Below are 43739 nucleotides of genomic sequence, written 5' to 3'. Positions count from 1 at the left end.
CGCCGGCGTTTTCCATTTCCGGCAGGACCGCGCTTACGGCGCCTTCTGGATCACCGCACACGCCAGGCGCGCGCCGGCATTGCCGGTCGGCTGGGTCTTGTAGTCGTCCGCGTCGGCGTGGACGATCAGGCCGCGGCCGATGATGTCGAAGTCATCGCCCTTGCCGATGTTGACGTTGCTCGACACCGGGCCGTCGATGGTGGCCACGCCCTTGTCGTCGGCCTTGATGTTGGGCATGTCGCCGCCGTGGTGCGGATCGGTGGCGACATTGCCGTGATCCTGGTGGCCCGGGTTGAAGTGGCCGCCGGCGCTCATGCCATCCGGCGCGCTGCAGTCGCCCTTCTCATGGATATGGAAGCCGTGCTCGCTGCCCGGCTTCAGGCCGGTGATCTGGCCGGTCACGTGGACCTTGCCGTCGACCAGCTTGAAGGTGACGCTGCCCTTGGCCCCGTTGCCCTGGGTCGGCGCCAGTTCGGCGGTGGCCGACGCATCGGCCGCCGGGGCGGAGGGTGCGGCCGGTTCGGTGGTGGCGCCCTCGGCCGGAGCGGCCGGCGGGGTTTCAGCCTGCGGCGCGGCAGGCTGCTGGCCGCAGGCCGCCAGGCCCAGCGCGGCGATGGCGGCAAACAGCGAAGTGTGGATCAGACGCATGCAATCTCTCCCTGGATGAAGCCTGCAGTGATCAGCGGACAACCCGGATCACGCCACAGGCGATGCGGACGCCGGCATTGCCGGCGGGCTGGCTGCGATAGTCGTCGGCGTTGGCATGCACGACCAGTGCACGTCCGGCGATATCGGTGGCGGCGCCTCCGCCAAGGGTAACCCCCTTGAGGTGGATATCGACGTTGGCGCGGCCCTGGGCATCGGCACGCAGGTTATCCATGTCGCCCAGGTGGTGCTTGCCGGTGCCGGCGCGGCCATGCGCGGCGCCACCGGGATTGAAGTGGTTGCCGGCGCTGCTCGCATCCACCGCGCTGCAGTCGCCGCGCTCGTGGATGTGGAAACCGGCCTGCTGCATCGGCTGCAGGCCACCGATCAGGCCGGTGATGTGGATGCCGCCGGGTTCCACCATCAGCGCGATGCGGCCACTGACGATGCTGGCCGAAGCCGGCGACAGATTGGCCTCGGCCTGCTTCGCGGCGCTGACCACGGTCGGCGGCGGCGGGGTGGGCTCGGCCTTCTTCGGTGCACTGCCGCAGGCAGACAGCAGCACGGCGGCGGACAACGGCAGGATGGCAAAGGACAGACGCATCAAAGACTCCTTGCAGATGACACTACGGACGGCATCGTCCATGAACGATCAACGGTTCGGCAAGCGGGCGCGAGGATCGCGTGCAGGGACCGTTCAATGGCTCCCTCGACGGCGCCCGGCGCCCAGCTTGCGGGTCAGGGTATTGCGGCCGAGGCCCAGGCGGGCAGCGGCTTCAGCGCGGCGGCCGTGGGTGATCTGCAGGGCGGCCTCCAGCAACGCATGGTCGACCCGCTCGCGCACCTGCGCATGCAGCCCCTCCACGCCTTCGGCCAGCTGCCGGCGTGTCCATTCAGCCAGCAGCGCTTCCCACTGCCCCGGGTCGGCTGCGTTGGTACTGCTGCGGCGGCCGCGTGCACGGTTCAGCGCGGTATCGACATCGGCCACGCCGATGGTGTCGGCAGCGGCCAGCGCGGCCATCCGCCAGCACACGTTCTCCAGCTCGCGCACGTTGCCCGGCCAATCGTGCTCGCGCAGCGCCTGCAGCGCGGCGGCGGTGAGCCGCTTCGGCGGTGTATCGAGCTTGCGTGCGGCGGCGGCAAGGAAGGTGCTGGCCAGCTGCGCGATGTCCTCGCGGCGCTCGCGCAGCGGCGGCAGCTGCAGGCGCACCACATCCAGGCGGTGCAGCAGGTCGGCACGGAACCTGCCCTGTGCGACCAACCCTTCCAGGTCCTGGTGGGTGGCGGCGACCACGCGTACATCGACGCGGATCAGCTCGCGGCCACCGACACGGAAGAACTCGCCCTGGGCCAGCACGCGCAGCAGGCGGGTCTGCAGCGGCAACGGCATGTCACCGATCTCGTCGAGGAACAGCGTGCCGCCGTTGGCCTGCTCGAAGCGGCCGATGTGGCGGCGCTGCGCACCGGTGAAGGCGCCGGCTTCGTGGCCGAACAACTCGCTTTCCAGCAGTTCGGCCGGGATCGCGGCGGTATTGAGCGCGACGAACGGACCCTGCGCGCGTGGCGACTCGCGATGCAGCGCATTGGCCACCAGCTCCTTGCCGGTGCCGGTTTCGCCGGTGATCAGCACCGCCAGCGGCGCCTGTGCCAGGCGACCAATGGCACGGAACAGCGCGCGCATCGGTGGGGTATCGCCCACCAGTTGCGGTGGCTGGTCACTCGGGGTTTCGGCAGCGGGCGTGGGCGTTGCCATGGCCGGTGCCACCGCCGGCAGCACGCGTTGCGCCAGCGCCACCGCATCGTCCAGGTCGAATGGCTTGGACAGGAACTCATGCGCGCCGCCGCGGAACGCGCCGGCGGTGCTGGCCACATCGGTGTAGGCCGACATCACCACCACCGGCAGCTGCGGCAGCGCGGCCTTGAGCTTGTCCAGCAGCACCAGGCCGTCGTCACCCGGCATGCGCACGTCGGTGAACAGCAGGGCCGGCGGCGGCCCCTCGCCCAGCGCCTGCAACGCCGACGCGGCACTGTCGAAATCAACGACCTGGTAGCCCGCTTCGCGCAGCGCGGTGCACAGCACGAAGCGCACGGCGCGGTCATCGTCGACCACCCAGATGCGTTGTGCGGCAGCGGAGAAGTCAGACATCGCGCGGGACCTCCTCGGCCGGGGCGGCGCCATTGCCGATCGGCAGCAGCAGGGTGAACACGGTATGGCCCGGGCGCGAGCGGTAGGTCAGCGTGCCGCGATGCTCGCGCGCCACCTGCTGGGCCAGCGCCAGGCCCAGGCCAGTGCCTTCGGCGCGGCCACTGACCAGCGGCAGGAACAGGTGTTCGGCCAGTTCCTCCGGCACGCCCCGGCCGTCGTCGGCGATCTCCAGGCGCAGCGCCAGCGTGTGCAGCTGCTCGGCGATGCGCACGCCATGCTCCACGCGGGTGCGCAGGGTGATGCTGCCGGCGCCGGCCTGGATCGCGTTGCGAACCAGGTTCCAGACCGCCTGGGTGAGGCGGTCGGCGTCGCCGTGGAATTCGGGAATGCTGGGGTCGTAGTCGCGCTGCAGGCGTACCGCCCAGCCGGCCTCGTTCTCGGCCAGGCGCAGCACGCGCTCCAGCGCGGCATGGATGTTCAGCTCGGCATGCGGCGCGGCCGGGGCCGGCGACAGCAGCTGGTCCAGCAAGCCATTGAGGCGCTCGATCTCCGAGCCGATCAGCTCGACCAGTTCGCGTTCGCTGGCATCGCGCTGGGCCGCGCGGCGGGCCAGCAGCTGGGCAGCGCCCTTCAGACCAGCCAGCGGATTGCGCAGCTCGTGGGCCAGCCCCTTCAGCGCCGCGCTGAGCGCGCTGGGCAGGGCCTGGGTGGGATCGAGCCCAGGGAACTCATCGACCGGGTGCGCCTCCAGCAACCAGCCGCCATCGTCGCGGCGGCTCATCCAGCCCTCGGCGAAGCGCGGCGCCTCGCCGGGCACGGCCAGCGCCAGCCGGTTCAGGCGCAGGCTGTCGCGCTCATCGCGGTCCAGGAAATGGGCCAGTGCCTCGCCCTGCACTTCCAGTGCGGCCAAGGGCCGACCCAGCAGGCGTCGCGCGCTGACGCCCAGCCAGCGGGCAAAGGCCGGATTGCAGCCGGCAATGCAGCCATCGGCGCCGGCCCAGGCCAGCGGCGTGCCCAGGGCATCGAGGGACGGCGGGGGTGCGGGGTCGGACATTGCACCAATGTAGTGCAAAACACGGGTTCGGGGTCGGGTCGGTTTCCGTCAGGAAAGGGCCCTGACCCCTGCCGCAGGGCGAACAAGCTCGTCCACTACCGGATATGTGGACGGGTCACAGCTTCATGTTGAGGCCGACGAACACGCTGCGCGCCGGGGCCGGAGAGAACATCGGGCGGGCGCTGTCCCAGAAGAAGCTGTCGTACCAGGCGTAGGCGTACTCGCGGCCGGTGACGTTCTTCAGTTGCAGATCCACGCTGAAGCGCGGGGTGACCTGGTAGGCCGCGCTGAGGTCGAGCACGGCGAAGCCACCGAACTTGCCCGCCACGTTGCGCTCCTCAAGGTAGTAGTCGCCCTGGGCACGCGCCTGCAGACCGAGGCGCAGCGCGTCGCTGGCGTGGTAGTCCACTCCCAGGTTGCTGATATGGCGCGGCGTGGCGGCCACTTCGCGGCCCTGCAGGGAAATACTGGCGTCACGGTCGTCGCGGGTGATCTTCGCTTCCTGGTAGGCGTGCGACGCCCATACCGTCCAGTCGTCGCCCAGCTGCAGGCTCAACTGCGCATCCACGCCGCGCCGGCGGGTCTTGCCCAAGGTGACCGTAGTGCCGGTGGCCGGCATGTTGGACACCTCGTTTTCCGCATCCTGCTGCCACACCGCCAGGCGCGCCTGGCTGCCCACGAACGGTTGGAACTTCAGGCCCAGCTCCATGCCGGTGTTGGTGGACGGCTGCACCGGCGCCTGCCCCGGGGTGAGGTAGGCCGGTGCAGTGGAACCGGTGAGCACCTGGAAGGTGCGGCCCCAGTTGGCGTAAACGTGGGTGGTGTCGCCCAGGCTGTGGATGACGCTCAGCTTCGGCTGGCCGATGGTGCCGTAGTCCTGCAGGCGGCCGCTGACGCCGTTCATCGGGTGCGTGCTGCCACTGAACCGGTCGATACGGTAGGCCGGCACGATTTTCCACGCCTCGGCGGGCTGGTAGATGGCCTGCACGTAGGCACCCCAGTTGTCGAAACTGTGGCGGTCGTTGTTCTGCACGCGCGCCGGCGCCTGGCTGAAATCGGTGGGCTCGGCGTAGGCGTAGCGTTCGCGGAGGTAGCCGTTGTCCTGCTGCTCGTAATTGAGGCCGCCTTCGACGGTAAGCGCGGGGCTGGCCTGCCACGTGAGCGTGCTGAGCAGGCCGGTCTGGCGTTCATCCCAGACGCGACGCTGGCGCGGCAGGTTGCCGGTGGGCAGGTCGCTGAAGGTCACGCGGCGGTCGTCTTCATAGCGGCTGTAGTACAGCCGCGTGCCGAAGGTGAGCGCGTCGGACAGCTTCAGGTCCACGTGCGCGGCGATCTGCCGCATGTCGCGGTCATCGCCATCGTTGCCGTTGCGCAGGTCGCTGCCACGGCGATGCGCGTGCAGTTCGTCAGCGGTCATGAAACCGGGTTCGTCGGCTTCGTGGTGGTACGCGCGCGCGGTCAGGCCCACGCGCATGCCGTCGTCCAGCGAGCCGTAGAACCATTTGCCACCCAGCGAGTACTTCTTCGAGGTGTCGTGGTCGCGGTAGCCATCGCTGGCCTGGGTGCCGACGAAGTAGTTCTGCGCGAAGCCATCCGCTTCGCGGTCCACAGCCAGCTGCGCGTCGCGGGTGTTGTAGCTGCCGTAGGCCAGCCGCGCATCGGTGTAGTTGCCGCCCTGGCGCGTGCCGAAGTTCACGTTGCCGCCGATGTTGTGCAGGCCGTAGCGCGGGTCGTTGGTCCCGCGCACCACTTCGATGTAGCTGATTTCCAGCGGGAACAGCATGTCGATGAAGCGCTGGTTGCCGCTGTTGACGTTGCTGGGGATGCCGTCGATGAGGGTCTTGATGGCGTTGAGGTAGCCCTCGCCGTTGAAGGCGCGGAAGCTGACCTTGCCCGATTCGGCCCCCTGCCGGGTTTCGGTGAGCTGGATGCCGGGCATCTGGCCGAGCAGTTCCCAGCTGTGCGAGACGTTGCGATCTTCGATCTGGTCCGCGCCCAGCACGTCCACCGAGGTGAGGACCTGGTGGGCGCTCAACTGGCCTTCGCCATGCTGGTGCACCTGCACCTTGCCGAGGGTGAGCGCGGCATCGGCGGACTGTGCGAAGGCTTCAGGGGCGAACGGGGCGGTCGCGAGGGCGGCCACCAGCGTGGAGGTTTTCATGGGGGATGGAAGGGCGCGGATGAAATGTAATCATATAACATTTCACGCACGAGACCCGTAGAGTCGAGCTTGCTCGACTGCCGTAGCTCCTGGCAAACAGCAGTCGAGCATGGCTCGACTCTACAAGGGGGATAGGGCAGTCGAGCAAGCTCGACGCTACAAAAGCGGGGTGGAGCGGCGGCTTACACCGGGTAGCCGGTGGCTTCCCGGGCCTTCTTCCATGCGCTTTCGAATTCGCGCGCGGAGATTTCGTCGTCCTCGTCGAAATCCAGGAACGACACCGGCTGGTCGGCCAGCAGGAAGCGGTCGTCGCTGTGGGCATGCTCGTCGGCCCAGACCATCTTGGTGCCGTAGATCTCCACCTGGCGCACGATCTTCTCGCCACGCGCTTCCATCAGCACGTTGCCCTTGCCCAGGCCCGATTCGGCCCAGTGCTTGTAGTACTTCTTGGCGGCGGATTTCGCGCCGGATCTTGCGTTGTGCTTTGCGTAGGTCATTGCAGGGGTCCTGGCCGCAGGTGCGGCCGGAAAGTTCGGAATGGCGCCATTATCAGGCATCCGGGGGTCAGATCCCTGCCAACCTACTGCGGCAGCGCTACGCCCTTCGGCCACAGCATCCAGATGTTGCCCTTCTGCTTCATGTCACCGGCCAGCTTGCCGGCGGCATCGCCACTGCCCCAGTACAGGTCCGCGCGCACTTCGCCGGCAATGGCGCCGCCGGTGTCCTGCGCAGCCACCGGGCGCACCACGGGCGTGCCGTCCGGGCGGGTGGTGGACAGCCACAGCAGGCTGCCCAGCGGCACCACGGTGCGGTCCACGGCCACGCTGTAACCGGCGGTGAGTGGCACGTTCAACGAGCCACGCGGGCCTTCCGGGCTGTCCGGGTTGCGCACGAAGAACACGTAGCTGGGGTTGCTGCGCAGCAGTTCCGGCACGCGCGCGGGGTTGGCCCGGGCCCAGGCACGGATCGCGTCCATGGTGACGTCTTCCTTCTTCAGTTGGCCCTGGTCGACCAGCCAGCGCCCGATCGCACGGTAGGGATGACCATTCTGTTCCGCATAGGCCAACCGTACCTGCGTGCCATCAGCCAGGCGTACCCGGCCCGAGCCTTGGATCTGCAGCAGCTGCAGGTCCATCGGATCGGTCAGCCAGGCCAGCACCGGGGCCTTGGTCCCTTTGCTGGCAATCGTGCCGGCGTCGTCATACGGCTTGAGTACCTTGCCGTCGACACGGCCGCGCAGGCGCTTGCCCTTCAACTCGGGGTAGAGGCTGTCCAGCTGCACCACGACCAGGTCATCGGGCGTGCCGTACACCGGCACCGTCGCCTTGTCGGTGCGGGTGAGGCTGCCGGGGTAGATCGGCTCGTAGTAGCCGGTAATCAGCCCGTCGGCCTGGTGGCCGCCGGCACGCAGCGCATAGACATCAAGGTCGCGTTGCAGGAACTGGCGGATCGCGGCCGGGTCCTTGTCTGATACCGCGGCGGCGGTGGCGCAGGGCTTGGCCCAGACGGCGTCGTTCTTCAGGCGGGGGCAGCTGCTGCGCCAGGCAATGAAGCCGGCCTGCAGATCGGTATCGGAGACCGGGGGCAATGCGCTCCATGCGGCCTTGGCGTAGGTGGCCGCAGGCGGCGTGACCGGCGTCGGCGCTTCGGATCCGGTGCGGGGAGCGGTGGTGGAGCAGCCGGCGAGCACGGTCGCTGCCAACAGGGTCCAGTGCTTGCGCTTGAAGAAGGTGGCGGAATCGATCATGCCGCCATGGTGGCGGGCCGGCCGCTGGGCGGCAACCCAGCGTGGGGTCAAGCGTTCATGCGCGTGGTCACGGCATCTGCAGCAGCAGCGAGTGCAGGATGCGCACGTCTTCAGCATCCAGCGTCTTCGGCAGGTCGTCGCGGCCACGGAAGCGGCGGTGGAAGGCAGCGACGGTGGCGTCGCGGTTGTCCAGCGGATAGCCAAAGCGGGCCAGCGCATTCCACGCGTCGAAGCCTTCCGGCGCAGCCCCGTCGGCCGCGCGCGGCCAGACGCCGAAACCGGCCTCGGCCAGCTGCTGCCACGGGAAGAAACGGCTCGGATCCTGCTTGCGCGTCGGCGCCAGGTCGGCATGGCCGATCACCTGGCGCGGCGGAATGTTCAACCGGGTGGTGAGATCGCGCAGCAGCACGATCAGCGATTCGATCTGCGCCGCGCTGAACGGGCTGCGGCCATCGTTGTCGAGCTCGATGCCGATCGAGGCTGAATTGAGATCGGTGATGGTGCCCCAGCGGCCGGCCCCTGCATGCCAGGCACGGCGCTCATCGGCCACCAGCTGGTAGCGATGGCCATCGGCGCCGATCAGGTAATGCGCACTGACCGGCCCGCCGCTGTTGGCGGTGCGCAGCGTATTCAGGCTCTGCTGCACCGATTTCTGTTCGGTGTGGTGGATGACGATGATGACCGGCGTGCGCGCGTTCTGGTTGGGTGATGGCACCCAGGTGGCGAGCGGGTTGTGCTGCACGGGCGCGGTGGCGGTGCAGGCCGCCAGGGCCAGCAGAGCGCACAACAGCAGGCAGAGTCGGATCATCCTGTTCATCCTGTCACGCTCTGGACTACTGCAAACCCAAAAGCGCCTTTGCGTGGCGATTGAACTCCAGATATTCCTCATAGGAAAGATCAACCTTGTCACTCAGGAGAATGTAGACACCACTGGCTGTCAATTCCACCTTGTCAACCTTGCCTTCAAGCCGGGAGAAAACCTCCTCGGGTCCGAATCCAAGCGCGTCGCTGCAAAGCCGGGCGTCCCAGAACTGGGCAGGGTACATCGTCAGGATGTTCTTCCTGCCGTCGACATCCTTGACTCCAGCGGCTTTCAGATCTGCAAGGGTTGGCCCCTCCCGGCCCACACCGTCCTGATAGTCCATCGAATACATCCCGTACGTGACCTTCACTCTGTACGCACCGAACGCCTCGGCAACAGAAGCGACGCCATTCCTCAGAACACTCGGATAGTCCACTGCCTTGTTGCTGCTTCTGAACCCATACAGGATGATCTCGTCCAACGCAGCCACATCCGCGTACTCGTACCCGGGCCCCCTGAAAGCGTATGTGCCGATGACTGACAGACCTTTCAGTCCAGTCTTGATCTCATAGCTTGCCAGCAATTCTTCTCCACAGTCGGGTACAGGCGGCAGCTCGAGACCATGGAATCCCAATGGGCATGGGATTGCCGACATCCTGTCCATGACATGGAGATGCCTCTCGGCAATCGAGATGGATCTGTCAGGCCGTGCCTGAAGATAAATTGCTATGCGCTCAGTACTCACTGATTCCTCGTCCTCACAGAAATCACATCATCCATACCATTTTGTCGAATGAAGAAGCGAGCTTCAGCCGCAACCTTCTCGTTGGGAAACTCATAGACAACCTTGAATCCTGGATTCTGCTCCAACGCCGACCTGACCCGGCCCATTGTCGAAAGAACCTCCCGCTGGGTGGAAGGACTCCAGATTGCCAGCTTGGTTTTCGCATCGATAAGAAGAATTTTCTCATTTCCGACCGCCTCGATGCCGTCGAACTTGATGAAGTCAACGCCACGTTCATTGGGATTAGTATAGCGAAGCGCCGGAACGGCAGGCTTTTCGGACGCCACGTCGCTGAAGGCGCCATTTGTCCCGGCCTGGAAATCACGTGCTGCCGGCTTGCCCCGCGGGCTTTCGATGACGTAGATGAGCCCCTTCTTCTCTCCACCGAGCGCACGCGCCTCGGATTCCGTCAGCACACGCGTGTTCTGATTTGGCAACAACTCCTGAACATTGAGGGTCGGCTTTGCGGCGGCACCTGACTCCAACGCCGCCAGCTTCCTGGCCTTCGCTGCCGCACGCATCGCGGTGACATCACCCAGGCTGATCACTGCCAGGGCGACGTCCAGCCCTATGTCACCCTTGGTGAAGCCGTTTGCTGCCACATCGGCCAGGTTCCATTTCTGGTTCAGGCCAAGCTCGTAGCTGGCCGCATCCCAACCGTTCCCGAAGTAGCCTGAAATGGACGACCAGGCGCCGGCACTCTTCTCCTTGACCAGACCCCAGTAGCCAACTTCGCCGATCCGCTGGAAGTCATTCCAAGCCTGCTTGCTGCTCTCGATGGACATGTAGATGGCATTCATCTTCGCCATGTCCATGACCATGCCACCTGCGTTGGTCACCACGCCTGCGCCCGTGCCCGCCTTGTCGAACAGCAGATTCAGAGCAGCGTTGGCTGCCGCCTCCTGCGTCTTCCCATTCAACGCGAGCAGGCCGGCGGTGAATGGATCGCACCGCCCTGCCGCTGCACAGGTGATCTTGTAACGGGCATCCAGCGAGGACGTATGCGTCAGCAGATCGGAGGCGACCTGGCCACCATTGCCCTTCGTCAGTGCCGCCTGGGCCAGATCAAGGCCATTGTCCTTGATCCATCGCAGATAGGTGGAATCATTCTGGGTAAGTGACCAGTAGGCGTCACCCAGTTTCGACTGCTCTGCGCGGCAGGCAGGCGAATCGGCAGCCGCGGTACATGCAGCAATCAATGCCGCATTGCGCGCATCCGAAAGCGCCGCCAGCTCCTTCTGTTCGCCGCAACGCTCCCCGCTCTTCATGCAGCTCAGCATGGCGTCCAGGAACTGCATGCGCTCGGCATGATTCAGATAGTTGTTCTCGACAGAGTTCTTGGCAATGGTGGCCCCCAACGCCGCACCCATGGCTCCGTCTCCACCAATCCCACCTGCCATCGCGCCGACCGCCTGGCCCAATGCCTTGATCTGCTGTTCCTGCTCCGGAGTCAGCTGTCCGCCATTCTGCCGCGCGTAGTAGTCACCCAGGAATTTGGCCGCCAGTTCACCACCTCCGGCAGCAGCAGCCCCGGTACCCGCCGAACCCCCATTCGCCTCCGCAAGCAGCGCGCCCAGAAGCGCGTGCGAGAGCATCTGCATCGCCTCACTGGGGACGGCGCTCTGCTTGTTGGGATCGAAGGTCTTTCCAATCAGCTCAGCAGCATAGGGCGCGAGTGCGTTCGAGATGACCTGACTACCTGCCTGCCCCGCCACGCTGCCGACCAGCGCGGTGGAGACCGCGTTGAGCGCACGGCCGTAGGTGCCGTCGGGTGCCCACTTCTGCTGCGTGACAAGTGCATCAGGGTAGGAGCTGTCAAACCCGGCAAGGGCAGTGTACTGGTCCTTGGGACTGAGCTTGGCGAAGGCCTCCTTCTCTGCGGCACTCTTCCCCTCCAGATAGGCATCGGTGATCTTGTTGATCCCGTAGCTGCCAATGTCCGATGCGATCTGCTTGCTGGTGGCAAGTACCGTGCTTGCTGCATTCGCCATCGCCTGCTGATCGGCCAGCATCTTGTTGGCATCAGGCATCGCCTCCAGCGCTCGGTGTGCCGCAGCTGCATCGGTATTGACACCAAGCTCGGCCGCCGTGGTCTTCCTGCCGCCGATGGTGATGGTTCCCTCGGTCAGGGTCGCACGCGTGCTTGAGCTGTCGCTGCCGCTTTCATGCATCGGCAGTCCACCGCCGAACGCGACACCATCCACGCTGCCGAACGTTCCGGATTTGATGCTGCTGCCGATGCCCTGCAGCTGCTCAACCGCTCCCGCGCCCTTGTCCGTCGGGCCCTTGCCACTGCTTCCGAAGCCCCCACTGATGCTGCCCGACGTGGCCTTGTAATCCATGTGGTTCTGCAGGTCGGTGAAGGTCAGCGAATCAGCGGTCAGTTCACTGTTGCCCGCATTGGTGCTGGCAATCGCGCCGCCCACCAGGTTCACGTGACCTGCATCGACGTGGTACCCGCCATTGCCGGCAAACAGGCCGCTCTGCTGACCAACACCCTGGTAGCTGCCGTTGGCCTTGCCCGCACTGGCATACCCGTCAGCATTCCATGCGGTACCGAACGACACCTGCACGCGACCGCCCACCTGGCTGTTCTTCGACATGCTCTCGGCGATGTCCTGCAACGACTCGATGGTCAGTGTGCCGCCGGTCTTGACGTCGATGCGGTCGGCGGTGGCAGTCGCGCCGCGGAGGGTGGTATCGCCCTCGGCCTTCATCGAGATGTTCTTGCCGGTCAGCGTGGTGTTCTGCCAGGTGCTGCTTTCGGCATTGGACTTGCTGCTGCCGACGCTCGCTTCAGCGTACACATAGACACCGGTCTGAGCGCCCACGGCAACGCCCACGCCGACTTCGGCGCCGGCATTGCTGCTCCTGCTGTGGTCGGCCACATGCGCCTTGCCCGCTTCCAGCAGGATGTCACCGGCCGAATCCAGGCTGAGCGTGTTGCCCGCGCTCAGAGTGCCCTGCACCACATGGATGTCGCCCTGGGTGCTGGTCAGGTTGACGTTGCCGCCACCCTGGATGGTGGAGCCGCGCGAGACCTGGCTGCTGCCATCAGCACTGCTGCTGGAGGTCTTGAACCCGACGCCGGCCTCGGCACTGAGCAGTGCCCCGCCTCCGCCCTTGCCGGCCATGCTGGAGATGGCACTGGCGGCCTGATAGGCATTGGCACCAGCGGCGAGGCCCTGCATCTTCTGCAGGCGGTCGTCGGACTTTCGGGCGGCGTCGACATTGTTGAGCAGATCGATCAACGGCGACTTCACCCGCGCGAAGGCACCGATCTTCAGGTCCTTGTCGCTCTGCGAGTAGTGACCACTTTCGTCGGCGGTCAGCAGCTCGATTTCGGCAGCGGTGATGTTCACGTCCTTGGCTGCCACCACATTGCTGGCGCTCTGCGTGTACTTGCCACCTGCGGTGAGGTTGACGTTGCCGCCCAGGCTGCCGACGGTGCTGGCCACCTGTGAGACCTGCGCGCTGTCATCGCGATGCTGCTCGCGATGCCAGCCGGAGAACTTCTCGGTATCGGAGATCTGCACAGTGCCGATCGCCTTGCTGTCCGAGCGGTTGGCATTGCTGACCGTGTCCTGCCCGCTACGGATCGTCAGGTCACCCGCAGCGCGGATGTTGACGTCTTTCTCGGCCGCGATGTTGGCGGCGGTCAGGCGGATATCACCCTCGGTGGTGGCCATGCGCACGCCTCCACCCACCGACAGCTGGGTACCGGTGATGGTGTCGCTCTGTCCGGCGCCATCGCTGCGTGCGTTGTTGGTGCCGAACGGCAGGCCTGCGGAGTTGGTGGCGATGCCCCAACCCTTGCCACGGCTGTCGCTGCCACTACGCTCGGTGTTGTGCGCGACATCGAAGACGATGTCCTTGGTGGCCAGCAGGACAGCGTTGCCCTCGGCCGACATCTGCGCGCCCTGGCTGGTGATGGAACCACCGTTGGCAATGAGTGAGAGGTTGCCCCCCGCACTGAGCTGACTGACCCGGGCATCACTGGTGGAGTGGCTCTGGTTGCTGTTCGAGCGCTGGCTGCCGGCCGTGATCGCCGGCAGCACGGCCGCCGACACGCCGGCCGACACGCCCTCGGCGGTGCGCGTGATCCGGCCCATCATCGTCCCGCTGTCTGCCATGCCTTGGGTCGCGTTGTCGCGTGCGGTGCGGTAGGCCTTGGCGGGATCGTAGGTGACGCCCACCGAGAATCCGCTGGACTTGCTCGACTGGCTGGCCTGGGTGTCTACCGTGTCCTGGCGGGCAATCAGGTTGATGTCCTTGCCGACCAGGGTCAGGTCCTTGTCGGCCGCCACGTCCGAGGCGGCGATGGTCAGCTGGTTGCCCGCGTTGATCAGCACGTTGCCTTCGCGCGAAGCAATCGCCGAGCCGACCTGGGTGGTCGACTGCTCGGCAGTGCTGCTGCTGTTCTTCGAGCTGCCGTAACCGATCGAAGCAGTGCCATTGGAGAAGCCCCCGGTGAAGCCGGACTTCTTCCTGCTCTGGCTGGACTCGCTGCTGTGATGGTCTTCGGCGGAGGTGATCAGAACGTTGTTGCCGGCACCGAGTATCACATTGTCCGTGGCATCGATCACCGCCCCCACCGCGGTCAGATCGCGGCCGGCGGTGACGTTGACATGCTGTCCTGCCAGGCCGGTGCCGATGGCATAGCTGTCGCTGCTTTCGGCATGGCGGGTGGTGGTGGTACTCGACAACGTCTTCTTTTTCTTCTCGTAGCTGTCCAGGCTGAAGTCATGCGTCTCGCTGGCCGAGAGCAGGTTGACGTCGCGACCGGCGGTCACACTCAACGTGCCATCCGAGCTGATGGCCTGGGTAGCGGTCAGATTGATGTCCCGGTTTGCCCTCAGCACCATGTTGTCGCCAGCCAGCAGCTGGCTGCCGCGCACGGTCTCATCACTCTGGTTGATCTGCAGCGAGCTGCGCTTGCCACCGGCATTGAAGTCGCTGCTGCGGCTGTCCACCAGCACCTGGCTGTTGATGTCTCCACCGGCCTGCAGGGCCAGGCCACCGCCAGCGCTGATGCGGGTTGCGGCCAGGGTGATGTCCTTGCCTGCGGCCAGCACTACGTCGCCAGCACCTTCAACTGAAGACACCGCATGCGTGGTCTGGCTGTTGCTGGTGTGGTTGCGACTGTCGTGGTTCAGCGCGGTGCTTTGGCCCAGCGTCTGCGCACCGAGGTCGAGGTTGCCACCGGCAACCAGCTGGGTGATGCCATTCTTGCCGGCGTTGCGGATCTCCGCCGCCTTGAGGCCGATGTCGCCGCCGGCCACCACCGACAGCACGCCGTCGCCATTGGGGTTGGTGACATACAGGCCGGCCACGCGATCGAGCGTGGTCTTCTGCTGCGACAGGCGATCGCCCTGGTCCTTCCATTCGGACGTGGTCGAAACCACGGTGATGTTGCCGCCGGCCTTCAGTGCCAGCGCATCGGTGGCCTTCACGGTACTGCCGATGATGTCGATGTCCTGCCGCGCCGACAGGCCCACCTGCTCGCCACTGATCTGGCCGCCGGCCAGGTTGCGGATGTTGCCGGCATCGATGCTGACCAGCCTGCGGCCGGCAATGGTGCCGCTGTTGACCAGGTCACCGCGCAGCTTGACGTCCACCTCCGCGCCGGCCAGCAAGGCGCCATCGTTGCCGAGGTCGCCCGGCATCACCCGCAGGTAGACCTGCGGGACCAAGGCGCGGACCACCGAGCCATCGGCCAGGGTGACGTCCTTTTCCACCAGCCAGACGATGTCGCTGGTCAGTCGCGCCATCTGTTCGGCGGTCAGCCCCACGCCCGGTCGCAGGCCCCATTCACTGGCGACCGTAGCACCGGCTTCCAGCAGGGCGCGGTACTGATCCTCATCACTTGCATGGCCGGTAAGGAAGCGGCGCCCGGTGAGCTCACCGATCTGCTCGCGCACCAGCTTCTGCTCGTAGAAGCCATCGCCCAGGCGCTTCTGCGTCTGCGAGGGTTCGAAGCCTGCGCGTTGCAGCAGGTAATCCGAACTGAGCCAATCGCGGTAGCTGGCAAAGCGTGGGTCAGTTTCCACGATGTGGTTGCCACGGTTGGCGTCCACATTGAACAGGCTGGCGGTGGGCGCACTGGCATTCGGGCTGGTGGTCACCACCACGCGCGGGTCAGAACCGGTCGTCGTGGTGGCCTGCTTGCCGTCCACGGCGCCATTGCCACCACTGCCGGCATGCTCCCCGGTTCGGACCGCTGCCGGACCGTTGGCGTTGGCCTGCCCGGCCTGTGCCGCACTGATGTCCTGCGCCGTGCCGGCACCGGTGCCGGCATTGCCGGCCTGGCCGGGACCCTGCACGCCGGCCGTGTCCGCCCGCGTACCTTCGGCCTTGGCCACCGCCTGCTGTTGGCTGCCGCTGGCACCATGCGCAGCGCCGGCCGTACCGGGCCCCTGTTCGTCCACGCTACCCGCACCCTGGGCCACGCTCTGGCCAGGGCCCTGCACGCTGCCAGCCCCTGGACCCACGGAGCCCGCGCCATGGCCGCCGGTATCCAGCTGCGCCGTGCCCTTGCCACCGCCGGCGTTGGGGTTGCTGCCACCGGTGTTGTCGTTGCGCAGGTTGCCGACATCGATGGTGAGCTTGCCGCCCGCAGTGATCGCCGAGCCCAGCGCACCGGTCTTTTCAGTGATGGGGGCGGCCTTCCAGCGACTGGAAGAGCCACCGTAGGTGATGGACACGTTGTCGAAGGTGCTGGTGCGGGTCAGCTGCTCGGCTGCGTTGATCACCTCGGACTGATCGCGGTTCAGGCCGACGATGGCCAGATCACGACCCGCGGCGATGTTGGCGAAGCGGTTCTCCAGCCGATCGGTGCTGATCCGCATGTTGCCGCCGGCATTGATCACGGCGTTGTCGCCCGCCGAGACCACCACGTCTTCCACCGTGGTACGGGTGGCGATGCGGGTCTTCTCGTTGCCGCTGGTCTCCTGCGTGTGACGCTGCATGTTGATCAGCATCGCGTCGGGATTGTCGTAGTCCGGATAGGTGATGAGCTGCACGCAGGTAGTGGTGCAGGTGCCGTAGGCGGCGTTGTAGTTGAGCGTGTCGGTCACGTACTCCATCGGCGGTGCGCCCGCGCCGCGCGTGCTCAGATCGCGGAACGGATCCTCCGCACCCGCGCCCAGCTGGTCGGGGTTGTTGCGGTTGTCGGCACGGCCGATGTAGTAGATCGTGACCGTGCCATCCTGCACGTTCAGGCGTTCGCGCGAGGCGCGCGCGCCGTGCACGCCGCCACGCGCGAACGCGTAGGCGCTGGTGTTGCTGGTCAACCGGATGACCGCCTTGCGGATCTGCTGGCCATCCGGGGTGACATACGGCGTGTCTTCAAGGATGTCGGCCGGATTGAGATAGTAGATCTCGTACGGCTGGTAGTTCGAGGTGGTGCGGAAATCGCGATTGGTGTTGTTGCCGTTCTTGAACCAGCCGGGTTGCTCCAGCCTGACCGGCGCATGCACGGTGGTGACCTTCTCCACAACTACGTTGTCGCGGATGTTGTTCACCGCCAGCGCGGACAGGTCCAGGTTGCCGCTGACCTCGATCGTGGAACCGAGGTTGTCCACCTTCTGCGCACTACCAACCACTCCCAGCCCGTTCAGTGCGCCGCCGATGGCGGCATCGCCGTCGCTGAAGATCAGGCTCTTGCCGCTGTTGGTCAGTGTGCCAACGCCCAGGTCCAGGCGCTGGCGTGCGGCGATGGTGCCGGCCCGAGCCACACCACCGATGTTGGCCGCCAGGTTGTTGAGAGCGCCGGCCTGGATGGCGATGCGGTCGCCGTAGATGCGGCCGCTGCCGATGTTGTCGATGTTGCCGGCCGTGATATGGGTGACGTTGCCGTCCAGCAGCCCGTAGTTGACCAGTGCACCGCTGGTATCCAGACGCGTCAGCCCGATGCTGCTGATCTCGCCGGTGGTCGCATTGGTGATGTTGCCGGCATGGATGCTGACGTTGGCGCCGGCCAGCTTGCCGCTGTTATCCAGATTGCCCTGCACGGACAGGCTGAGCGTGCCGTTGGCTACCATCTCACCACGGTTGGTGTGGCTCTGGCCCAGTTCCAGGGTCATGTCACCCTGCGACATCAGCTTGCCGTCACCGACGATCTCGCGGGTACGGAGGGTCTGCTGCCTGCCGGCCACCAGCGTGCCGCCACTGTTGACCAGCGTATCGGCGCGCACATCGGAGGTCAGGGCCGCCGAGATCTGGCCACCGCTGTTGTCCAGGCGCTGGTTCACCTGCAGCAGCAGGTCGTCGGCCAGCACCTGGCCGTTCTGGTTGTCCAGGTTGCTGGTGGTCACCTGCAGGTTCTTGCCCTGCAACCCCAGTGCAGGACCATTGCCCTGGCTGAGCGTGTTGCGGTTGTCGACGTAACCTGCGTGCAGGTCAAGGCGGCCGGTCGCTGCCAGCAGGCCACCGCTGTTGAGCAGGGCGCCCTGCAAGCCGATGTCGGCACTGCCACCGGCGGTCACGTTGCCACCGCTGTTTGCCAGCTGCTGCGCCCGCAGCAGCAGGTCGGCGGCACTCACCAGCGAGCCACCGCCGCCGTTGTCGATGTTGATGGCCTGTACATCGGCGCCGGCCTTGGCGAACACCGAGCCGCCTCGATTATCCAGATCGCCACTGCGGATCTGCAGCGCGCCGCTGCTGACGATGCCGTTGCCATTGGAGGCGGCATTGGTCAGCCGCTGTCCGGAGGTGTCGATGCTGAGCGCCGCCGCCGACTGCAGCAGGCCACCGGTGTTGTCCAGCGCACCACTGCGCAGCGCTGCATCTCCGGAGAGGCTGGCAATGATGCCGATGCGGTTGTCCAGCGCCTGGCCGTGGGTATCCAGCTGCAGGTCGTTGGCGATGATCCGGCCACTGTTGTTGTTCAGACCGCCGGCCGAGACCTGCAGGTGCTTGCCGGCCTGGAGCAGCCCACCGCCGTTGCGCAGCAGATCGGTGCTGGTCAGGTGCAGATCCTGCCCCGCAGCCACGGTACCGCCACTGTTGTTGACGGCCTGCGCCTCGGCCTGCAGCGCGCCTCCAGCGGACAGGGTGCCCTTGTCGCTGTTGTCGAGCAGGCCGTCCACGCGTACGGTCAATGCGCTGCTGCCATCGCTGTGCACGGTGCCGCCGCGATTGTCGAGCGTGCCCACGCTGATGCCCGCATCGCCTGTGGTCAGGATGCGACCGCCGCGATTTTCCAGTGCCTGGTTGATCGCCAGGGTGCTGCTGCCGCTGCCGGCGGCCTGGATCGTGCCCTGGTTGTTGAGCAGGTGCGCGCTGCGCAGATCCAGCGTGCCATTGCCGGCAAGCGTGCCACCGGTATTGTCCAGGCGGTCGCGTGCGTACACATTCAGTACATCGGTGCCCGAAGCGATGATCGAACCACCCGCATTCAACAGCGTGCCCGTCCCCACGGCGATGCGCGCAGCGGCCAGCGTTCCATTGCGCAGATCGGTGGTTTCGCCCGTCAATTGCACGGCGCCATTGCTGAGCAGCTTGCCATCCTGGCCATTCAAGATGTGCGCGTTGATGGCCAACGTGCCCGATCCAGCCTGCTGCACGGTGCCGCCGGCATTGCCGAACTGTGCGGTGGTGAGGGTCAGGTCGCCGTTGCTGGCGATCTGGCCTGTCCCGCCGTTGTCCAGTGACGTGGTGGCCTGCACGCGGCTGGCCTGCGTGCCCGTCGCCAGCAGCTTGCCGTTCTGGTTGTCAAAGCGGTCGGAATCGATATTGAAGTGATCGGCACTGAGCGTGGCGCCGCGATGGTCCACGGTCACTGCATCCAGCTGCAATGCGCCCGCCGTGGCAATGCTTCCGCCGGCCCCGTCCAGCTGGTTGGCCTGTATGGTCAACGTGCCCTTGCCTGCATGGACAATGCTGCCAGCCACGTTGAGCAGCTGCACCGCGTCCAGGCGAAGGTTGCCGGCATTGCTGGCCAGGGTGCCACGACTGTTGTCGAAGCGGCCGGCGACGTTGATCCGGGTATCGGTCGTACCTGCCGAGCTCAACGTGCCACCCACGTTCGACAGCGAACCGGCGCTGATCTGCTGCGCTCCGTTGGCGGCGATCGTGCCGCCGTCATTACCCAGCGCCCCGCGCACCTGCAGCGCCATCGTCTGGTGGCCGGTGGCGTTCAGCGTACCGCCCGTGTTGTCCAGCTGGCCGGCCTCGACGCTGACCTGCTGCGCGGCGGTGGTGCCTGCGCTGAGATCCAGCGTCTCACCCTTCAGTTGCAGCTCGCCGTTGCTGACGATGCGCCCGCCGTGGCCCTGCAGCGTGGTGGCATCGATCTGCAGCAGGCCGTCACCCGCCTGCTCGATGCTGCCGCTGCGGTTGTCCAGCGCCGCAGCCGCCACCTGCATGCCCGCGCCGCTGGCGATGACACCCTTGTTGCTGTTGTCGAGCAGGCCGTCGGCCTTGACCACCAGCCGTGCGGCGCTGTGCAGCGTGCCACCCTGATTGTCGATGCTGCCGGAGCTGATGCCAAGCCCACCATTGGCCAGGATGCGGCCGCCGCGGTTGTTGATGTCCTGGCCGATGATCAGCTGACTGGCCGCTGTACCCGCGGACTGCAACGTGCCGCCCGCGTTGAACAGCGCGGCACTACGCAGATCCAGCCCGCCGTTGCTGGACACGGTACCGCCGCTGTTGTCGACGCGTTCGCGCGCGCTCAGCCGCAGCATGTCATTGCCGGTGGCGGTGAGCGTGCCGCCGGCGGTGATCAGGGAGCCGGTGTCGATCTCGATGCGCTTGGAGGAGGTGACACCTGCCCGCAGGTCGGTGGTGGTGCCCTTGAGCAACAGGCTGCCATTGCTGACCAGCCTGCCGCCGGTGCCGTTGAGCGTGCCGGCGTCGATCGACAGAGCGCCTTCGCCGGCGTGCTGCACGGTGCCGCCGGCATTGCCGAACACCGCCGCCTGGATGCCGAGGTCGCCGTTGCTGGCCAGCAGGCCGCCCTCGCCGTTGTCCAGCGTGCCGACCACGTCGATCGTGCTGCCTTCGGCACCGGTCGCGATGACCTTGCCGGCCCGGTTGTCGAAGGACTGTACGTCCAGTGCGATGCGCTCGGCCTGCAGGGTGGCACCGCGATGATCCGCGCTGCCCGCCTGCAGGGTGATGCCGCCTGCGCTGGCGATGGTGCCGCCCTGACCATCCAGTTGCCCGGTATGCAGCAGCAGGCCCTGCGTGCCGGCATGGCTGAGCGTGCCCTTCACGTTGGCCATGCGGCCCGCGTCGATCTTCAACGTGGCGCCATTGCTGGCGAGCAGGCCGTTGCTGTTGTCGAGCAGGCCATCGACGCGCAGTTCAGTAGAGGCGCTGCCTGCCGAACTGAGGGTGCCACCACGGTTGGAAAGCTCGCCGGCTTCAATGTGCTGGGCACCGTTGCTGGCGATGGTGCCCGCGTCGTTGGCCAGGCGACCGCTGACCTGCAGCGCCAGCGTCCCGCTGCCAGTAGCGCGCAGCGCACCGGCACTGTTGTCCAGGCTGTCAGCCACGATGTCGAGCTGCTCGGCCGCCACGCTGCCGCCGCGGAGGTCCAGCGACCCTCCCTGCAGAGCCAGTGCGCGGGCAGCACCGATGCTGCCGCCTTGGCCCGACAGTGCTTCCGCCTCGATGTGCAGGTTGCCGTTGGCAGAGATCGAGCCGTTGCGGTTCTCCAGCCGTGCGGCCCGGATCGCAGAGGCTGCTTCACCCGCTGCAATCAGCGTGCCGTGGTCGTTGACGAAGCGCCCTGCACGCACGTTGATGGCGCCATTGCTGCCCAACGTTCCGCCGGTATTGTCGAGCAGGCTACGGGCCTGCAGCTGCAGCGCCTGGGTGCCAAGCGCGCTCAGCTTGCCGCCCGCGGTGATCACGCTGTCGCCGTCGATGCTGATGCGTTGCGCCGTCGTGGTGCCGTCGCGCAGATCGAGGGTGCCGCCCTGCAGGTCCAGCGAACCGTTGCTGAGCAGGGTGCCACCGGCGCCGGCCAGGTCCTGCGTGGCGATGGCCAGGCTGCCGGAACCGGCCTGCTGCACGGTTCCGCCGGCATTGCCGAAGGTGCGCACGTGGATGTCGAGGTTGCCATTGCTGGCGAGGGTGCCGCCATTACCGTTGTCCAGCGTGCCCTGCACGCGCAGGGTATTGCCCCCGGTACCGGTGGCGATGATGCGCCCGCCGCGGTTGTCCAACCCGGTCGCCGTGATATCCAGCTGCGCGGCAGCCAGCGACGCGCCCTGGTGGTCGACCTCGGCCGCCGTGAGCTGCAGGGCACCGGCAGTGGCGATCTGTCCCTTCGCCCCATCCAGGCGCCCGGTGTCGATGACCAGGCCGGCGCTGCCCGCATGGCTGAGGGCACCGTTGGCATTGACCAGCGCGCCGCTCTTCAGCTGCAGATTGGCCGCATTGCTGGCGATGCTGCCGCCGCTGTTGTCGAGCGTGCCGTCGACCCGGATCTCCGAAGCCGCCGTACCCGCCGAGTTGAGCGCGCCGCCGCGGTTGGACAGCGCGCCCGCCTGGACGTGCTGCGCGCCATTGGCGCTGATGCTGCCACCGTCGTTGCGCAGCAGGCCCTGCACCTGCAGTTGCATCGCGTTGTTGCCCAATGCCAGCAGGCTGCCGCCGCTGGTGTCCAAGCCCGTGGCCGTGATCTTCAGGTCACGGGCGCGGGTGCTGCCCTTCTGCAGGTCCAGCTGCTGCCCGCTCAACTGCAGCTGGCCGTTGCTGGCGATGCTGCCGCCAGGCCCCTGCAGGGTAGTCGCATCGATCTGCAGCGTGCCGGTGCCAGCGTGGTCGATGCTGCCGCCCTCATTCAGCAGGCCATCGGCGTTGATCTCCAGGTCGCCGTTGGCGGACAGCAGACCGCGCTGGTTCTGCATCTGTTGGCGGGCATGGATGCGACTGGTGCCGGTGCCTGCGGCGATCAGTTTGCCGCCGTCGTTGATGAGGATGCCGCCGTTGATGTCCAGCGCACCATTGGCGCCAACGGTGCCGCCGCTGTTGTCCAGGGTGCGCGATACCTGCAGCTGCAGCGCGTCGCTGCCCGTCGAGGTCAGCATGCCACCGGCGGTGGTCAGGTCGCCAGCGCGCACATCGATGCGCTGCGCGGCGGTGGTGCCGTTGCGCAGGTTCAGGGTATCGCCGTGCAGCTGCAGGGTGCCATTGCTGAGAACGGTGCCGCCCGGGCCCTGCAGGCTGGCGGTGGTGATGCGCAGGTTGCCGGTGCCCGCCTGCTGCACGGTGCCGGCGGCATTGCCGAAGGATGCTGCGTCGATCTGCAGGTCGGCATTGCTGGCCAGCAGGCCGCCGTCGCTGTTGTCCAGATGATCGCGGACGTTGAGCGTACTGGCCTGCTGCCCGGTGGACAGCACGCGCCCGCCACGGTTGTCGAAGTCCTGTGCAGTCAGCTCAAGCTGGCGGGCGACCAGCTGCGCACCGCGGTGGTCGGCGCGGCCCAGCAGCAGGTTGGCCGCACCAGCGGTCGCAATGCTGCCCTGTGTGCCCTCCAGTACCTGCGCACGCAGCAGCAGTCCGTCACTGCCGGCGTGGTTGATGCTGCCCCGCGTGTTGATCACGGTGCCGACATCGAGGCCAAGTCGCGCGGCATTGCTGGAGATGCTGCCTTCGCTGTTGTCGAGCCGGCCGATCGTCCAGTTCGTGTCGGCATTGCCGCCGTGGGCAAGGCTGCCGCCGCGGTTCGACACCGATTGCGCCTGCAGTTCAAAGCCACGCGCGAACGTCATGCGTCCGCTGCTGTTGTCCAGCTGCAGCACCTGCGCGCTGGCCGGCCCCTGCACCTGCAGCGTGCCACGGGCATTGCGCAGCGCCTGTCCCTGCACCTGCAGGCTGCTCGCGCCCAACGTACCGTCGCTGTTGTCCAGGCTGTTGCGGGCGCTGAGCTGCAGATCGCCGGTGGCTTCAATGCGACCGCCGTCGTTGTTCAGTGTTCCGGCAATGTTGAGCAGACCGGCTGCCAGCGGCGGCGTGACCGGTGCGGTACCACCAGTGCCCGGCGTACCCGTACCTGGCGTACCCGTACCTGGCGTGCCGGTGCCTGGCGTGCCCGTTCCTGGAGTGGTACCGCTGCCGTCACCATTGCCGCTACCCGGCGACGTACTGGCCACATTGCCGATGCGGCCCTGCAGATTGCTGAGGTCGGCGGCCTGCAGCTGAAGCACCTGCGTGCCAAGCTGTTCGATGCTGCCGCCGCGGTTGCGCAGCGCATCGGCGTTCACTTCGATGCGACGCGCGTTGAGCGTGCCGCCACTGTTGTCGGCATCCTGGGGGGTCTGCAGGCGCAGCTCGCGCTCGGCACTGAGCGTGCCGGCATTGGCGATGCCACCGCTGGCATCGATGCGCAGGTCCTGCTGCGCATGCATTGCGCCGATGTTCTGCAGCCGGCCATCGGCGGTGACCACCAGCTCGCCAGCCTGTGCACCGATCTTGCCGGCATTGCGCACGCCGACGCCATGCTCGTTGCCGACCAGCCAGATGCGGTTGGCGTACATGCCACCGAGCGCGCCCACGTCCAATGCGAATACCGGTGCTGCGGTGGCAGCGGGCTGCACCTGCACGCTGCTGTGATCGGCACTGACCACGTTGCTGCCCAGGCTGGCCTGCAGCTGGTTGGCCCAGATGCCGGCGTTGACCTGCAGGGAGCGCGTGATGATGTCGGTGTAGTCGGCGCGGCTGGTATCCAGGCCGGCGCCACCGACACCAATGCTGCCTCCTTCCACGCGATAGCCCTCCAGCACGCCATTGCTGACGATCGGGGTGCCGGTGGTCAGAGTGACACGGCTGGCGTTGAGGAAGCCGGCACCATTGACCTGGATGCCGGCCGGATTGGCGATGACCACCTGCGCCCGGGCCCCGGCCACCTCCACATAGCCGTTGAGGTGGCTGGGATTGCTGCTGTTGACCTCGTTGAGGATGACGCGTGCGGTGCCGGTCGCCAACCACGGATTGCCCTGAACCCAGCCGCCGAGCTGGGTCTGCACGTCGCCGCGCGAGTTGTTGAGGATGACACCCTGCTGGCCAACGTCGAACTGCTGGTAGGTATTGCGCGACACCCCGCCCGCACTGGGCGTGGTGATGTTCACCTGCGGCGTGCCATTGGCCGAAGTGACCACGGTCGGGCGCTGGTTGGCCGGTGCGCCCGGGTCGGCGGCAATCCGGCCCGGGTCAGTTGGCGCCTGCTGTGCGGACAGCGGCTGCACCAGTCCCACCCATCCCAGCACCAGCCACAGCGCGAAGCTGATCGGCTGCAGGGTACCGACCGTCCGGCCGCCGCGGTGATCGACGCCCCCCTGGGCAGCGCTGACCAGTTCGGACGCAACCTGCATGACACCCAACGTGCGGTTGAAGACCAGACGATAGACTTTGTTCACGGCGCTGATTCCTTTCGGTGCTGTTGGGTTGAGCGCGCAGCAGGCTGCGCGGTGCTGCATCGTGCCGATCGCGCTGGATGCAGCGCGTACCGGGGATGCGCAGGCGTCAGAACGAGACGCCCAGGTTCATTCCGAACGTGGTGTAGGCGGTCTGGAAACCGCGCGGCTTGGACAACGGGCTGCCGACAAAGGCATCCCAGTTGATGTGGCGGGTACCACCGCGAAGGCCGAGTGCGGTGCCGGTCAGCCGGTCACCCAGCAGGCGCGCGGTGGACGGACCGGCAACACGACCGTGATCGATGGCAACGTAGGCCTCCACGCCACCGCCCAGGGCGGCGCCCAGCTCATTGCGCAGCAACCAGCCACGCTCGCCGGTGAGCGACATTTCGCCGTCGAAGCCACGCACGGTGTAGCGGCCACCGATGGAGAAGCGGTCCTGCGGCACCAGCGGCGAGCGATTCCACTGCGCGCGCCAGCTGCCGGTGTAGCCCAGGCTCTGGCGGCCCCACTGCATCGGCACCACCAGCTGCGCATCGGCGGTGTAGATGCGGCCATGCGCCGTACCTTCGCCGAAGGCCTCTTCCGGCGCACGCAAAGCGTTGAAGGCGCCGGTACCCTTGCGGTACGCCAGGTTCACATCCAGTGTGGCCTTGCCGATGAAGTGGCGGTGGCCCAGGCCCAGCTCCCAGCCCGCCATGCGACGGCGCTGAACTTCGATCTCGGTATCGTTGATGAAGTTGTCCGATTCGCGGTACCAGCCGCGCGCGTACATGCTGGTCTTGGCATGCGCATTGCGGAACAGCATGCGGGCCAGGCGAAGCTCGGCGTTGCGGCTGGAGCCGCTGTAGACATAATTTTCGAACGCACCGGCAACGGTCTGCTCATAGTCGTAGCTGCTGGCGTTGGCACCCAGCAGCCACGCGCCCAGCGGCACGCTGTAGTGCGCCGACCAGCTGTCGGTGCTGCGCTCGCTGCCATTGAATGCCGACCGGCCCACGTTGACGTAGAACAGATCGCTCAGGCCGGCAGGGTTGTCCACCGATACGGTGGCGCCTGCCTGCATCTTGCCGGTGGACTGGCTGCCCGCGTCATCCAGGGTGAGGTTCACCCGCACCGGACGGACCTGCTTCCAGCTGATCAGCAGGTCGCTCTCGCCCGGTTTGGCAGCGGCGCCATCGGCCGGTGGTGCGATCTGTATGTCCACCGACGCGGTCGGCACCCGCTGCAGGTTTTCCAGCGCCTGCTCGATGTCACGCAGGTTCAGCACATCGCCGTGCGCCACCGGCACCGTGTTCCAGAGGGCGGGGGGGCGGCCTTCGCCAGCAGCAAAGCGGATGGCGTTGACCCGTCCAGGCACGACGGTCAGCGTCAGGACGCCTGTCTTCAGGTCCTGCGGTGCGGCAAGAATGCGGGTGGTGACGTAGCCGCGCTCGATGATCGCGTTCTGCACGCGTTTCATCACCATGTCCACGCCGGCGGTGCCCAGGCAGCGCCCCGTGGCGGGGTCGCTGCGCGGATCGGCGGCCGCCAGCGCCCAGCGGAAGCGGTCGGCAAGATCGCCCTGCAACGCGATGGTGTGGATGGTGAAGCACGGTGACTCATCAGCCGGCAGATGGCCAAGGTCTTCCGTGGAGGGCTGCAGCCGGACATCCGGTGTGGACTCCTGCTGCTCGCGCAACGCGCGCTCGCGCTCCTGCTGTCGGAGCAACTCCTGCTCCGGCGATACCGCCTGTGCCCAGGCCGGTGCCTGCACGCCGGCGATGGCCAGTGCCACGCCCACCGACAACCGCCACCGCAACGTGCGGCTGCGTACATAACGTCCCTGTTCCACGATGCTCTTTTCCCTGCAATTGGCTGCCAGACCGGCGAAGAACCGGTCGGAAGAGGCAGCACTTTAAGGGAATCGCGTTACAGGAAACAGAGCCGCCGGGCGGCGACCGCGAGGCGTTCAACGCAAAATTGTGAAGCCCGACGAAGGGCATTCTGCTGCCGGCCCGCGCGTGGACTCTGCCCCGAGTGGGCCGTTGCGTCAGCAGGTGCCCGCGATGCAAGGTGATGCCGACAATCCCCCCACTGCCACGGGCAGTGGGAGGACGCCGTTGAAACCGTGAAGCCGGTCAGGCCTCGTAGGCCGATTCACCATGCGATGTGACATCCAGGCCGGTGCGCTCTGCTTCCTCGGTGACACGCAGGCCGACCACGCTGCGCACCACCAGCAGGATCAGCGTGGTCACCACCGCCGACCACAGCACGGTGAGGCCGACGCTGACCACCTGCACCCACACCTGATGGGCGATATCCAGATCGGCCTTGGTGCCGCCCAGCGACTGTGCGCTGAATACACCGGTGAGGATGGCACCGACGATGCCGCCGACACCGTGCACGCCGAACACGTCGGCGGTGTCATCCACCTTCAGCAGGCGCTTGAGACCGGTCACGCCCCACACGCAGACCACGCCGGCGACGAAACCGATCACGATCGCGCCAAGCGGACCGACCGTACCGCAGGCCGGGGTGATGCCGACCAGGCCGGCCACCGCACCCGAGGCGGCACCCAGTGCCGACGGCTTGCCCTTGCCGATGGCTTCCACCAGCGTCCAGCCCAGCACGGCAGCGGCGGTGGCCAGCACGGTGTTGAGGAAGGCCAGCGAGGCCACGGTATCGGCCGCGGCAGCGGAGCCGGCATTGAAGCCGAACCAGCCCACCCACAGCAGCATCGCGCCGATATAGGTGAACGGCACGTTGTGCGGCTTCAACGCGGTCTGGCCGTAGCCCAGGCGCTTGCCAACGAACCATGCGGCGACCAGGCCGGCCACGCCCGCATTGATGTGGACCACGGTGCCGCCGGCGAAATCGATCGCACCCAGTTCACCCAGGTAGCCACCGCCCCAGACGATGTGCGCCATCGGGATGTAGCTGAGGGTGAACCACAGCGCCGAGAACAGCAGCACCGCGCGGAACTTGATCCGTTCGGCGAAGGCGCCGACGATCAGCGCGGTGGTGATGCCGGCGAAGGTCGACTGGAAGGCCACGAACAGGTAGTCCGGCAGGCCCTTGATCGGCGTGTTGCCGACCGAGTCGGGGGTGAAGCCCTTGAGGAAGGCGAATTCGGTGAACGAGCCAAAGAACGGATTGCCGGCACTGAACACCGCGCTGTAGCCATACGCCACCCACAGCAGCAGCACCAGCGAGAAAACCACCAGGATCTGGCTGAGCACCGACAGCACGTTCTTCGAACGCACCAGGCCGCCATAGAACAGCGCCAGCCCGGGCACCACCATCAACAGCACCAGCAGGGTGGAAGTGAGCATCCACGCGACGTCGCCGCGGTCATAGGCGGCAGCCGCTTCGGCCATCGCAGGTGCGGCGGCCGCCGCAGCCGGGTCCTGCAACGACTCAACCGCAACGGTTTCGCTGGGCAGCGGTGACACCTGGGCCTGGGCGTGGGCAGTGCCCGGCCACGCGCCGGCGGCCAACGCGCTGAGCAGCATCAGCAGGCACACGATATGGAACCGGGCTTGCCACCCGGTGAGAAGGCGCATCTTCATGGGGGAATCTCCGGAAGGGGGATTACAGCGCGTCGGCACCGATCTCGCCGGTGCGGATGCGGATGACCTGTTCGACGGCGGTGACGAAGATCTTGCCGTCACCGATCTTGCCGGTGCCGGCCGACGACTGGATCGCCTCGATCACCGCATCGGCACGCTCGTCGGTGACCACGGTTTCGATCTTGATCTTGGGCAGGAAGTCGACGACGTACTCGGCGCCGCGATACAGCTCGGTGTGGCCCTTCTGGCGGCCGAAGCCTTTCACTTCGGTCACGGTGATGCCCGACACGCCTGCGTCGGAGAGGGCCTCGCGGACCTCGTCGAGCTTGAACGGCCGGATGATGGCGGAGATCAGTTTCATGCGCATGTCCCGAGGGTGGATGGGGCCAGCGCGCCAGCGCGCGTTGGCATCAGGCAACCACCGGCCATCAGGATGATGGCCGTGGCTGTTGCACCGGACACGTACAGGGCCGGGGCGGCCGTGCCTCTCTCCTTGCACGACCGACGCGGGAGGGAGGGCGGCCCTGGTCGCGTATCCGGTCTCTCTCTTGCCCCTGGATCAGGGGTCAGAGCCCGTTCGTGAACGAAAGGGATCCGACCCCGATCTGACCGCGGCTCCCCAGCCGCGAAGTCGGAAGCGATGGCGGCGGGTGGGAGGGGGAAGCCCACCGCCATCGCCACCGGTCAGCTGGCGTAGTACAGCTGGTATTCCAGCGGGTGGGTGGCCGCGCGGAACTTGGTCACTTCCTGCATCTTCAGCGCGATGTAGCCGTCGATGAAGTCATCGCTCATCACGCCGCCGGCCTTCAGGAACTCACGGTCCTTGTCCAGCGCTTCCAGCGCCTGGTCCAGCGAGGAGCAGACCTGCGGGATCAGCTTCTCTTCTTCCGGCGGCAGGTCGTACAGGTCCTTGTCGCTCGGTGCGCCCGGGTCGATCTGGTTCTTGATGCCGTCCAGGCCGGCCATCATCAGCGCGGTGAAGGTGAGGTAGCCGGACTGGATCGGATCCGGGAAGCGCATTTCGATGCGGCGCGCCTTCGGGTTGGACACCCACGGAATGCGGCACGAGGCCGAACGGTTGCGCGCCGAGTAGGCAAGCATCACCGGGGCTTCGTAGCCCGGCACCAGGCGCTTGTAGCTGTTGGTGCCCGAGTTGGCGAAGGCATTGATGGCCTTGGCGTGCTTGAAGATGCCGCCGATGTACCACAGCGCCAGCTGGCTCAGGCCGCCGTAGCCGTCACCGGAGAACAGGTTGGTGCCGCCCTTGGACAGCGACTGGTGCACGTGCATGCCGCTGCCGTTGTCGCCGACGATCGGCTTGGGCATGAAGGTGACGGTCTTGCCGTTGCGGTGCGCGACGTTCTTGATCACGTACTTCATGCGCAGCAGTTCGTCGGCCTTCTGCACCAGGGTGCTGAACTTGGTGCCGATCTCGCACTGGCCGGCGGTGGCCACTTCGTGGTGCTGCACTTCCACTTCGATGCCGACCTGTTCCAGCGTCTTGCACATTTCGGCGCGCAGGTCGTGCAGGGTGTCGGTCGGCGGAACCGGGAAGTAACCGCCCTTCACGCCGGGACGGTAGCCGCTGTTGGCGCCGTCGTACTTGGCGCCGCTGTTCCACGCCGCTTCTTCCGAGTCGACCTGGAAGAAGGTGTGGCCCATTTCATTGGCGAAGCGGACCGAGTCGAAGATGAAGAATTCCGGTTCCGGGCCGAAGAACGCGGTTTCGGCGATGCCGGAGGACTTCAGGTAGGCCTCGGCGCGCTTGGCGATGCCGCGCGGGCAGCGGCCGTACGGCTGCATGGTGGCCGGGTCGAGGATGTCGCAGCTGATCACGATGGTCGGATCGGCGTAGAACGGGTCGACGTAGGCGCTGGCGGTATCCGGCAGCAGCACCATGTCCGATTCGGCGATGCCCTTCCAGCCGGCGATCGAGCTGCCATCGAACATCTTGCCTTCTTCGAACAGCGACGGCTCGACGATGCTGACCGGGAAGGTCACGTGCTGCTCGACACCACGCATGTCGACAAAGCGCAGGTCGACGAACTCGATCTGGTTGTCCTTGATCAGCTTTTCTACGTTTTCCACGGACATCGGTACGACCTCGGATGGGGATGAATGCCTGCTGAGGTAAAGCAACGACCGTGCCAACTTTTAAATAGCTGCAAGTCATTGATTTCAAAAAGGGCGCCCCGCCGCGGTGCAGAACGGTCCGCACCAAACGGGTGCGCCCGCCACCAGACGCACCCGTTTGGTGCAGCAGGGATCGTCTATCCTCTCGACCTTCTTCCTTCCGCCGCGCGTGCACGCACCGTCCATGTCCGACCTGCTCTCCGCCCTGCTGCTGGGCATCCTCGAAGGCCTCACCGAATTCCTGCCGATCTCCAGCACCGGCCATCTGCTCATCGCCCAGCACTGGCTGGGAGCCCGCTCGGACTTCTTCAACATCGTCATCCAGGCCGGCGCGATCGTGGCCGTGGTGCTGGTGTTCCGCCAGCGCCTGCTGCAGCTGGCCACCGGCTTCAACCAGCGCGAGAACCGCGACTATGTGTTCAAGCTGGGCGCCGCCTTCCTGGTCACCGCCGTGGTCGGGCTGGTGGTGCGCAAGGCCGGCTGGTCGCTGCCGGAAACGGTCAGCCCGGTGGCCTGGGCACTGATCATCGGTGGCGTCTGGATGCTGCTGGTGGAGGCCTACACCGCGCGCCTGCCCGACCGCGACCAGGTGACCTGGACGGTGGCGATCGGCGTGGGCCTGGCGCAGGTGGTGGCCGGCGTGTTCCCCGGCACTTCGCGCTCGGCCTCGGCGATCTTCCTGGCCATGCTGCTGGGCCTGAGCCGCCGTGCGGCCGCCGCCGAGTTCGTGTTCCTGGTCGGTATTCCCACCATGTTCGCCGCCAGCGCCTACACCTTCCTGGAAATGGCCAAGGACGGAAAGCTGGGCAGCGAGAACTGGACCGACGTGGGCGTGGCCTTCCTTGCCGCTGCCGTCACCGGCTTCGTCGTAGTGAAGTGGCTGATGGGCTACATCAAGTCGCACAGGTTCACCGCCTTCGCCATTTACCGCATCGCGCTGGGCGCGGCGCTGCTGCTGTGGTTGCCGTCCGGCAGCTGAACAGCGCCGGGGCCCGGCAACCCCGTTGCCGGCCCTACCCCGTTTCCCCCACGGTTCCCCAAGGAGAATCACCATGAACCGCAAGCTCACCCTGCTCCTCCCGCTGGCCCTGATGGCCGCCTGCAGCCAGACCCCGGCCCCGGCCGGCACTGGCGGCGACGACGTGGCCCCGGCCGCGGCCAAGGCAGCAGACCAGCAGACGCTGGCGCACCTGGATGCGCAGCGCCTGCAGAGCCAGCACTGGCTGCTGCAGCAGGCCACCGGCGCCGACGGCAAGCGCATCGATGCGCTGTTCGCCCGCGAAGACAAGCCGGTCACCCTGGACTTCGCTGATGGCCGCCTGTCGGTAAGCAACACCTGCAACCACATGGGCGGCAGCTACCGCCTGGCCGACGGCAAGCTGACCGTGGGCGCGATGGCGTCGACGATGATGGCCTGCACCGACAAGGCGCTGATGGCGCTGGACGAGGCCGTGTCGAGCCGCCTGCAGGGCGAGCTGAAGGCCGAGCAGGATGCCGACGGCACGCTGACCCTGACCACCGCCAAGGGCGACGTATTGGTGTTCAACCCGGAACCGACCGCTGAAACCCGCTACGGCGGCGCCGGCGAAACCGTGTTCCTGGAAGTGGCGGCCAAGACCGAGAAGTGCTCGCACCCGCTGATTCCGGATTACCAGTGCCTGCAGGTGCGCGAGGTGAAGTTCGACGACAAGGGCCTGAAGCAGGGCGAGCCGGGCAAGTTCGAGAACTTCTACGGCAACATCGAGGGCTACACCCACGAAGACGGCGTGCGCAACGTGGTGCGCGTGAAGCGCTACGAGGTGAAGAACCCGCCGGCCGATGCCCCGTCGCAGGCGTACGTGCTGGACATGGTGGTCGAGTCGGCCATCGAGAAGTGATGTAGAGCCGACTGTTAGTCGGCTGGCTCTTGAAGGGCGGCCGCGAAGCCGCCCTTCTTCATGGCGGGTAGAGCCGGCCGCTGGCCGGCTGCCCAGCGGGCGCCGCCAACACACGGATGTTGCCGGCCAGCGGCCGGCACTATCCACATGCATCGGGAGATCGGCATGAAGCACGTCCCCGTCCTCATCATTGCGGCACTGCTGGCCATGTCTGCGGATGTGGCCGCTGCCAGTACGCCCGGCATCGATCGGCTTGAAGCACACCTGTGGCAACTGGCGCGCGCCACCGACGCGCAGGGCCGGCGCATTGACGCGTTGTTCGTTCCGGGCCACGCGCCCTACTCGCTACGCTTCCGGTCCGGTTTCATGAGCGAGTTGAACCTGTGCAACCACGCCAGCAGCCAGTACCAGCTGCAGGGCAATCACTTGTTCCTGCGCAACGGCGTGCAGACCACGGCCGAGTGCATCGACCCGAAAATGACCACGCAGCAGAAGCGCGCGCGAATGCTGATGCACGGCGGAGGGGCGGCACCGATGCTCGAGCTGGGCGAGCGCGGCACGCTGACGGTGCGCAACGCGCAGGGCGATACCGCGGTGTTCGAACCGGCATCGCTGCCGGAGGAATGAAAAGGGCGGCCGGGTGGCCGCCCTTCCCGTCGGGGGTAGAGCCGGCCGCTGGCCGGCTGCCATGGGCGACTGCGGCAACACACGGACATTGCCGGCCAGCGGCCGGCACTACCCGACAACAGCCTCAGCCCAGCGCCGGGTTCAGCGTGTAGGTTCCGTGCAGTGCCGCTTCGGCCAGCACGTGGCCGTGCATGGCCCGATACGCGTCGGCGGCGGTGAAGCGTGCCGGCAGCTCCAGCGAGGCCACGTCCAGCGCGAACACACGGAAGAAGTAGCGGTGCACGCGCTCGTCGTTGAAGGGCGGATAGGGACCGTCGTAGCCCAGGTAGTCACCGGCCATGTCCGGATTGCCGGCAAACCAGCCGGTGAAGTCATTCAGGCCCTGGCGGCTGCCGTCCGGGCCGGCCGGCGCGGGCTTGCCCTTCACCACGAAGCCATCGCTGCAGCTGCCGGCGGCAATCTCCTGCACCGTGGCCGGGATATCGGCCATCACCCAGTGCACGAAATCACAGCGCGGCTGGTCACGCGGCACGCTCATGTCGCTGCGGCCGACCGTCTCCGGCACGGTCGGCACGTCCGGGTCGACGCACACCAGCAGGAACGAACGGGTGCCGGCTGGCGCCCCGCTCCAGGCCAGGTGCGGGTTGCGGTCCGGGGCGAAGCCGTTGGCGTCGCCGGCGGCGAACGCGCGGTCGATCGGCGCGCCGTGGGTCAGGCTGTTGCTGCTCAGCTGCATGGGACTCTCCTCACTCTTCCGGGTAACCCAGGCGCACCGCAACCGGGGTGAGCTGGGCGAAGGCGGCGCTCATCACGTCGCGGTAGTTGCGCCAGTGGCCCGGCGGCAAGCGCGGAGCACCCAGCTGCGCAGCCGGCGGCATCGGCCGCTCGAACAGGCGGCCCAGCAGTTCGGCCATCGCATGCGGATCATTGCCGATCTGGTCGATGCGCAGCAGCACGTGCGGATACAGGTCTTCCTCGTGCAGCGTGGCGACCTGGGTCAGCGCGCGCGTCAGCCATTCGCTGGCTTCGGCCAGCGAGGTCATCGCCAGCGGTGCAGCGGCACCGTAGGCCACCCAGTCCAGCAGCATGTCGCGCGGATCACGCAGCACCAGCAGCAGGCGACCCTGCGGCAACTGCGGGCGCAGCGCCCACAGCAGGGCGTTGTCCCACCACAGCAGCCAGTCGATCACGGTGTCGCTCTGCAGGCCACGCGCCGGCAGCTGTTCGCGCCAGCGCTGCACCAGCCGTTCCGGCGTCAGCACACCCGACGCCAGGTCCTGCAGCGTGTTGAAGTTCTGGAAGGCGTCATCAGGTGGCGTGTTGGTGTAACGGTCGCTGCGCAGCACCGGGCTGGCGGCGGCCAGGCCGGTCGCCACGCGCTCCACGCCCGAGCCGGGCGCGCCCCACAGGAAGATCGGTGCGGAACTGGCATCGCCATCGATGCTGCCCTTGTCCGGCCAGCTCGGCGGTGCCTTGGCCTGCGGCGGCAGCGGCAAGCGCTGCGGCGCCTGCTCGGCCTGCAGCGACATCCAGGTGCGCAGCGCTTCCTGCGGCTGCCCGGCGCGATCCTGGATCTCGCCCAGCCAGGTTCGCAGGTCGGCGCGGTGGGCCTCCGGTGCCTGCTCGATCAGCGCCTGTACGCGCGCGACCGCGGCGGCCGGGTCGCGCTGCAGCAGCCCTTCGACCAACCGGGTTTCGCCGCTGACGCGGCCCGGTTCCAGGCTGACGATGCGCTCGGCGATCGCCTCGGCCTGCGCGCGCTCGCCCACCATGTCGTGCAGGCGCAGGCGCGCTTCCAGCGCCGGCAGATGCGCCGGCATCGCCGCCATCCAGCGCTCGACGGCGGCCACTGCGCCTGCGCTGCCCACCTGCTCGATGGCCAGCCGCGCCAGCCACACGTCGTGCAGCTGGTCATGGGCTTCCAGCACTGCATCCAGGCGTGCGCGCGCTTCATCCTCGCGGCCCAGGCGCTGCCACGACATCAGCAGCAGCTGCAGCACCTGGCGGTCTTCCGGCTGGGTGTCCAGCAACGGCAGCAGATGGTCCAGCGCCTGCAGCGGCTGGCTGTTGCGCAGCGCCAGCTCACCGGCCAGGCGACGCATCGCCGGCACGTCCAGCTCCGGCTGCTGCAGGGCGACCTGCACGGCTTCGGCCGCAGCCGGCACGTTGCCCTGGCGCAGCGCCAGCTGCACCACCAGGCCGTGCAACGAGGACAGTGACGGGTTCAGTTCCAGCACGCGGCGGAACGACTGCTCGGCGAATGCCAGCATGTCCTTGCCCAGATAGGCGAAGCCCAGTGCGTACAGCACGCGGGTATCGTCCGGCAGCGCCTTGCTGGCGGCCGACAGCAGTGCCAGCGCACGGTCGGCATCGCCACGGCGCAGCGCGACCATGCCGTCGATGGTCAGCAGTTCCGGATGCTCCGGTTCCACGCGCCCGGCCAGGGTCGAGAGGCGCTGGGCTTCGTCGAAGTCGTTGCGGCCGATCGCCAGGTGCGCCTGCATCAGGTAGGCGGAGAAAGCGTTCGGATCGAGGCCGGTGGTACGCAGCAGCGCCTCGTCGGCGCCTTCGAACTGGCGCAGTGCCAGCAGCAGGCCGGCGTGCTGCAGGTGCAGCTGGGCGTCGTCCGGGGCCAGCCGCAGCGCCTGCTGCAATGCCTCCATCGCGGCTTCGGCGTTGCCCTGCTGCTGCAGCGCAAGCGCCAGCCAGCGGTGGGCATCGGCCAGGCCGGGTTCGTCACGGGTCCACGCCTGGGCCAGCTGCACGGCCTGGTCGGCCTGGTTCTGGCGCAACGCTTGGATGATCTGGTCTTGCATGGCAGTCCGCTTCAAGTGCAAACCGGCATTGTAGCGGGCTGCGTGCCGCTGCCGGTTCAGGCCTGCAGGACCCGCTGCAGGCGTTGCGCAACCCAGCGCTCGGAGAAGCCATCGCCCCGCCAGTTCTCGATGAAGCCGCAGTGGCCGCCCCAGCAGGCGGTTTCCAGGTGCGCCTGGCGCGGCAGCTGCCAGTCATTGAAGGTCGTATACGGAATGACCGGATCATCCTGCGCCATCAGGATGTCGGCCGGCACCTGCAGCGTGGACAGGCGGTCGCCCGCAATCGAATAGCCGTCGAAGTACGCCTGCAGCGAGCCGAAGCTGGTGTGGCGCTCGACCAGCCAGGCAGTCAGTGCGCGGATGTCCAGCTTCAGCACGCGGTCGTCGCAGTCGCTCAGCTCGGGGAACAGGTCGCGCTTGCGGCGCAGCGAACCGGCCCACTTGCGGCGGAAGTACCAGTCGTACATCGCCGGGCCGTTCTCGATGCTTTCCATGGTCAGTGCCGGGTCCAGCACCGGGCAGACCGAGGCCACGCGCTGCAGCGGCACGCCGGCGGCCGGCGCGCGCAGGGCCAGGCGCAGCACGAAGTTGCCACCCAGCGAGTAGCCGGCGGCCACCAGCGGCAGCTGCGGCCAGCGCTGGGCGATATCGCCCGCAGCATGCACCACTTCATCGATCAGGTTGGAGTGGAAGATGCCGCGGTTGAGATGATGGGTGTTGCCGTGGTCGCGGAAGTTCAGCCGTACCACGTCGAAGCCCTGTTCCAGCATGCGCGCGGCGGCCATGCGCATGTAGCTGGATTCGGCACTGCCTTCCCAGCCGTGCAGCAGCAACGCCATGCCTTTGGGTTCGCGGCCTTCGACATGGCTGTGCCAGCCCTGCAGGCGCACGCCATCGCCACCGTCGAGAATCAGTTCCTCGCTGACCGCGCCCGTGGCCGCCAGCAACAGCAGGCCGCGCTGCAGGCGCATGCGGCTGGAGCTGAGCATCGACTGCAGGTGCGGATTGCGCAGCCAGCGCGGCGGCTGGTAGTCAGCCGCGTGCAGCGTCGGCGTGCCGGCGTCCAGTACAGGTGGCGGGATCAGGGCCACCGTGCGCTCACCCGGTGCTCATGGCCGCCACGATGCGCGCGCGCGAAGTCTCCGCGATGCGCCGACGGCCTTCCAGGTCCTGCGCACCGATCGGTGCCAGGAAGTGCACTTCCGCACGTCGCGCCGGCTCACCGAGCAGGCGCAGGAAATTGGCGAAGAAGCTCTCGCCGGGGCCGAACGCGACGATGGTCTGTGCGTCGCCCTTCACTCCGTAGACCAGTGCCACCGGCTGCACCGGCACGCCGGTCTCGACCGCGGCCTGGAAGATGCGGGCATGGAACGGCCCCACTTCGTGGCCGCCGCGGGTGCGTCCTTCCGGGAACACGCCCACCGCCTTGCCTTCGCGCAGGCGGTCGGCCATCACCTGCATCACCCCACCGAGCGATTCGGTGTTGCCGCGCTGGTGGAAGATGGTCTGGCCACGCGCGGCCAGCCAACCGACCAGCGGCCAGCTGGCGATCTCGCGCTTGGCGACGAAGCCCATCATGCGCTGGCTGTGAAGGATGCAGATGTCGACCCAGCTGACGTGGTTGGCGACGAACAGCACCGCGCCGGGCAGCGGCTGGCCGATCTGCGCCAGGCGGAAGCCGAAGATCCACATCAGCCCGCCCTGCCACCAGTTGACCACCTTGGCGCCGAAGGTGGCGTCGCCCACGCGCAGTTCGCCCCACGGCGGCAGCATGCCGATCAGGATGAGCGGCAGGAACACGATGATGTGGACCAACAGCAGCGGTACGCGGTACAGGTAACGGCACACACGCGCCACGCCGCCACGGGGGGCCGGAGTGGGGGAAGTCATCCGCGCACGATACCGGAGGGCCGTCATCGCTGCCAGCCGATTTAGGCCATAACACCGATCGACCGGGGCAATCGGCGGGGAACGCTGGGTTCCGCCGCCGTCAACGCGCCCGCCAGGGGCTCAGCCGTGGCCGGCGGCCACCACCGCCAGGGTCAGCCGCGAGATGCATACCAGGCGGCCCTGCTCGTCCTCGATGCGGATCTCCCACAGCTGGGTGCTGCGGCCCACGTGCAGCGCGCGGGCGGTGCCGGTGACCGTGCCCGAGCGCACCGCACGCACGTGGTTGGCGTTGATCTCCAGGCCCACGCAGATCTGCTTGCCGGTCTCCACGCACAGGTTGCCGGCGCTGCTGCCCAGGGTCTCGGCCAGCACCACCGAGGCGCCGCCGTGCAGGATGCCGTAGGGCTGGCGGGTGCGTTCGTCCACCGGCATGGTCGCCTGCAGCCAGTCCTCGCCGGCCGCGCTGAAGACGATGCCCAGGGATTCAATCGCCGTGCTGCGGCTGAGCGCGTTGAGCTGCTCGATGGAAACGGCTTCGCGGAATACCTGGGCCATGCGGGTACCTTCAGAGGATGGGAACGAGGCCGGCGCCGAATGCGGTCAGCATGCGCACCAGCAGCCACTTGGGGCCGACGTTGACTTCGGGGAAGTCGCCGACGGCGACGTAGCAGGTGTGGAAGGCCGGGTCCTGCCGCGGCAGCGGCTGCGGGCACTCCGGGCCGGGCTTGAATTCGTAGTCGGTGGCATAGCGCCAGGGCCAGAAATCGAGGATCGGCAGCGCTTCGGACGCCTTGCCGACGCTGTAGTTCAGGCCCGACAGCACCGGCGGCTTGGCCCGTGGCGCCACCGTCCAGGAGTTCTGCGGATGGGTATCGCGCAGGATGCTCTGGGCCAGCTGCTCGGCAAACACCGGGTCATCGATGATCACCGCGCCTTCGGTGTTGTAGTTCTCGCTGCGTGGATCGAAGTTGTGGGTGCCGACCACCCCGATGCGGCGGTCGACCACCAGCGACTTCGCATGCAGGCCCATGCGCGCGCCCTTGCGGGTGACCGGCAGCGGCTTGTTGACCGCCTTGCTGCCGAGGAACGACGGCCGCGTCTCGGTACGCAGCAGCCGCGTCTCCACTTCGCTGCCGGCGGCGCGGCGGCGTTCCCGCGCATTCTGGTAGGCGCTGCCGGTGCGCGGGTGGTTCACCACGGCCTGTTGCTTGCTGGCCGGTAGCGTGCGCCCGGTGCTGCCCCCTCCGGCGTTGCTGCCGGCGGCACTGCCGCCGAGCAACGGATTGCGCCCGCCATCGTCCTCGCCGTCGGGTGCGGTGATCGGGTCGGGCAGCAGGTTGCGGTAGTCGACCGGCGCATCCAGCGGGAACGGCTTGTATTCGAAGATGTTGAAGCCCAGTTCGCGCATGTTGCGCCGCTTGTACTTGTACGACAGCGCATACACGATCGGGTTGTCGGTGGCGGCCAGGCTGTTGCTGGACACCACCACGCGCGGGGGCTGCGGGCGCTTGCGCAGCTCGCGGAACAGTTTCTGCGCCGGCTTGGACAGCACCAGGTAGGGCGTCTGCAGGATCACTTCCTTCTGCGCGCTGGCAATCAGTGCATCCAGCTGCGGTTCGGTCACGTGCTGGCCGGCCAGCGGCGCGTCGGGCTGCTCGCGGCGGTGCTTGCGCGGCAGGTCGGCCACGTAGCGCACCGAGGCCACCGGCAGCGCGGTATCGACGAAGGAACGGGTGACGAACTCGTTGTCGTTGGCCTCGGCGCTGACCCGCTGCACCCGTTCCGGGCGGCGGAAAGTGGCCGGCGGCAGGATCGGCACGCCCTCGCGCAGCAGGGTGCGGCCGACGTCGTTCAGGCGTTCGGCCGGCACACTGCGGTGGGCGCGCCAGAACGCATCGAAGTTGGCCGCCATCGCACGTGCTTCCGGGCCGGCGATCAGCACGTCGCGGTCGCGGAAGTTGTACTCGCGGTCCCAGTCGTAATAGTCGTCCTGGTAGTTGCGGCCGCCGACCACGCCGATCGCATCGTCGATCACCAGCAGCTTGTTGTGCATGCGCTGGTTGAAACGGCGGAAGCAGCACAGCACGCTGCCGGCGTAGTCGAAGTAGTTCAGCCTGGCTTTGCCGAAGGTCGGGTTGTAGACCCGCAGCTGGAAGTTCTGGTGCGCACCGGACAACGCACCGAGGATCTGCAGGTCGGAGATCGCCGAGAGCTGGTCGATCAGCACCCGCACCTTCACCCCGCGGCGCGATGCGGCCAGCAGCTCGTCGATGACCAGCCGGGCGCTGTCGTCCTTGTCGAAGATGTAGGTCTGAAGGTCGATGCTGCGGGTGGCGCTGCGCAGCAGGTTCAGGCGCGCCACCAGAGCACCTTCGCCTTCATCCAGCAGAGTCGCGTAGTGGCGCGGCCGCTCCGGGGTGGATTCGGTGAACGCGCGGCCGGCCAGTGCCCGCAGCGGCGAGTCCTGAGCGCAGCGGTCGGCACGCTGGCAATCGACCACGGCCGAGCGCGCCTGCACGGCGATCGCTTCGGCACGGTCGCGCTCGGCATGCGAGAGCGATGCACAACCGCTGCCCAGCAACACGGTTGCCAGCGCCAGTACACGCAGCAGGAGGTTCACGGTTTCGGCGCCTCGCTCAGGCGCGCACGCAATACGAAGGTCACTCGGTCACTCAAGGCAAGCTGCCAGCTGTCCATGCCATACCGGCCTCGCTGCACGGTACCGCGGCTGACGACGTCGCAATCATAGCCGGGTCGGGCGCACTCCGCCTTCTCGACCTTCAGTTTCTCCGGGTGGCTGATCCCGCGCAGGGTCAGGCGGCCATCAATGTCGCCCCCGTTTTCCACGGTCTCCGGCCAGTACGGCAGCGAGTCGAACTCGACCACCGGATGACGGCCTGCATCGAAGAATTCCTCGCCCCGCATCCAGCCGGTATAGCGCGCCTTGCCCGGGATCTCGACCGAGCGCGTGAACATCTTCAGGTGCACCTGGTGCCGGCCATCGGAAAGGATCTCGATGCGGCCCTCGAAGTGCGGGAACACGCCTTCGATGCGTTGCCCGAACCGGGTGCGCACCTCGAAGCCGATCTGCGAACGCACGGTATCCAGGCGCAGCATGCGCGGGGCTTCGGCCGCCACCGGCGGCAACGGGGTCGGCGGCGGCACCACGGCCCAGGCCGGGCCCAGTGCCAGCAGCGCGGGCAGCAGCAAGCGGCCGCGCCGCGCCAGGCTCATCGGATCACGGCCACCAGAACGCGTTCAGGCTGGCCACGCCCGGTTCGATCGCGGCCTCACGCGGGAAGCCGAGCACGGCGATGCCGGCCGGCGGCATGCCGCGGTAGTCGCTGCTGCTGCCCTCGGTCATCAACGCCACCAGGCGTTCCAGGCCCGGGTTGTGGCCGACGATCAGCACCCGGTCGAGGTCACGGCGATCATCCACCAGTGCCGCCAGGGTGCCGGGGGTCGCTTCGTAGATGCGGTCTTCCAGGCGCTTCTCGACGTAGCCGATGGTGCCAAGCACGGCTTCCAGGGTCTCGCGGGTACGCCGCGCCGGCGAGCACAGCACGCAGTCCGGCAGCAGATTGTTTTCCTTCAGCCACTTGCCGGCGGCTTCGGCTTCGGCCAGCCCCACCGGCGACAGCGGCCGGTCGAGGTCGGCCTGGCCGGGGGTGGCCGGTTCGGCATGGGCATGGCGCAGCAGGATCAGTTCACGCATCGCGGGTTTCCATGAAGAAGAGGATGCAGCAGGAAAAGTGACGCCGATATCAAAGTTTCAGCCACGACAGCAGGGGCTCCCAATCGGCCTGGTGCTCGCGCACCTGGGCCGACCGGTAGTCGAACAGGCTGCGGCCGAGGCCGGTCATGACCACGTAGCTCTGGCTGTCACGCAGCTGCGCGACCACCGGGTAGGGCCATTCGGCCAGCATCTGCAGGGCCTGCTGCGAAGTCTGGGTCCAGGGCTTGGTACGGTTCACGACCAGCCCGACCGGCAGCTTGCGGCTGTGCACCCGCGGGTTCTGGGCCAGGCTGTTGAGGAAACCGACGATGGCTTCGATATCCAGCGCCGAAGGCAGCACCGGCACCACCACCGCGTCGGCAGCGTCAAGGAAATGGGGGATATCGTCGGCCAATGCACCCGCCGGCGCATCGATGATGACGGTTTCGGCGCCGTCGGGCAGCTTCTGCGCCCAGTGCTTCTTGCGATGCACGTCGATGGGAAGCACCGCGCTTTCCAGCCCGGCACGCCGTTGCGCCCAGCGGGTGCTGGAGCCCTGCGGGTCGGCATCGGCGATCACCGTGGCCTTGCCCTGCAATGCCGCGTACGCGGCCAGGTGGGTGGCGACGGTGGTCTTGCCCACCCCGCCCTTGGAACCGGCCACCAGGATCGTCTTCATGCCAGCCTCGCTTCCGGGTACGTGCCCCGAGCGTACACCGGCGGTGGTGACGGGAGGTAGCGCCGCGCTGAACCTGCGCCGCTTGCCTTTGCTATCGTGGCGCCCCCGAAGGATCGAACCGGCATGAGCGAGCTGCAGGACCTGAGCGCACTGATCCGCGCCAATACCCCCCTGATCGTGATCGAAACCCAGGACGAGGGCCGCATCGTCGAGCTGTTCCGGCAGACGCTGATGCACGTGTGGCGGGCGCTGCACCGCTGGTCGATCACCGAGGGCCTGCGCCGCATCGACCTGGACAGCGAAGACCCGCCGGTCGGTCCCCCCGATGCCAGCGCAGCGCTGCAGATGATCCGCCAGGCGGACCAGCGCGGGGTCTACCTGCTGCTCGATTTCCACCCCTACCTGGGCTATGCCAGCCACCAGCGCGCGCTGCGCGACCTGATCCAGCGCCGCCACAGCGAGCCGCACGTCCTGGTGCTGATCGGTGCCAAGGTGGAACTGCCGGCCGAGCTGGAAGCGCTGGCGGTGCGCTTCAACCCGCGCCTGCCCGATGCCAACGCGCTGTTGAAGATGCTGCGCGAGGAGGCCGACGCCTACGCGCGCGAGCACGGCGGCCGCCGCGTGGAAGTCGACAGCGAAGCGGTGAAGAAGATCCTGAAGAACCTGCAGGGCCTGAGCCTGGTGGATGCCCGGCGCATCGCGCGCCAGCTGATCTACGCCGACGGCGCGCTGCGCGACGACGACCTGCCGCAGCTGGCACGGCTGAAGTTCGAGCTGCTCAACCGCAGCGGGCACCTGTTCTTCGAGCATGACAGCGCGCGCTTCGGCGACGTGGCCGGGGCCAACCGGCTCAAGCGCTGGATCAACCAGCGCCGGGTGGCCTTCATCGCCGGCTCGGCCCCGGCCGGGCTGGACCCGCCGCGCGGCATGCTGCTGCTGGGCGTGCAGGGCTGCGGCAAGTCGATGCTGGCCAAGGCCACCGCCGCCGGTTTCGGCGTGCCGCTGCTGCGCCTGGACGTGGGCGCGCTGTACAACAAGTACCACGGCGAGACCGAGGCCAACCTGCGCCAGGCGCTGGCCTCGGCCGAGCAGCTGGCACCGTGCGTGCTGTGGATGGACGAGATCGAGAAGGGGCTGGCAACCGGTGGCGAGGACGGCGGCGTGTCGCGCCGCGTGCTCGGTTACCTGCTGACCTGGATGGCTGAGCGCAAGGCGCCGGTGTTCATCGTCGCCACCGCCAACCAGGTGCACGAGCTGCCGGCCGAACTGCTGCGCAAGGGCCGTTTCGACGAAATTTTCTTCGTCGACCTGCCCGCCCCGGACGTCCGCGTGGAACTGCTGCGGCTGCACCTGTGCCGGCGCCAGCTCAACGCCGATGACTTCGCACTGCCGGCGCTGGCCGCGGCGGCGAACGGTTTTTCCGGTGCCGAGATCGAACAGGCGATCGTGGCCGGCCTGTATGCAGCGCATGCGGAAAGCCGGCCGCTCGACACCGAGCTGCTGATGACCGAGATCCGTGCCACGCGGCCGCTGTCGGTGCTGATGGCCGAACAGGTGGAGGCACTGCGGGCGTGGGCGTCGGGGCGGACGGTGTCCGCGGACGACTGAGGGGTTTCCCGCGAACGGCGCAGCCCCTCGTGGCGGGTTGGCCGTGAACATCAAAAGCCGCGCCTGGCCGGCCGGGGTGGGTTCGCGGGGGACGCCGTGAACCCCCTCCGGGGCCCGGCCCAGCCGCTGGCGGCTG

The 43739-nt window shown here is 67.3% G+C and carries 27 protein-coding genes; 4 read left to right on the top strand and 23 right to left on the bottom strand.

What is annotated here, in order from left to right; translation table 11 throughout:
• Window positions 1-33 precede the first annotated feature (33 nt).
• The 14 genes from N7590_RS12595 to glnA form a co-directional block, all read right to left on the bottom strand.
• Window positions 34-648, bottom strand: coding sequence for a superoxide dismutase family protein (locus N7590_RS12595; RefSeq protein WP_053508964.1), 615 nt, complete (start codon window positions 646-648; stop codon window positions 34-36).
• Between the two features lie 31 nt (window positions 649-679).
• Entirely contained in the window at window positions 680-1249 is a 570-nt protein-coding gene (locus tag N7590_RS12590; protein WP_014035519.1) for a superoxide dismutase family protein, read from the bottom strand.
• A 93-nt stretch (window positions 1250-1342) separates the two neighbouring features.
• A complete protein-coding gene (ntrC, locus tag N7590_RS12585) occupies window positions 1343-2791 on the bottom strand; it encodes a nitrogen regulation protein NR(I) (RefSeq protein ID WP_164241550.1) in 1449 nt (482 codons plus the stop codon).
• Entirely contained in the window at window positions 2784-3845 is a 1062-nt protein-coding gene (locus tag N7590_RS12580) for an ATP-binding protein (RefSeq protein WP_164241551.1), read from the bottom strand. The genes ntrC and N7590_RS12580 overlap by 8 nt, the downstream gene beginning before the upstream one ends.
• A gap of 115 nt (window positions 3846-3960) precedes the next feature.
• Complete coding sequence (locus N7590_RS12575) at window positions 3961-6006, bottom strand: TonB-dependent receptor (protein ID WP_164241552.1); 2046 nt, start codon at window positions 6004-6006, stop codon at window positions 3961-3963.
• 182 nt (window positions 6007-6188) lie between these two features.
• The gene (locus N7590_RS12570) at window positions 6189-6503 is read right to left on the bottom strand and encodes a hypothetical protein (protein WP_008268793.1); all 315 of its coding nucleotides are present in this window, start codon (window positions 6501-6503) and stop codon (window positions 6189-6191) included.
• 83 nt (window positions 6504-6586) lie between these two features.
• Entirely contained in the window at window positions 6587-7753 is a 1167-nt protein-coding gene (locus N7590_RS12565) for an MltA domain-containing protein (protein WP_164241553.1), read from the bottom strand.
• A 67-nt stretch (window positions 7754-7820) separates the two neighbouring features.
• Window positions 7821-8561, bottom strand: a complete 741-nt coding sequence (locus tag N7590_RS12560) for an N-acetylmuramoyl-L-alanine amidase (protein ID WP_154582868.1) — start codon at window positions 8559-8561, stop codon at window positions 7821-7823.
• 25 nt (window positions 8562-8586) lie between these two features.
• Window positions 8587-9300: a hypothetical protein gene (locus N7590_RS12555; protein WP_154582869.1), complete on the bottom strand. Its 714-nt coding sequence runs from the start codon at window positions 9298-9300 to the stop codon at window positions 8587-8589.
• On the bottom strand, window positions 9297-24710 hold the full coding sequence (locus tag N7590_RS12550; protein ID WP_279935564.1) for a hemagglutinin repeat-containing protein: 15414 nt from the start codon (window positions 24708-24710) through the stop codon (window positions 9297-9299). The genes N7590_RS12555 and N7590_RS12550 overlap by 4 nt, the downstream gene beginning before the upstream one ends.
• Window positions 24711-24816: 106 nt before the next feature.
• Window positions 24817-26541: a ShlB/FhaC/HecB family hemolysin secretion/activation protein gene (locus N7590_RS12545; RefSeq protein WP_164241555.1), complete on the bottom strand. Its 1725-nt coding sequence runs from the start codon at window positions 26539-26541 to the stop codon at window positions 24817-24819.
• 286 nt (window positions 26542-26827) lie between these two features.
• On the bottom strand, window positions 26828-28258 hold the full coding sequence (amt, locus tag N7590_RS12540) for an ammonium transporter (RefSeq protein WP_053508979.1): 1431 nt from the start codon (window positions 28256-28258) through the stop codon (window positions 26828-26830).
• A gap of 22 nt (window positions 28259-28280) precedes the next feature.
• Complete coding sequence (locus N7590_RS12535; protein WP_004134334.1) at window positions 28281-28619, bottom strand: P-II family nitrogen regulator; 339 nt, start codon at window positions 28617-28619, stop codon at window positions 28281-28283.
• Window positions 28620-28942: 323 nt separating this feature from the next.
• Window positions 28943-30352, bottom strand: a complete 1410-nt coding sequence (glnA, locus tag N7590_RS12530; RefSeq protein ID WP_004153533.1) for a type I glutamate--ammonia ligase — start codon at window positions 30350-30352, stop codon at window positions 28943-28945.
• Between the two features lie 223 nt (window positions 30353-30575).
• On the opposite strand from glnA, the gene N7590_RS12525 reads away from it, so the two are divergent.
• The 3 genes from N7590_RS12525 (at window position 30576) to N7590_RS12515 (ending at window position 32895) form a co-directional block, all read left to right on the top strand.
• Window positions 30576-31370, top strand: a complete 795-nt coding sequence (locus N7590_RS12525; protein WP_053448447.1) for an undecaprenyl-diphosphate phosphatase — start codon at window positions 30576-30578, stop codon at window positions 31368-31370.
• A gap of 73 nt (window positions 31371-31443) precedes the next feature.
• Window positions 31444-32268, top strand: coding sequence for an META and DUF4377 domain-containing protein (locus N7590_RS12520; protein WP_164241556.1), 825 nt, complete (start codon window positions 31444-31446; stop codon window positions 32266-32268).
• Between the two features lie 165 nt (window positions 32269-32433).
• Window positions 32434-32895, top strand: coding sequence for an META domain-containing protein (locus tag N7590_RS12515; protein ID WP_053508996.1), 462 nt, complete (start codon window positions 32434-32436; stop codon window positions 32893-32895).
• 124 nt (window positions 32896-33019) lie between these two features.
• Here N7590_RS12515 and N7590_RS12510 read toward each other — a convergent pair whose 3' ends face one another.
• The 9 genes from N7590_RS12510 to N7590_RS12470 all read right to left on the bottom strand — a co-directional run bounded on the left by N7590_RS12510 (window position 33020) and on the right by N7590_RS12470 (window position 41995).
• Window positions 33020-33631 carry a YbhB/YbcL family Raf kinase inhibitor-like protein gene (locus tag N7590_RS12510; RefSeq protein ID WP_164086749.1) on the bottom strand — a complete coding sequence of 204 codons (612 nt, stop codon included), beginning with the start codon at window positions 33629-33631 and terminating at the stop codon, window positions 33020-33022.
• A gap of 10 nt (window positions 33632-33641) precedes the next feature.
• Window positions 33642-35711, bottom strand: coding sequence for a tetratricopeptide repeat protein (locus N7590_RS12505; RefSeq protein ID WP_164241557.1), 2070 nt, complete (start codon window positions 35709-35711; stop codon window positions 33642-33644).
• Window positions 35712-35767: 56 nt separating this feature from the next.
• Window positions 35768-36802 carry an alpha/beta fold hydrolase gene (locus N7590_RS12500; RefSeq protein ID WP_080357202.1) on the bottom strand — a complete coding sequence of 345 codons (1035 nt, stop codon included), beginning with the start codon at window positions 36800-36802 and terminating at the stop codon, window positions 35768-35770.
• Between the two features lie 7 nt (window positions 36803-36809).
• Window positions 36810-37601, bottom strand: a complete 792-nt coding sequence (locus tag N7590_RS12495) for a lysophospholipid acyltransferase family protein (RefSeq protein WP_053448442.1) — start codon at window positions 37599-37601, stop codon at window positions 36810-36812.
• A gap of 120 nt (window positions 37602-37721) precedes the next feature.
• A complete protein-coding gene (locus N7590_RS12490) occupies window positions 37722-38156 on the bottom strand; it encodes a hotdog fold thioesterase (protein WP_004153521.1) in 435 nt (144 codons plus the stop codon).
• 10 nt (window positions 38157-38166) lie between these two features.
• Entirely contained in the window at window positions 38167-40221 is a 2055-nt protein-coding gene (locus tag N7590_RS12485) for a phospholipase D family protein (RefSeq protein ID WP_164241558.1), read from the bottom strand.
• Window positions 40218-40835, bottom strand: a complete 618-nt coding sequence (locus tag N7590_RS12480; RefSeq protein WP_008266732.1) for a YceI family protein — start codon at window positions 40833-40835, stop codon at window positions 40218-40220. The genes N7590_RS12485 and N7590_RS12480 overlap by 4 nt, the downstream gene beginning before the upstream one ends.
• A gap of 4 nt (window positions 40836-40839) precedes the next feature.
• Complete coding sequence (locus tag N7590_RS12475) at window positions 40840-41316, bottom strand: histidine phosphatase family protein (RefSeq protein WP_053508990.1); 477 nt, start codon at window positions 41314-41316, stop codon at window positions 40840-40842.
• Window positions 41317-41365: 49 nt separating this feature from the next.
• A complete protein-coding gene (locus N7590_RS12470) occupies window positions 41366-41995 on the bottom strand; it encodes a ParA family protein (protein WP_164241560.1) in 630 nt (209 codons plus the stop codon).
• Window positions 41996-42118: 123 nt separating this feature from the next.
• Between N7590_RS12470 and N7590_RS12465 the strand changes: the two genes are divergently transcribed.
• Window positions 42119-43603 carry an AAA family ATPase gene (locus tag N7590_RS12465; protein WP_164241561.1) on the top strand — a complete coding sequence of 495 codons (1485 nt, stop codon included), beginning with the start codon at window positions 42119-42121 and terminating at the stop codon, window positions 43601-43603.
• Window positions 43604-43739: the final 136 nt, after the last annotated feature.

Source organism: Stenotrophomonas sp. GD04024, from assembly GCF_029837545.1.
In the GTDB taxonomy this organism is placed as follows: domain Bacteria; phylum Pseudomonadota; class Gammaproteobacteria; order Xanthomonadales; family Xanthomonadaceae; genus Stenotrophomonas; species Stenotrophomonas forensis.
This window is presented reverse-complemented; position numbering and strand designations above follow the sequence as displayed.

Coding starts and splice junctions, on each gene's coding strand:
- N7590_RS12560 (WP_154582868.1), bottom strand. CDS start 8,561: ATGATCCGACTCTGCCTGCTGTTGTGCGCTCTGCTGGCCCTGGCGGCC.
- N7590_RS12475 (WP_053508990.1), bottom strand. CDS start 41,316: ATGCGTGAACTGATCCTGCTGCGCCATGCCCATGCCGAACCGGCCACC.
- N7590_RS12520 (WP_164241556.1), top strand. CDS start 31,444: ATGAACCGCAAGCTCACCCTGCTCCTCCCGCTGGCCCTGATGGCCGCC.
- N7590_RS12465 (WP_164241561.1), top strand. CDS start 42,119: ATGAGCGAGCTGCAGGACCTGAGCGCACTGATCCGCGCCAATACCCCC.
- amt (WP_053508979.1), bottom strand. CDS start 28,258: ATGAAGATGCGCCTTCTCACCGGGTGGCAAGCCCGGTTCCATATCGTG.
- N7590_RS12510 (WP_164086749.1), bottom strand. CDS start 33,631: ATGCAGCTGAGCAGCAACAGCCTGACCCACGGCGCGCCGATCGACCGC.
- N7590_RS12525 (WP_053448447.1), top strand. CDS start 30,576: ATGTCCGACCTGCTCTCCGCCCTGCTGCTGGGCATCCTCGAAGGCCTC.
- N7590_RS12490 (WP_004153521.1), bottom strand. CDS start 38,156: ATGGCCCAGGTATTCCGCGAAGCCGTTTCCATCGAGCAGCTCAACGCG.
- N7590_RS12515 (WP_053508996.1), top strand. CDS start 32,434: ATGAAGCACGTCCCCGTCCTCATCATTGCGGCACTGCTGGCCATGTCT.
- N7590_RS12595 (WP_053508964.1), bottom strand. CDS start 648: ATGCGTCTGATCCACACTTCGCTGTTTGCCGCCATCGCCGCGCTGGGC.
- N7590_RS12505 (WP_164241557.1), bottom strand. CDS start 35,711: ATGCAAGACCAGATCATCCAAGCGTTGCGCCAGAACCAGGCCGACCAG.
- N7590_RS12565 (WP_164241553.1), bottom strand. CDS start 7,753: ATGATCGATTCCGCCACCTTCTTCAAGCGCAAGCACTGGACCCTGTTG.
- N7590_RS12495 (WP_053448442.1), bottom strand. CDS start 37,601: ATGACTTCCCCCACTCCGGCCCCCCGTGGCGGCGTGGCGCGTGTGTGC.
- N7590_RS12570 (WP_008268793.1), bottom strand. CDS start 6,503: ATGACCTACGCAAAGCACAACGCAAGATCCGGCGCGAAATCCGCCGCC.
- N7590_RS12580 (WP_164241551.1), bottom strand. CDS start 3,845: ATGTCCGACCCCGCACCCCCGCCGTCCCTCGATGCCCTGGGCACGCCG.
- N7590_RS12535 (WP_004134334.1), bottom strand. CDS start 28,619: ATGAAACTGATCTCCGCCATCATCCGGCCGTTCAAGCTCGACGAGGTC.
- N7590_RS12480 (WP_008266732.1), bottom strand. CDS start 40,835: ATGAGCCTGGCGCGGCGCGGCCGCTTGCTGCTGCCCGCGCTGCTGGCA.
- N7590_RS12590 (WP_014035519.1), bottom strand. CDS start 1,249: ATGCGTCTGTCCTTTGCCATCCTGCCGTTGTCCGCCGCCGTGCTGCTG.
- N7590_RS12575 (WP_164241552.1), bottom strand. CDS start 6,006: ATGAAAACCTCCACGCTGGTGGCCGCCCTCGCGACCGCCCCGTTCGCC.
- ntrC (WP_164241550.1), bottom strand. CDS start 2,791: ATGTCTGACTTCTCCGCTGCCGCACAACGCATCTGGGTGGTCGACGAT.
- glnA (WP_004153533.1), bottom strand. CDS start 30,352: ATGTCCGTGGAAAACGTAGAAAAGCTGATCAAGGACAACCAGATCGAG.
- N7590_RS12470 (WP_164241560.1), bottom strand. CDS start 41,995: ATGAAGACGATCCTGGTGGCCGGTTCCAAGGGCGGGGTGGGCAAGACC.